Raw genomic sequence first — 56,388 nt, 5'->3', positions numbered from 1 at the left:
CAGCTTCGTCCCGTCGATGTCGGTCACCATCGCTTCCGTTCCCGGCTCGTAGGACGCGGATTCACGCCAGCTCTCGCCATTGTCGAGGTCGACATCGAACATGTGGATCTTGTCATAGCCGGCGATCAGGGCGCCGTCCGGCGAAAACAGGAACGCGCGGTTGGCCAGCTTGCCGTCGGCGCGCAGGATCGCGGTCGAGCCGACATGCAGATAAATGCCGAGCTCCTTCGCCAGTCTGCGCGCGGTCGCGGCGACCACGTCCCTGTCCTCGGTGGTAAAGGCGGCCGCCCCCGCCTGCTTGTCGCGGATCAGCGCGCCGGTCATTTCCGGCGTCTGGACATAGGTGGCGCCCTGGCCAGCGGCCTGCCGGACCAGTACCTCCATGTCGGCGGCGTTGCGCTCCGGGCTTGTGCCCGAACGCATCTGCACGGCGGCGGCCTTGAAACTACCCATGATCATCTCCCGTTGGCGAGCAGAGTGTCCAGCCGGCCCTGCGACTCCAGCTCGTGGAGGTCGTCGCAGCCGCCGACATGCGTGTCGCCGATGAAAATCTGCGGAAAGGTCGCTCGCCCATGCGCCTTGGAAATCATTTCCTGGCGCAGTTCCGGCGAGAACGAGGCGTCGTGCTCCTTATAGGCCACGCCCTTGCGGTCGAGCAGCCGCTTGGCAGCGCTGCAGTAGCCGCACATCATGCGGGTATAGATCGTCACATCAGCCATTGGCCGGCAATCCTCACGCATGCCGTCCAATGGGTACGAAAACGACATGCAGCAAAACAACAACTCAAACCTATATAGTCGCGGACTCATCGGGCCGAAAGTCCCCAGGCAGGACGCGGGCGAAAGTGAGGATGTCGACCGCTCCGGCGCCACCCCTCTTGAGCGCCTTGGCGACCGCTCTTACCGTGGCGCCGGTGGTGTAGACGTCGTCGACGACCAACACCCGGCGGCCCGAAATCTCGATTTCGGCGTCCGGCGGCACGCGAAAGGCGGCGCGCACATTCTCCTCGCGCTCATGCCGTTCGAGCCCGACCTGCTGGCGCGTCAGCTTCACGCGCCGGACCGCGGCTGGCGAGAATGGCAGCCCGCTGAGCTTTGAAACGGCCCGCCCGAGTTCCGCCGACTGGTTGAACTGGCGCCGGAAGAAGCGCCGCCAGTGCAACGGCACCGGCACGACCAGATCGGCCTCCGCGATCAATTCCGCCCCGGCGCGGATCATCCAGTTGGCCATCCAGGGCGCGAGGTCGGTGCGGTCCTGATATTTCAGCCCCTGCACCATCTGACGCGCGACGCCCGAATAGACGACAGCGGCGCGCGCCCGCTCGAAGGGCGGCGGATCGGCGATCGCCTCCGCCGAAAGAAATCCCTCGCCCATGTCATGGGAGAAGGGCGTGCCCATCACCGGGCACCAGGGCTTTTCCAACAGCCTCAGCTTCGGCCAGCAGGCGCCGCACAACACGCCAGGCTGCGACACATGGCGACGGCAGCCGGCGCAAACCGGCGGAAACAACAGGCGCGCCGGCCAGGCCAGTGCCTGCCGGGTCATATCCTGAACCGCGCTGGTCTTGATCTTGCGCACCGGATCGGCCACGTGATTGGAACCCCGCGCCACCTTAACATCACTCCGGCACGTGCGGACAACAGGAAGCTTTTCATTGCAGCCCTTGATCGACACTGAGCTCTGGCTCGCGCACAAGCGCCGGGCTCTCGCCCGCCCCGTCGAAGGCGCCGATTTCCTGATGCGGCGAGCGGCGGAAGATCTTGCCGACCGGCTGGATGCGGTGGAGCGCCGCTTCAGCAAGGCGGCCGCGCTGTTTTGCCAGACATCGGCGGCGGCCGATGTGCTCGCCGGCAGCGGCAAAGCCGGCGAAATAGCGCGCGTCGAGATCGACGAAGCGCTTCTGGCCGGCCCCGGCCTGGTGGCGCCGCCGGAGACCGTGCCATTCGAGGAAGGCAGCCTCGATCTCGTCGTCTCCCTTCTCTCGCTGCACGCGATGAACGACATTCCGGGCCTGCTCGCGCAAATCCGCCGGGTGCTGAAACCGGACGGGCTGTTCCTCGGCGCTCTCGCCGGCGCCGGCACATTAGCGGAATTGCGCGAAAGCATGCTTGCGGCAGAGACGGAGCTTTACGGAGGCGCAAGCCCGCGCATTCTTCCTTTCACCGACGTGCGCGACGCCGGTGCGCTGCTGCAGCGCGCCGGTCTGGCATTGCCCGTCGCCGATGTCGAAACGGTCACGGTGCGCTACGATACGCTGTTCGATCTCGCCGCCGATCTGCGCGCCATGGGTGAAACCAGCGCGCTCATCGATCGCAGCAGGCGGCCAGGAAGCAGACGCTTGTTTGCCCGCGCCGCCGAAATCTACGCAGAACGGTTCTCGGACCCGGACGGCCGTATCCGCGCAAGCTTTTCGATCGTGTGGATGTCCGGCTGGGCGCCCGACGCCTCGCAGCAGAAGCCGCTCAAGCCCGGATCGGCCAAGGTCTCGCTGAAGGCGATCCTGGAGAACCCGCCGAAGAGTTGACGGCTGCGCCCTTGAATACCTGACCGGCGTCGTCAGCGGGCGAAGGCGTTGACCAGCCTGCTGTTGTTGTCGCTGAACAGCCACTGGAGCGCATCCGCGGCCTTGCCGACGCCGCCAATGATTACAAGCGACAGCACGGTAAGGATCAGGCCATATTCAATAGCCGTAGCGCCCGTTTCATCTTCAATGAATTGCTGCAGCAGGTTTTTCATGGTCATCGATCCCTCATGCAGGAATTCTAATGTCCTACCCGTTAAGAAAGGTTAACGGGAAAGGCTTAACGGCGAGTGAAACGCCGCTATCCCAGAAAATCGTTAACCACGTCAGCACTCGCCGCTGCGGCTGCCGTTATTGCGGATGACGCAGATTGAACTGGGAAACGGCTGCAGCACGCTGCGGCGCACCGTATATGTATTGGTGCGATGGCCGATCGATCCGGTCGCTGTCATGTCGAGCCCGCCGGCGAAGCCGTCGCGGGCGCTCTGCGACCGGGTCTGGTTGTCCAGGAAAGGCGTTGCGATCAGCGCCAGCGCCACCGCGGCCGAACCGAAGAGAAGCGTGACCCGCAGGATGCCCATGCCCGCGTCCACCGCGCGAAAGCCTCGGTCGGGCCGGATCGAGTCCCAGTCTCTTTCAAGGCTCATGCCGTGTTTCCCAGTCGAATCGACGATATCGCCGCGCGAAACGGCTTCGCGCAATTTTTCATGTCGAGATAAATCTTCCATTAACGCTGGCTAAAGCAGCTCCAGGAAAAAGTGTGAAACATCGCCGTCCCCGGGAAACGGTGAACTGTCGCAAACGCAGGCCGCGAAATTACAAAAGGTCGATGAGGAACTGGATCAGCGGCGCGTCGGCCGGCGGCATCGGATAGTCGCGCATCTGCCGCGGCCTGACCCATTTGAGCCCTTGCCCTTCCCTCGGCTGCGCGATGCCACGGAACCGCCGGCAGACATAAAGCGGCATCAAGAGATGGAAATCGTCATAGGAGTGGCTGGCGAAGGTGAGCGGCGCCAGGCACGGAATCTCCGTCTCTATGCCGAGTTCCTCATGTAGCTCGCGGACCAGGCACTCCTCCGGCGTCTCGCCGGGCTCGACCTTGCCGCCTGGAAACTCCCAAAGGCCGGCCAGCTGCTTTCCCTGCGGGCGCTGCGCCAGAAGCACGCGCCGGTCGGTATCGACCAGCGCGCAGGCGGCGACCAGCAGCAGGCGCTTTCCGGCTGGCCTGACCTCGCTCATGCGCCCGGCGGCCGTCGATAATGGTAGCGATAGACTTCCTCGAAGCCGAGCGACCGGTAGAGCGAGAGCGCCGGCACGTTGCTGGCCTCGACCTGCAGCCAGGCCTCGCGCGCGCCGCGCAACCGGGCCCATTTCAGCGCCGACAGGATGAGATTGCGGCCATGGCCTTTCTTGCGCGCCGATTTTTCGGTGGCGACCTCGAACAGCCCGGCAAGATCGCCGTCATGAACGCAGATCAGCGTCGCCAATGGCTCGTTGCCGTCCTCGAGCGCGAACAGCCCCGCTTCCGGCTGGATGGCGCCGATGACCTCGGACAGGCCGGGCCGAAGCGCGGCATCCGAGCCGCCCGTCCTGAGCGAAGCGCCGATGAAGCGGCTGATGTCCTTGAGCGGAATCTGGTCCATGGCCGCGCCGAGCTCGACCTCTTTCAACGGCAGCCGCATGACCAGGGATTCGTCGAACCTGTTCCAGCCGTTCTTGTCGAGATGCGTCGACAGCACCTGCCCCGACAGCGGCGACATGCGAAAGGTCAGCGGCCGGCCATAGGCATCGAAGCGCCTTGCGGCGCGACCGATGCGTTCTTCGATGGCGTGCGTGTCGCCAGGATCGAGCGGATTGACCGAGTTCAGGCGCTTGGCGGGGTGCCCGGCCGTGAGCCGCACCACCCAGGTCCCGTCATAATGGACGGCCGCCGCCGGCCAGGCGCGGAAGCCGGCCGCCTCGTAGCGGCGCACGACCGCAAGCACACTCGTCGGATGCCTGGACACCGGCACCATCAGCTCCGGTAATCGCCATTGATGGCGACATATTCCTTGGTGAGGTCGCAGGTCCACACCGTCGCCTTGCCGCGGCCGATGCCAAGATCCGCGCGGATGCTGATATCGTCGCGCTTCATGTAGGCCGAGGTCGCTTCCTCCGAATATCCAGGATCGCGCTCGCCCTCATGCGCGAGCCGATTGTCGCCGAACCAGATCGACAACCGGTCGCGGTCGGCCGGCTCGCCGGCTTTGCCTACCGCCATGACAACGCGGCCCCAATTGGCGTCCTCGCCCGCCACTGCCGTCTTGACCAGCGGCGAATTGGCGATCGAGAGCGCAACGCGCTTGGCCGAGCGCGCCGATTTGGCGCCGGTCACGGTGACCTCGACCTGCTTGCGCGCGCCCTCGCCGTCGCGCACCACCTGCAGCGCCAGTGACTTCAGCACCTTGCCGAGCGCCCGGCGGAATGCGCCGAGCCGCACATCCTTGGCATCGCTGATCGCCGGCGCGCCGCGCGCAGCGGCCTTGCCGGTGGCGAAGAAAAGCAGCGTGTCGCTGGTCGAGGTATCGCTGTCGACGGTCACGGCATTGAAGGTCTTGGCCGTGCCGCGCGACAACAGGTCCTGCAGCACGGGTGCCGCGATCGGCGCGTCGGTCGCGATGAAGGAGAGCATCGTCGCCATGTCGGGCGCGATCATGCCTGCGCCCTTGGCGACGCCGTTGATTGTGACGTCGGTGTCGCCGAGCTTGACCGTCGCCGACGCGACCTTCGGATAGGTGTCGGTGGTCATGATGGCCTTGGCCGCCTCGGTCCACAGGTCCGGCTTGCCGTCCTTGACCAGCCCGGCGAGCAGATGGCTGAATTTGGTGGCGTCGAGCGGTTCGCCGATGACGCCGGTCGAGGCCAGGAACACCTCGCTCTCGGAGCACCCGGCGGCCTTGGCCGCCGCCTCGCCGGTCAGCGCGGTCGAAGCCTTGCCCTTCTTGCCGGTGAAGGCGTTGGCATTGCCGGAGTTGACCACCAGGACGCGCGCCTTGCCCGCAGGCAGGTTCTGGCGGCAAAAGTCGACCGGCGCCGAGGGGCATTTCGATCTGGTGAACACGCCGGCAACGGCCGTGCCCGGATCGAAGACCATGGCGAGCAGATCGGTACGATTCCGGTATTTGATACCGGCTTCGGCGGTCGCGATGCGGACACCCTCGATGACCGGCATCTTCGGGTATTTCTTCGGTGCGAGCGGCGAAATCGTAGCGGACATCGTGACCCCGGAGCGGCAATGAAGCGAAAGGAAGGCCGGTTTGCCCGATAGCGCGCCCCGGCGCAAGGGCGTTCTGGCCGCGCCTCACCGGCCGGACCGACCACCTGGCAACCCAAAACGGATCGTTTTGTTTCAGTCGCGAAGCCAATATGATCGACGACAGATTCACCGGCTAAGGAAGACCCTGATGGGCGAGGCCGCAGCGCGCGGGCGTAAATCGATCGGCGCCAGGCGCAATCCCGAGAGCGCCGACGCCATCATCGAGGCCGCCGAGACGGTGCTGCGCGAGGCCGGCTATGCCGGCTTCTCGATCGAGGCCGTCGCCCGGCGGGCGCGGGCGGGAAAGCCGACCATCTATCGCTGGTGGCCGAACAAGGCGGCGCTGCTGATCGAGGTCTACCAGCGGCAGAAGCGCGTCGAGACGCCCGACACCGGAAACATCGAGGATGATCTCGCCGGCTTCCTCGAGAACCTGTTCGCGCATTGGCGCGACACCCCGTCCGGCAACATCTTCCGCTCGCTGATCGCCGAGGCGCAGTCGGACGAGACAGCCGCGGCTGCACTTGCCGAGTATTCAAAAGGCCGCCGCACCCATACCGGCCGGATGATCGAGCGCGCCAAGGCGCGAGGCGAGGTAGCGGCCGATGTCGATGCCGGGATCGTCGCCGACCTGATCGCTTCCTTCGCCTGGCGGCATCTGCTGACCAAACGGCTCGACGAGGACGAGGCGGCGATCCACGCCGCCGTAAGGTACATCACGCGAGGAATAATGACCGCCTGACCCTTCAAAAGCGAAAGGGCGCCCGAAGACGCCCTTTGCCGGATTACCCTGCCGGTAGCGGATTACTTGCCGGCTTCCAGCGCGTCGATGTCCTTCTTGAGCTTCTCGTCCGGGATCTCGACCTTGGCGGCGGCGCGCAGATCCTTGACCATGGCGAAATACTTGTCGCGGATCACCGCCTGCTTGGCCTGGTCCTTGACGTCGTCGAATGCCGGCGGCTGCTTGGCGCGCTTGTCCTCGAGCTTGATGACGTGCCAGCCGAACTGCGACTGCACCGGCTCCTTCGAATATTTGCCGACGTCGAGCGCAAAGGCTGCCTTGTCGAATTCCGGCACCATCTGTCCCGGGCCGAACCAGCCGAGGTCGCCGCCATTGGTCTTGCCGCTCGGATCGCTGGTGTGCTCGTTGGCGAGCTTCTGGAAGTCGGCGCCGCCGTCGAGCTGCTTGATGATCGCCTCGGCCTCTTCCTTCGTCTTCACGAGGATGTGACGGGCGTGGATTTCATTGACCGGCGGCGTGTTGGCGATTTCCTGGTCGTAGCGGGCGCGCACGTCGGCGTCCGTCACCTTGTCGACGACTTCCTTCTCGACGACCTCGCCATGCAGCGCGCGCGACTGCAGGAAAGCCATGCGGCGCTGGAAATCCGGATCCTTGTCGAGGCCCGCATCGACCGCCTTCTTGGCCATGACGCGGATTTCGATCGCCGCCGAAAGAGCCGCGGCACGACGCTGTTCCGGCGGCATTTGCGCGAACTGCTGCGAAAGTTCGCCTTCGGCGAGTTGCAGGTCGGCCTCGGTCAGCTTCTCGCCATTGACGGTGGCAACCACGGCATTGGGATCAACCGGCGCGGCGGGAGCAGTTGCAGGCGCCGTGGCGTCCGGCTGGGCGGGCTTGGTCTCCTGCGCCATCAGCGGCGACAGGCAAAGAGCCGAGAACCCGAAGGCCAGACCGAGGCTGGCGAGCGAGGCGCGGCGGAACGACAGGGACATCAAGATAAACTCCAATGGGGATTGCCAATAAGGTTCGCGTGAGCGAAAGGGTTCCAGATCAGTCGGATTATGGCGGAATTTGGCGCTGCCCATAGGGCTAACGCGGCGTTGACATCGATTGAGCCCCCTCTTATCTGTCCAACGACTTGGCGTCCAGAACCGTTTTCCGGGCGCTTTTTGCGTTTGCCCGCATTCACGCGGATTTGATGGGCCCGCCCGGTGTCCGTCGCAAACGACTAAAATTGCTATCGAAAGGACCATTGGATGGTCAGTCTCGGCGGTCTCGCCCGTAAGGTTTTCGGTTCCTCCAACGACCGCCGCGTCAAGTCGACCCGGCCCAGGGTCGAAGCCATCAACGCCATGGAAAACGAGATGCAGGCGCTTTCCGACGCCGATCTCAGGGGCCGCACGGAAAAATTCCGCCAGGATCTCGCCAACGGCGCTTCGCTCGAAGACCTCCTGGTCCCTGCCTTCGCCACGGTGCGCGAAGCGGCCCGCCGCGTGCTTGGCATGCGGCCCTTTGACGTCCAGTTGATCGGCGGCATGGTGCTGCACAATGGCGGCATCGCCGAGATGCGCACCGGCGAGGGCAAGACGCTGGTCGCCACTCTCCCGGTTTATCTCAATGCGCTCGCCAGCCAGGGCGTCCACGTTGTCACCGTCAACGACTATCTCGCCACCCGCGACTCCGAATGGATGGGCCGCGTCTACAAATTCCTCGGCCTCTCGGTCGGCGTTATCGTCCACGGCCTCTCCGACGAGGAACGCCGCGAGGCCTACGCCTGCGACGTCACCTACGCCACCAACAACGAGCTCGGCTTCGACTATCTGCGCGACAACATGAAGTACGAGCGCGCCCAGATGGTGCAGCGCGGCCACAATTACGCGATCGTCGACGAGGTCGATTCCATCCTGGTCGACGAGGCCCGCACGCCGCTGATCATTTCCGGTCCGCTCGAGGACCGCTCGGAGATGTACAACACCATCGACGCCTTCATGCTGAAGCTCGGCCCGGCCGACTACGAGGTCGATGAGAAGCAGAAGACCACGATCTTCACCGAGGAAGGCACCGAGAAGCTCGAAAACTTGCTGACCGCGGCCGGCTTGCTCAAGGGCGAGTCGCTCTACGACGTCGAGAACGTCGCCATCGTCCACCACGTCAACAATGCGCTCAAGGCGCATCTCCTGTTCCAGAAGGACAGGGACTACATCGTGCGCAACGGCGAAATCGTCATCATCGACGAGTTCACCGGCCGCATGATGCCCGGCCGCCGCTATTCGGAAGGCCTGCACCAGGCGCTCGAAGCCAAGGAGCATGTGCAGATCCAGCCGGAGAACCAGACGCTGGCCTCCGTCACCTTCCAGAACTATTTCCGTCTCTACAAGAAGCTCGCCGGCATGACCGGCACGGCGCTGACCGAGGCCGAGGAATTCGGCAACATCTACGGCCTCGAGGTCACCGAGATCCCGACCAACCTGCCGGTCATCCGCAAGGATGAGGACGACGAGGTCTACCGGACGGTCGAAGAGAAGTACAAGGCCATCGTCAAGGAGATCCGCGAGGCCAGCGCCAAGGGCCAGCCGACGCTGGTCGGCACGACCTCGATCGAGAAATCCGAGCAGTTGGCCGAGCGCCTGCGCAAGGACGGCTTCAAGGACTTCGAAGTTCTGAACGCCCGCCACCACGAGCGCGAAGCGGCCATCGTCGCCCAGGCCGGCAAGCCTGGCGCCATCACCATCGCCACCAACATGGCTGGCCGCGGCACCGACATCAAGCTCGGCGGCAATGCCGAGATGCGCATCGCCGATGAACTGGGCGACATGCCCGCAGGGCCCGAGCGCGAGGCACGGGAAAAGGAAATCATTGCCGACGTCGAGCGCCTGAAGGAAAAGGCGCTGGCCGCCGGCGGCCTCTATGTCCTGGCCACCGAGCGCCATGAATCGCGCCGTATCGACAACCAGCTCAGAGGTCGCTCCGGCCGCCAGGGCGACCCGGGCCGCTCGAAATTCTTCCTGTCGCTGCAGGACGATCTGATGCGCATCTTCGGCTCGGAGCGCATGGACGGCATGCTGCAGAAGCTCGGCCTCAAGGAAGACGAGGCGATCATCCACCCCTGGATCAACAAGGCGCTGGAGAAGGCGCAGAAGAAGGTCGAGGCCCGCAACTTCGACATCCGCAAGAACCTGTTGAAATATGACGATGTCTCGAACGACCAGCGCAAGGTGGTGTTCGAGCAGCGCATCGAGCTCATGGACGGCGAAGGCCTGTCGGAGACGATCGCCGAGATGCGCGAAGGCGTCATCGAGGAGGTCGTCGCCAAGAACATCCCCGAAAACGCCTATGCCGAGCAGTGGAACGTCGCCGGCCTCAAGGAGGAAGTGGCGCAGTACCTCAACCTCGACCTGCCGATCGAGGACTGGGTCAAGGAAGAGGGCATCGCCGAGGACGACATCCGCGAGCGCATCACGGCCGCGGCCGATGCCGCCGCCAAGGAGCGCGCCGATCGCTTCGGCCCCGACGTGATGAACTACGTCGAACGTTCGGTCGTGCTGCAGACGCTCGACCATCTGTGGCGCGAGCACATCGTCAATCTCGACCATTTGCGTTCGGTCGTCGGCTTCCGTGGCTATGCCCAGCGCGACCCGCTGCAGGAGTATAAGAGCGAGGCCTTCGAGCTGTTCCAGGCAATGCTCGGCAATCTGCGCCAGGCCGTCACCGCGCAGCTGATGCGCGTCGAGCTGGTGCGCCAGGCAGCGGACGCGCCGCCGCCCGAAACCCCGGAGATGTTCGGCAGCCATATCGACGGATCCACCGGCGAGGACGATTTCCAGGGCGGCGAGACCGCGCTTCTCGTGCGTCAGGAATCAAATGCCATTGTCGCGCCCGAAAACCGCGACCCGAAGAACCCCTCGACCTGGGGCAAGGTCGGCCGCAACGAGCTCTGCCCCTGCGGCTCCGGCAAGAAGTACAAGCACTGCCACGGCACCTTCGCCTGACCCTTTTTCCTTCTCCCCGCTTGCGGGGAGAAGGTGCCCGAAGGGCGGATGAGGGGCGGCGCCGGCGCTGGCGATCAGAACGCCGGACTTGTTTCAGGCTTCCCCCACTTACCAAGACTCACACCAGCCCCGACGCACGCGCCGCGGCCGCGGCCTCGCCGCGCGAGACGGCCTCCAGCTTCCCCAGCACCGCCGAAACATGGTGATCGACCGTCTTCGGCGAGATGGCCATATGCGCGGCGATCTTCTTGTTTGAGAAGCCTCGCTCGATAAGCTGCAGGACCTCCATCTGGCGCTGTGTGAGGCCCGCCTGGTTGGCGCGCGTCGCCTGCCTCGGCCCCCTCGCAATGTGGATCACACCGCTTTCCCGCATCATGCCGCGCACATGCTGCGCCACCGGCGTTGCGCCGAGCGCCTCGAAAATGTCGAGCGCCTCGCGCTGCGCCGGTTCATCGCCTTGCAGCAAGGCAAGCGCCCGTTCGAACGGCGCGTCCATCTTTGCCCAGAACGCGGCGGCGGCGCGCCAGTCGCCTGCCAATTGCAGGCGATGCGGCTCGGTCATACCGTCGGTCTCGCCGGGATCGCTTTCAGGCGACAAAAGCTGCCGCCAGGTCGCCAGCTCACCAAACACCGCCCGCGTCGGCGACAGGCTTTCGGCAAGGGCGATCAGGCGCAGCGCTTCATCCGGGTCGCCCTCGCCCAGCCACGCCAGCTCGGCCATAACCTCGGCGAAGGGCACGAGGCGTTGCAGCTCCAGGCCCTTGTCCAGGAACAGCTTCATCTCATCGAGAACCGGCTCGGCCGAAGGATCTCCCCGGCGGATGCGCAACCGCGCCAGCGCGATGAGCGACGGATAGCGCACCAACGGCGTCGTTGCCTCGTCGTCGACAACCTCATGCGCCATTGCCGCGGCGTCGTCCCAAAGGCCGAGCCTGAGCAGAAGCTGCGCCTGCACGCCACGCATGTAGTCGCGCCAGGTAGCGAGATCGTTCTCGACGCAATAGCCGATGCCGCGATCCAGGAACGCCGCCGCCTCCTTGAGGTTGAACCTGTTCATCTCGACACAGGCGCAGTTCGTGAAGGCGCGCGCCGCATGCTCCTGGAAGTTGCCCGTAAGGGCAATTCCAAGGCTGCGGGCGAGATCGCGCCGCCCCTTGGCGAAGTCCAGCCATTGCCCGGCCGCCCCGACATTGTTGAGGGCGTGACAAAGGATGTCGGGCCGGTTGAGCCGCTCCGCCAGCTCGACGGCCTTTCCGCCGAACATCAGCGTGTCCTCAAGCCGCTCGGCCAGCATCGCGAGCTGCGACAGATTGGAATAGGCCATGGCGAGTTCGGCGCTGTCGGGCGCCGTTTCCAGAAGCTCCACGGCCTGTCCGGCGAACCGGTCCGCGGTCTTGCGATTGCCGAGCAGATAAGCAAAGCGCGACAGCGATCTGAGACTGTCACCCTCCTTGACCCGGTCGCCCAGCGTCTGGCGCAACTGGCGCGCCTGTTCCTGCGCCTCCATCGCCGCTTCGATGCGGCCGATCAGGTGGCACTCGAACGCATGTCCTTCATAAAGCTCCGCCCGCTCCGCAATCGGGAGGGCGCCTCCATATCGCAAGGCAACCTCGTAGTGGCCGGCCGCATCGCGATGCGCGCCGATGCGGGAGGCCTCGCGCGCCGCGAGCGGCGCCAGCTCGCGCACCGCTTCAAAATTCTGCGCTTCGACGGCGTGGTGCACCAGCCTCGCGGTGGCGACGTGGGGATTTTCCTGCAGCGCTGCAAGCGCGCGTTGATTGTATTCGCGCCGGCGGCTCGGCGTCAGCGCCATCTCGATGGTGGTGCGCGCGATCTCATGCCGGAAGGCGTAGCCGTCGCCGAAATCCTCGAGCAGGCCGTTGGAGACGCATTCGGCGAGTTGGCCGGCGGCGGCAATTCCGCAAAGCCCGCTGAGCGCCCATGCGTCCGCGCGGCGCGGAAACACCGAGACCGCGTCGAGCATCGAGCGGGCGCCCGGCGACAATTTTTCGGCGCGCGCCAGCACGGCGTCACGCACGCTCGCCGGCAATGCGCCATCGCATTCCGCGGCGAGCAGCTCGGTGACGAAGAACGCGTTGCCGGCGCTCGCCCGGTAGATTGCGTCGCCATCGCGCTCGGCAGCCTTGGCAAGCGAGAGCACCGCGCTTTCGCTGAGCAGCGGCACTTCGATGCGCTGGATATTGCCGGCGGGGATCTCGCCGAGCGCCCGGCGCACGCGCATCTGTCCTTCGCTGCGGTCGGTTCGCGCCGTGATCAGAAGCAGGATGTGGGTGTTCGCGATACGCCGGCCGAGGAAGCGCACGAAATCGAGCGTCGCGTCATCGGCCCAATGCAGGTCTTCGATGACGAGCAGGCAAGGGCCTTTCGCCTCGAAGACGTCGAGCGCCTCGGAAAACAGTGGCAGCCGCTGCACCTGGCGGCCGTCGAGCGCCCGCGGCATTTCCCACTGCGCGTCGCGGGCCAGATCGTAGAGCGGCCCCAGCGGATCAGGAATGGACAGGTCCTCGCAGGCGCTGCGAAGCACGGCCGGACCCTCATCCAGCCGGCTCGCGAACGCCTCGACCAGCGCCGTCTTGCCGGCGCCGGCCTCGCCCGACAGCGCCACGACGCGGCCGCGTCCCCCTGTTGCCTCCGCCAATAAGGCGTCCATCTGCTGCAGCTGCGGCTGCCGTTCCAGAAGCATCGTCACACTCTCGCGTATCGGAATTTCCATCTTGGCGGGTCGCCGCCGCGATAAACTGGGAAACGGCACAGCAATGTGACTTTCCACACATTGAAGTGTCATCTTCCACATAAAACGTCCCAAAGATAGGGAATCGCCCCGGCCAAAATGGGGAATGGCTCCGATGCACGGCGTTTCCGGACGTGGTGGGATTGCCTCGCTCGAAACGAGCCTGGTGCATGTCGCTCAAAACTGCGCAGTGGTTTTGGGCGAATGACATGCATCAAACAGGGACTTAAGGCGCGGCGCTTGAATCCATTTCGGCGCGACGCGCTTTCATCCAATCACGAAAGGAAAGACGACCGTGCCACGTTATCTCGTTGAACGCACCTTCCCGGAAGGCCTGAACGTACCCATGAACGATGCCGGCGCCACCGCGGTGGGCGGCGTCATCGCTCGCAATGCCGAGAAAGGCGTCACCTGGGTGCAGTCCTTCGTCTCGCCCGACAAGGGCAAGAGCTTCTGCATCTACGACGCGCCCTCGCCGGAGGCGATCCGCAGCACGGCGCAGAAGAACTCGCTTCCCGTCGACAAGATCACGGAGGTGCGGGTCCTTGACCCTTACTTTTATCGCTGATCCGGCGGGCGGACGGCAGAGCGATGAGGACCATGTCGTTCCGGTCGATGGCGGACCTGATGTCCTGCCGGACAGCGCGGGAATATCCGCCACGGCGGATTTTCCCGCGCCACGGCGCGGCTTCCTGCGACGGACCCTGTCGGCGCTGTTTTCGCCACTGCGGAACCGGCGTCGGCTGCTACCCCCGCGGGACGACCATCTGATGCGTGACATCGGGCTGAGCGAACGCGAATTGCCCCGCGAATACTGGGAATATTGGTGGCATCACTACTGATCCGCGACAGACGGATCAACGTCCACCCCTTTACCGACAGGCGTCGCCGGCGTGCGGAGTTGGCCTTGACAGGCCGGCCCGCCGCTTGCGCGCCTCCACCCAATTGGAGAGACAAATGAGTATTCAAACCTTGACCAGATGCTTCATCGGCGCTTCTGCCTCGATCGTCATGCTGATAGCGGGCGCTGCCACGGCCGAAACCGTCAATCCGCTCGCTGAAAAAGTGCGGGCGGTAAACAGCCGCTTCGAGGACATCGCGGTTGCCAAGGCCGAAGGCTATGCGCCGATCCCTTGCGCCAGCGGCCTCACCGGCGGCGCCATGGGCATCCACTACGTCAACGCCGCCTATCTGAAGGACGACGCCGTCGACGTCGCCAAGCCGGAAGCGGTGATGTACGAACCGATGGCCAACGGCAAGCTGAAGCTGATCGCCGTCGAATATATCACCGCGAAAGGCCCGGCCTCGCTCGAAGGCCATCTGTTCAACTTCAACACCGCGCCCAACCGCTACGGCCTCGGCCCGTTCTACGAGCTGCATGTCTGGGCCTGGAAACGGAACCCGACCGGCGCCTTCGCCGACATGAACCCAAACGTGTCCTGCGACGCCGTGCAGGGGATGTAGGAGCACCTTTCCCTTCTCCCCGTCGCTATACGGGAGAAGGTGGCCCGAAGGGCCGGATGAGGGGCGGCGCCGGCTTCCTAGGCTGCCTTGAGCCGCTCCCATTCCTGCTCAAACTGAAAGCAGTATTGTGCCGCCTCCTCGTCAGACAGCAATCCGGCCATCTGCGGAAATATCGTCTTGTAAAGACTTTGCTGTGACCAGTCCCACGGCATCGTTCGCGCTGCGCGTGCCTCGGCGAGGATGCGTTCTAGCCGGCGCCGAACCTTGTCCGGATCGGGATGCCATGTTCGCTCTACGCTTTGGGCCCCGAACAGGTCACCCTGGAGGTCGGCATCGCCAAAAAGGTTTTCGTTCTGTTTTGCCATTATCGCCTCGAATCAAGGTATGATGGCAGAGCGTTGCGGTCGATGCGAGCGGCGTCACGAGGTTATCCCCTGTCGGGGAAAGGCCTGTGCATAAGCCGTGTCAATTTTCTCCATCTGTCCGACCGTGAATGCAAGCGCGTCTGCGATCCGTCCGACTTGGTTGATTTCATCAAGAGACAGCGCACGGCCCTTGCGAGATTTCAAATATTTCTCGATCACCTGATATCCACCGACGTGGAAATTCCAGACCGTTTTCGGTACGGGCGCGAAGCTCTGCGTCGCATTGATCGAGATGCTTTGGTCTTCCGCCGACCAGTATATATGGTCAACCTCATTGCTCCCCTTGCCGTGATAGTCGGCGAGCTTGGTCCGCGGCAGATCACGCAGCAGATGCGCCTGTAACAGCGCCCATCCGAGCCGCGACAGCGCCTCGAAATCTCCGGTCTGTTCGGCAAAAGGAATACGCGGGAAGTCGATACGCAGGAACTCGGCATAGGAGTCTCGGTATGTCGGGGCGTGCAGTACCGCATAAATGTAGCCGAGGATTTCCTCGGGCGAGTAGTGGCGGTCGTAAAGCGCGTCGAGGTAGGCACGGAAATCGCGAGACAAGTTTTCGCTCGCTTTGGCCGATGCATCGAACAGCCAAATAGGGAAGCAATAATTCTGCTCTGTTGAACCGTCGGATATCAGACAGCTTTCTGCGGGATGGGCCGCAACAAAACCATGTCTCCAAGTTCCTGTCCCTATTTGGCGAGATACAAGCAGCTGCAAGTTTTGCCGACCAGCCACGTGGTCGAGCAGTTCTCGACGCGGATAGTCCATGAACTCTGTGCCAAAAAAACATGGTCGGTTGTCGAATGGTCGGAATGCACAATCGATAATGCCACGCTCCGGGCTTTCAATATTCCTGATTGATTTTCGCCCGTCTGCCAGGTGCCAATCTCGATTGTCTTTGATCGAATATCGATCCTGCAGGGACTGATCTGGAAGGCTCTCGTCTCTCATATCACGAACGCGCCGCATCATTTCGTCACGCTCGAACGCGACGGCAAAATGGTCTCTATGCGTCTGAAATCCTAAGACATTTACCGTGAAAATCTGCTTCTTTTCAGAAGCCGGATTGAGGCTGTCGGCGATCTGCCACCATTGCCCGTATTGGTCCCATCCTGTCCAATCGAGTGGCGACAACATGAAGTAAGGTGCAACAGGTTTTGGCTCTGCCCAGCTTACCGTTTCGATCTCCAAGGCCGCGCATTGCTGATACTTTGCGAGCCTACTTCCCCACACATCTGAGTGCCAGATACCGCGCTTCGCATCCTTCTTCTTTACGAAGAGAGCGATAGCGACGCCTTTCTGAATGTCGAACACGTTTTCGTTCTCTTCGCCTTGTGGCGTCATCTCCTTTGGTTTTGTGCTGCCGTGCAGGTCAACAAGATAGATTTGATCGAAGCTGCGCGTGAGGCTTTGGCGCATGCCCCGAAATGTCGGATTGTCCAGCCATGAGTGGTTTGTGATGATGCCGACGACCCCCTCTTCCACCTCGTCCATCTTCAACTGCGCAAAACGAATAAATTTGACATAGTCGTCATTCAGCCATTTCGGATTCTTCTCACCCAGAGGCCTTTTCACGTCGCTGAAAACCGGATTTCCCTCCGCATCCGTTTCGGTCTGCACGCGACCAAATGTATATTTATAGCCGTCGATAGCCGCCGTTATCCACTTCCCCTTATTCTTGGAATGGCCTGCATAGGGCGGGTTGCCGAGAATTACCAAGATCGGCTTTTCCTTGACCGTCTGAGCCTGCTGCACTTCGTTTGACAGTTCGGGCAGAAACGCACTTTTCTGGGGCTCCACCGGTTCCAGCGTGTTGGTGAGGAAGACCTGAAGCCGCTCGTTCTCTGCGAGCGGATGGCCCTTATCCTTGAGATATTGCGAAAGCTTCAGATGGGCGATCGTGTAGGGCGCGATCAGGTATTCAAAGCCGTAGAGATTTTTGAGCATATGCTCGCGCCACAGCGTCCGCCTTGCCAGCATTCGGCCCACCTATATTGTCGAAGATGCGTTGCATCACTTCGAGTAGGAAGGTCCCTGTTCCAGCGGCAAAATCCAGCACGATCACTTTTCTGTGGTCGGCCAGCCCGGCGTCGATCTTAAACGTGCCTTTCAGAATGTCGTCCACTGCCCGCACGATGAAGTTCACCACTGGCGGCGGTGTGTAGTAGACGCCGCGGCTCTTGCGGGTCTCTTTGTCATACGCCTTCAGAAAGTCCTCATAGAAATAGATGAAAGGGTCGCGCTCGAAGAGCCGATGCTCTTCTTCGTCGCCAGCGCGGACCTTGCGACTGATTGCCTTGCGCTGGCGGAACGATAGGTCCTCGCGAATACTGGCTATGGCGAGACCGTTGACGATCGACAAAATCTCGTCGACGACCCATTTTGCCTCGTCATATTCAGCCTCCTGCATCTCTTCCAGGAATCGAACCAGTTCGCGTATTAGCCGGAAAGAGCCGGGAATGAACCGGCGTACGTTGTCGAGGTCGATAATCTCGTCGTCGCTAGCGTTCAGCTTTGCTAGAAAGAGGCCATAGGCCAGCATCTGGGCGAACGCGTCGGCGAACTCTGTAACCGTCAGCTCATGAAAGACTTGCTCGCGAAAAACAGCGTAGAGCGCATGCAACCTGCCTTCTCTGTGCACCTTCGTCTGTCGAACCAGTTCTTCCGTCAGATAGTCGCGGAGAAGCTTTGATCGCGTCGCCAGCGCGACCGCTAGTTGCTGTGCCCTTTGCAGACCTTGCGGCGGAGAAGAGAAGAACGCGGCCAGCAGCTTTGAAACCGCTTCGGCCTTATCTGGGTTGACGCTGATCGTGCGGCCTTCGATGTCGTTTGGAAAGGCCAGCGACCGGCGATCAAGTATCTTTCCGTCGGCGTCGATGCGGATGAATTGGAGGTAGTCGGTAACGACGATGTTATCGGAAAGCTTGCGATACTTCGCAATTTGGTCGGACTTCAAAACCCTGTCGAGGTTCGCACCAATCTCCTTGACCTCGACATATCCGAGGATCATCCCTTGCCGTTTCACTTTGAAATCAGGTGCGCCCTTGTCTGCATCCCGTTTCGGCTCGTGCTGAACTTGGATGCCGGGCGCCATCGCGTCGACGGCAAAGGCATTGAGGAGGTTTTCAAGCGCTGTTCGCCCGGTGTGTTCCGTTCCGCCGTCGCGATAGTTGACTGCCAGGGCCTTCAGATAAGTATCGAAACGAATGTCCATGCGCTCCCCCGATTCCAGCAATGAACCCACAACTGGCACCCTAAGCAAGCGCTGTGAACACATTTCTTGGCCACTATGCCCGTCAAGTCATTGCATTCGTTCAACAACAGAAAATACACGACCCGCCTATCCACACCACTCGCCCCCGACATAGGGACCTAGTTGGCTTTGTAACGGCCAAGGGGTGAGGCGTGGGTGCCCGCGCACCCGAAGCTCTCCACCCAACCGTTTCTTAATGTGTTTCGCATACATCGAAACCTTGGAAACAGGCGGAAAACGGAGACTATTCGGGGTGCGCTTTTCCGCGGCAACGACTGCCGGGCGGTTCCTGCCGCAGCGCTGGGCGCTGCGCATGCGGCCGTTGCTTGGCCGTATCGATGCCGTCCTCTCCACCGCCGACGAGCGCGGCGAAGCCGGGCGCATGTCGCTGATCGCCTTCTCGATCCGCATCGTCAGCGCCTTCATCGCCTTTGTCAGCCAGGTGCTGATGGCGCGCTGGATGGGCTCGTTCGAATACGGCATCTCGGTGCTGGTCTGGGTGACGATGGTCATCGTCGGCAATATCGCCTGCCTCGGCTTCCACACCTCGGTCATCCGTTTCATTCCCGAATACCGCGAGCGCGGCATGCTGGCCGAGCTGCGCGGCATCGTGCTCGCCAGCCGCCTGTTCGTGCTCATAGCCTCGACCCTGATCGCCGGCCTCGGCGCGCTTGGCGTCTGGCTATGCTCGGGCTGGATCGAGAGCTACTACGTCGTCCCCTTCATCCTCGGCGTCATCTGCCTGCCGATGATCGCGCTCGGCGATCTCATGCAAGGGCTGGCGCGCGCCAATTCCTGGGCGCTGCTGGCGCTGTCGCCCACCTATCTGGTGCGGCCGGTGCTGATCCTGGCGTTCATGGCGCTGATGCTGGCCATGCACTACGTGCCCGACGCCAAGACCGCGATCTTCGCCTCGATCGCCGCCACCTATGTCACGACGCTCGGCCAGTTGATGGCCGTCACCTCGCGCATGGAGAAAAAGATCACGGCCGGGCCGATGGCCGTGCATTTCGGCCAGTGGATCCTCGTCTCGCTGCCGATCTTCCTTGTCGAGGGCTTCTTCTTCCTGCTCACCAATGCCGACGTGCTGATGGTCGGCGCCTATCTCAAACCCAATGATGTCGCCGTCTATTTCGCCACGGTGAAGACGCTGGCGCTGGTGCATTTCGTCTATTTCGCGGTCAAGGCCGGCGTTGCCCAGCGCTACGCGCAGTTCACCCATGGCGAGCCGCACAGGCTTGCCGCCTTCGCCCGCGAGACCGTCTCCTGGACCTTCTGGCCTTCGCTGCTGATGGCGCTGCTGGTGCTGGCGTTGGGCGAGCCGATGCTGGTGCTGTTCGGCCCCGAATTCACCGCCGGCTATCCGCTGCTGTTCCTGCTGGTGCTGGGCGTGGTGGCGCGCGCCGCCGTCGGCCCCTGCGAAAGCCTGCTCACCATGAGCGGCAACCAGAACATCTGCGCCGCCGTCTATGCCATGACGCTTGCCCTGAATATCAGCCTCAACGTGCTGTTGATCCCGCTCTTCGGCCTCTGGGGCGCGGCAATCGCCACCAGCCTCGCCATGGTCTTCGAGGCCAGCGCGCTCTCCTTCACCGTCTGGCGCAAACTCGGCATCGTGATGGCGATCTTCGTGCCCGCAAACAAGGAAGTCGCCTGATGGCCGCCGTCCCGTTGCTCGAAGAGACCAGCGGCGGCCCGGCCGGCGCCATGGTCTCCAACCTTGCCGGCCTGGCGCGCGAAGTCGACCCCGCCCATATCGAGCTCTTCGCCAGCAACAGGCCGGAACGCAAGCTCGCCATCTATCCGGCTTCGGCCGGCTTCGACCTTGTCGAGGAACTCGACTATCTCAGCGCCCGCACGATCGAGCCCAACGTCTTCTTCAACCCGCGCTTCCTGGCGCCGGCGATGCCACGGCTGGAAGATCGGGAAGTGCGGCTGGCCGTCATCCGCGACGGCGACGAGTACCGCAACCGGTTGCGGCTTCTGGTGCCGTTCTCGGTCGAGCGGCCGGCGATCCCGCTCGGCGTCCCGGTGATGCGCACATGGTCGAGCCCGTTCGGCCCGCTCGGCACCCCGCTGGTCGACCGCGACGATCCGATCACCGTCATCGAGGATTTCTTCTCGATGCTGTCGAGGCCGCATCTCAAGCTGCCCAGGGTCTTCGTGCTGCCCGACATCAAGCTCGACGGCCCGGTGGCGAGCCTGCTCACCTCCTTTGCCGACAGCCGCAGTCTGACCATGGTGACCACCGGCAACGTCGAGCGTCCGGTGCTTGAGAGCGATGCCGACGGCGAGGACTATCTCAAGGCCTCGCTGCGCGCCCACCATTACCGCGAATTCCGCCGGCTGAAGCGGCGTCTCGCCGATCTCGGCAAGCTCGAGCACATTGTGGCGCGCGGGCCGGACGAGATCCGCCACGCCATCGAGAACTTCCTGACGCTGGAGGCGGCCGGCTGGAAAGGCCGCGAACGCACCGCGATGGCGATCGACCGCTACCGCGCCGCCTTCGCCCGCGAGGCCGTGCACAGGCTGGCCGAGCACGACATGTGCCGCATCCATTTGCTGACGCTCGACGGCCGCGCCATCGCCTGCCTGGTCGTCTTCGTCGAGGCCGGCGTCGCCTACACTTGGAAGACGGCCTATGACGAAGCGCTGGCCGCCTATTCGCCGGGCACGCTTTTGATGATCGAGGTGACCAGGCAGCATCTCGACGATCCCAACATCGTCATGACCGATTCCTGCTCGGTTCCCGACCATCCGGTGATGAGCCGCCTGTGGAGCGAGCGCAAGCCGATGGGCACGCTGGTGATCGGGCTGACGCCGGACGCCGACCGGCTGGCCCGGCAGGCGGCCTCGCAGCTGCACCTCTACCGCGAGACCCGCAACATGGCGCGCATCCTGCGCAACCGCATGCGAAGCCTCTTGAAAAGGCGCTAGATCAACCGCGGGACACAAGCTATGGCTTGCGGCGGCCGGACCCGGCCTGGCCTTCACCACAAAGCACTTCCGAATGATCGAAATCGTCCTGCGCTTCGCCCGCCTCTGTGCGCCGCTTGTCCTATTCGCCATGCTTCCAGCCCGAGCCCTGGCCGGCTCCTGCCCGGAGGATTGCAGCGATCCGGCGCCTGCGCAGGTCAACATCTACAGTCAGACCACGGCCGGCCATCTGAGTCCCGCCACGGCCAGCGCGCTGTCGCGCGTTTACGTGCCCAACCGCTCCTCCAACAGCGTCTCGGTGATCGACACGCTCACCTTGAAGGAGGTCGGCAGGTTTTCGGTCGGCAGCAAGCCGCAGCACGTCGTGCCGTCCTGGGACCTGAAGACGCTCTGGGTAGCCAACAACGGCACCGGCAAGAACGGCAGCCTGACGCCGATCGATCCGATGACCGGCAAGCCCGGCCTGCAGATTGCCGTGGACGACCCCTACAACATGTATTTCATGCCGGACGGCAGCGCCGCCATCGTCGTCGACGAAGCCATGGAGCAGCTCGATTTCCGCGACCCGCACACCATGGCGTTGAAATCGAGCCTGCCGACTCCGACCTGCCCTGGCATTAACCATGCCGATTTCTCAGGTGACGGCTCCTATGCGATCTTCACCTGCGAATACGGTGATGGCGGCCTGGCCAAGATCGACCTGAAGAACCAGAAGGTGCTCGGCCACCTCGACCTCTCCAGGATGGGCATGCCGCAGGACATCCGTCTCTCGCCCGACGGCAAGGTTTTCTACGTTGCCGACATGATGAATGACGGCGTGTTCCTGGTCGACGGCGACAATTTCAAGGAAATCGGCTTCATTGCGACCGGCATCGGCACGCATGGTTTTGTCGTCAGCCGCGACGGCAAGCGCCTCTATGTCTCGAACCGAGGCTCGCACAAGATGGAGCAGGGCAAGGCCAAGGGTCCGGGCAGCGTGACGGTGATCGACTTCGCCACCCGCGCGGTGGTGACGCAATGGCCCATCCCCGGCGGCGGCAGCCCCGATATGGGCAATGTCAGCGCCGACGGCAGGCAGCTGTGGTCGTTCCAAATTGCTTTAATATTTATTGGGTTACTTATTCTATATTGGATTTTGTATCCTGAGTATATTGTTTATAACGATCACGGTATGAACCAACTATATGTGTTGATTTTAGGCGTAATATTGATGTGCATTGTTTTGTTTTGGAGACTCAAGGCAGTCTTTTCTTACGGCCAGGGGGCCTTGGTTTTAGGTCTCGATTTGCCTTTTGTGGCAGGGCTTATATTCTTAATCGGAAATATCTTTGGCTCCTATGTTGCAGAAACTGGAAGTTTTAGAAATACCGTTGTTCTAGAGCATCGTACGGTCGATCGAGTTAAGATCGTACTATTTACTTCACATCACGCGATTCTTTACAGCGAAGATGGCACGACAATTGTCGTGCCATCTGGCGACGTTCGGGAGGTTCGGCATGCTGGTTGGAAATTAGGAAACAAAGGTCCATCGAACCTAGATGGCCGCGCGTTTCCCCGGCACATCCACCTGATGCTGTGAATCATCGTCAGGGTCACCCCGTTCCTGATCGTCGGCGGCGCGATCTACGGCCTGCTTCAACGGCTGGTTTGGATTCAGCGGCTGGCCTTGCCGTAGCCGGTTGGACTGGTATCGGAAATGCAGATCGCGCCGCCCCCATTCCCGGCCTTGCCTTGGCATCTGGTGCATTTCAGCTTGGCTTGATGTCCCATTCCATACCATAGCCGGCGCATCAGGGCCGGACCGGTCCCGAAGCTTGGGAAGGTCGAGCTTCTGACTACGGTTGCACGGCGCGTAGTGACAGAATGCCGTCACTATTGTCTTCGCGTCGATGAGAGATTGGAACGTCCCTTCACCATCGAACGCTTACCTCCGGAACCGCTCAGTATGCCATACGACCTTGCCGTCGATCTTCATCGGCTTACCCGCATGCTCAGGCTGACTTGCCTTTTAGTACCTCTCCCTGGGGTACGATATTGGCATTCCGAATTGGGAAAAGCACCGCATCCGAACATTGCATGTCGGCAGCTTTTGCCAATCTCTTGAGTGCTTCCTTGTGATCATTGGGTAGTATCTCGGCCAGTTCTCTTCCTGCTTGGGTCAAGGGAATGACCGACACGTCCACGCGAATCGAAGCCGGATCTTTTAAAGTGAGAACGAGCAACCAGTCACCGTACCTGAACCTGGCCGTCCCTGCTTCTTTGATTGTGAATGATTTGGACAGAAACGATCCGACGCCATGGATTAGACCCGCCGCCTCCAACGCCATGGCATCGCTTAATTCTGCGCTTTGGTCGTCGGCAAGGAGATCACCGACAAATCGCAACTTTGCTACCTGTTGAAACAGCGTCGCGGTGGAAGCGGTTAGTTCAGAGACGACTCGGAGTGTGCTATAGGAAAAACTGCCTCCCTGCCTCGCTTCGCCGGCCAGGATCCGACCCCACAGCCTCCGCATACGATCACTTGAAGCTTTTTCAGCATGGCCCTCCCAGACATTGAGCCAGTCGTCGTCGATTTCGTCGGCTGCATTCTGCGCGGCCTGCTCAGCCGGGGGAGGCAACAGCACTATCTGCTCAACCGCATGCTCCAATGCGCCCGCAACGTTGTCTCGCCTCCGCGCGATACCTGGAAAGTAGCTTTCGATCACTTGCTGAGCCAAAGCCGGGTCATTTTTTACTTTCTCCACCAACATGTTCCCCGCGGCGTCGATCAGTTTTGCCTCTTGCTGATGCTGTGAGCGTGCTACGAGCAGCTTCCTCTCGTCTTCAAGCCCTTGCTTGGCGACTTTGTTACCGAGGAGCTTGTCGTAGGCGGACAGCACCCGAGATTTTACCTTGGCGGTGATGCCGTCGGGGCCTGCTTTGATTTCAAGCCCGGTTTCATGATCGTCTTCGCTCATGTGCCATCCCATTTGAGCGAACGATCAAATCACGTAGCACGAAATTCAACAAGCGGCGGTTCAATCCTGTAAGCGACGGTTCAATACTCAACTCTGCGTGGCCAATCTGAGTGGGCCAGGCACTCAATCTAGCCGTCACGTCGGATCAGCTTTCGTCTCGGAAATCCTGCAGCGAGGCATGTCGCAAATCCTCCTCGCCCTCGGAGATGCTTTGCACGCCCGATCAGCCCCGGCTTGACCCACTGCGTGGCCGGTCGCTTCATGCCTTTCGGCGCCGTGCCGGCGTGCTCCTGGACGCGCTCCCAGAGCCGTTCCAGCATTTCCCGGTTCAAGGTGATGAACGCAGAGCCGACATAGCGGCCTGTGCCTCTCTCCGCCATCAACGCGAAAGCCGGCTTCCCGGCCTCGCGCTCAACGCCGAGTAATTCGTATTCGTCGATCGTGAAAGCCATGCCTACATGATCGACACGACAAACGGCGCCGTGACCAAGATCCGCGTGGGCGTCGAGCCGCACGGCCTGACAGTGTGGCCGCAGCCCGGGCGCTACTCGCAAGGGCATACGGGGAATATCCGATAAGGCGTTTAGTATTGCCTGCCACCCGAAGCTCGTAAGGGTGGCCTGTCACTGAGGCTCAGGAAGGATGGCCTGCCATCCGAAGCTCGCAGAGCGAAGGGTGGTGCCCCTAGCCGGGATCGAACCAGCACTGCTTGCGGAACTCGATTTTGAGCGGCCCAATGCGACATTGGTCACGGCTGTGGGGGAGGCATTGCGCCTGCATCGCGAAAGGTGACGAGGCGTTGGCAGCGCTCGTCCCAAAGCACCAACTTTACGCACCGGATGCTTTCCACGATTGTGATGCGGCCGATGCCGCGTAGCTCCGGGTAATCCCGCAGCACTTCCGGAAGCCGGTAGTATGGCACTTTGCTGGAAAGGTGGTGGACATGATGAATGCCGATGTTGGCAGTGAGCCATCGCAGGACCAGCGGCAGTTCATAATAAGAGGAGCCGTGCAGGGCGGCGTCCTGAAACCGCCATTGCGGAACGTGCGACCAGTGTGTTTCCTCGAACTGATGCTGGACATAGAATAGCCAGATGCCGGCCGACCCTGCCAATACCACGATTGGCAACTGCACCAGAAGGATCGACCCGAAGCCGACGAACCAGATGAGGCCTAGGGTCAGAACCAGGATTGCCAGATTGGTGGCCATGGTCGAGACCCATGGCTCCGCGCCTGAGCGCATCATGCCGAAGGGCAGTCTTTGCTTGAGCAGGAAAAGCCAGATGGGCCCGATGCCGAACATCACAACAGGATTGCGATAGAGCCTGTATGCGAGGCGGCGCCAGCGCGACAGGGAGTGGTATTCGGTCACGGTCAGCGTCGTGATGTCACCCACGCCGCGCTCGTCGAGATTGCCGGCAGAGGCATGATGGGCCGCATGCGCGCGGCGCCAGTAATCATATGGTGTGAACGTAAGGACACCGATCAGGCGACCGGTCCAATCATCCGCCCTGCGGTGAGCGAAGAACGAGCCGTGACCGCAATCGTGCTGGATCATGAACAGGCGAAGCAGGAATCCCGCCGCCGGAACTGTCAGCACCGTCCCCCACCAAAAGCCATGATGCACCGCTGTCGCGGCAAGCGTCCAAAGGCCGAGAAACGGGACAAGCGTGACCATCAGTTCATTCAGGCTGCGTCCCCGGTGTGGCTGCCGGTAGCCGGCGAGAACCTTGGGCCAGGGCGGTTCGCCGCCCTGGAGCGGGGAGATGGATTTGGCGGCTTGCGTCAATGACAATGGGCGGGCCTTTATGGGTTTGGAGGCTGCTGCACGAACGATTCGGCAGGCCGAAGCCTAGAGACGAGACATGGTCGAGCTTCAGTTTTCACGTGGGGCGGTTGTCCTCGGCCGTCAGGCGAGCGCGCCGCCATGTGCCGTCGGTGTCTGCATTCCTGCACCGTTCCGCTGCCGCATCGTGGATGCTTTCAAAGCGGTTTTCTGTTCAGTTGCAGGTTTCGGATGGGCTTTCTTGACACACGCGATCATCAAATGGACTCCTTTTGCCGGCCTGTCAACGACCGTCGGAGTTCTGTCCGGCGATCAGCGACCTCGCCTCAACGCCTATGCGGCGAGAGTCTTGGAGCAGCCTTGGGCGCCTGTCAGGGCTGGTTTGTCCGGGCGTCGTCACAGCCGCCCGTTTCGATAACCGTTGTTTCGTGTAGCTGTCGGCCAAGGCCTTCAAGTCAGCAAGTTTCGCCGGCTTGTCTGGCGCCGCGTTGCAATGCGTCGAGATCGAGAACTGAAATCTTGCCCGACGGTTTGGCACGCTTGGCAACCAATACGGGTACGACGTGCGGCTCTTCCATGCACCGGATTTTATGGGAACCCACCAAGTCGCGGTAATTGGAATGTTGGTGCTTTTGCTACATAAGGCCGCATTAGCGGATGGTTCGCCAACCCATTTCCTTCGTATTCTCCCGTATGGTCGGGCGAATCTGAGAACCGTTTCGCGCGGTCTCGAATACGCCCGATGCGTGGCGCATGTGCCGGGCAATTATCGCGTATCGCAGGTGCTGCGTACCGATCGTTTCCACATTCCGGCAAAGCAGGCGTCACGCTACCAGACCGCCCGCGTCTTCCTCGGCGATGCGGCGCATGTCCGCTCGCCTCTTGGCGCCCGCGGCATGAATCTCGGTATCGAGGATGCCGCTTCCTTTGCCCGGCGTTTCGGCGACGGCATGCTGGCTGGATATACGGATGAACGCCGGCCGGTAGGGCATCGCTGGATCGAGCTCAGCGAACGCATTCTGTCGACGGTGCAGTCGTCTCATGTTCAAGTGATCAACTGCTCGATCCTAATCGGCAGGTCGCGGATACGCTTGCCGGTCGCGTGATAGACCGCGCTTGCAACGGCGGCGGCCGTGCCGACATTGCCCAGTTCGCCAAGCCCCTTCACGCCGGCAGGATTGACCGCGTGGTCGACTTCTGGAACCAGGATCACCTGCAGGTCCTTGATGTCGGCATTGACCGGCACGAGATAGTCCTGCAGATCGCGGTTCACATAGCGGGCGTAGCGCCGGTCGACTTCGGTCGCCTCATGCAGCGCCTGGCCGATGCCCCAGATCATGCCGCCCATCAGCTGGCTGCGCGCGGTGCGCGTGTTCATGATGCGGCCGGCCGCGAAGGCCCCGACAATGCGCGGCACGCGAATTTCCTTTGTGTAGCTGTTGACGCGGACTTCGACGAATTCGGCACCGAAAGCGTATTTGACCGACTCCTCGTCGGACTCACCGCCATGGAATTCCGGCTGGCCGGCATAGAGTTTTTTCAACGCCTGGGGCGTCGCGCTCTTGGGCGCGAACTCGGCATATTCTTCGATCGCGCCAACCTGCATGGTCTTGAAGACGTCCTCGACCTTGGCCGATGCGCCGCTCTTCGCCACGATCTTGCCGCCACGAACGTCCAATTCCTCGTTGTGGGAGCCGGCAAGGGAGCCGCCGTCGCCAGTGGCTGCCGCGAAAAGCTTCGTGCGGATTGCATCGCACGCCTTCAGTACGGCCGAGCACACGCTCGCGGTCGAAATCGAGCCGCCCGAAACCGGAGCTGGAGGCAGGCTGCTGTCGCCCATCTCGACTTCCACCTTGTCGATCCCGACGCCAAGCCGCTCGGCGGCCATCTGGGCGGCCACGGTGCGAACGCCGGTGCCGATCTCGTGCGAACCGCATTGTACGCGAACGCCGCCGTCGACGGTCAGGCGCACACGCGCCGCGCACGGCGCTGCGGCGGTCGGATATATGGCCGTTGCGCAACCCATACCGATCAGCCAGTCGCCATCGCGCATCGCACCGACCTTCGGATCTCTTTTGGCCCAGCCGAAAGCGTCTGCCGCCTGCTCGTAGCACTGGATGAGCGAACGACTGGAGAACGGCTTCTTCCCGATCGGCTCAGTCTTCGGCTCATTGATCCGGCGGAACTCGACCGGATCCATGCCTAGCGCTACCGCCATTTCGTCCAGCGCGTTTTCCAACGCGTAGACGTAAGGCGTCTCGGGAGGAGAACGCATATAGCCCGGTGTGTTGCGGTCTGCCTGCACGAGCGAGACATGCGTCAGCACCGAGCCATAGTCGTACATGCGCCCTGTCGCCGAGGTGCCGCCGACGACATAGGCATCCGGACGTGACGTCACCTCCCAGCCTTCATGCGCGAAGGCCGTGATACGCCCGTCCTTGCCGGCGCCGATCCGGATGCGGTGCCGGGTTTCGGCGCGATAGGTCTGGGTCCCGAACGCCTGCATGCGGCTCGTCACGCAACGCACCGGACGGCCGAGACGCTTGGCGGCAACGGCGACGATCGCGGTGCGCGTGGTCATGGGTCCTTTCGAACCGAAGGCGCCGCCGATATAGGGGCTCACGATCCGCACCCTGGCCGGATCGATCTTCAGTTGCCTGGCAAGCTCGACCTTCCAGCCGGTGACGTTCTGCGACGGCTCGTGAACGATGAGCCGATCGCCTTCCCACATGGCGGTCGTCGAGAACAGCTCGATCGGATTGTGGTGCTGCGTGGGCGTCGAGTAGCGCTGGTCGATCTTGACCGGAGCGGCGGCATAGGCGGCCTCGAAATCGCCCGCCTTGACGTCCTCCTTGAACAGCGGGCTCTTGCCGGCGGCGGGGATGGTCTTCGTGCCCGGACTGTCGAAGCTCGCGGTAGGCTTCTCCTCCTCGTAATCCGCGCGGATCAATTGCGCCGCCTCTTCAGCCGCCTCGAATGTCTCGGCGACCGCGAGCGCGATGATCTGGCCGTCATGGAAGATCGTCCTGTCATGCAGCGGTCCGATCGAGGTGGCGCCGGTGTTGCCGAATTTCGGCCTTTCGAACTTATCCATGTCGCCATAGGTGACGATGTCGAGCAGGCCGGGCACCGCGCGGGCGTCATCGAGATGAAGCTTGGTCACCCTGCCCTTGGCGATGCTGCTGGTTGCCAGCGCACCGTAGGCAATGTTGGCCGTCGGCAGATCCGCGGGATAGTGGGCCTGGCCGGTGACCTTCAGCCGCGCATCGATGCGCGGCAGCGGTTCGCCCATGTTCTCCTTGGGCTTCGGAGCGGCTGCATCCATGTCTCACACCTTCATGTCACGGGTTTCGAGCAGCGCCCGCACCAGCGTGCGCTTGCCGAGCTCAATCTTGAACGCATTGTCCCGGCGCGGTTCGGCATCGGCAAAGGCAGCCTCCGCCGCTGCCTTGGCCGACGCCTCGTCGAGGGCTTTGCCCTGCAAGGCCTGTTCAGCGGTCCGCGCCCGCCACGGCACGGTGGCGACGCCGCCAAGCGCGATCCGTGCCTCGCGGACCTCGTCGCCGTCGAGGTCGAGCGCAACGGCGGCCGAGGCCAGCGCAAAGGCATAGGATTCACGGTCGCGGATCTTCAGGTAAAGCGAACGCCTGGCCCATGGGATGGCGGGCACTTCGATGGCGGTGATGATTTCGTCGGCGGCGAGATCGGTCTCGATATGCGGCGTATCGCCGGGCCGCCGATGCAGCTTGGCGAACGGGATCTTGCGCGCGCCACGCGAGCCCTCGGCGTGAACCACGGCATCGAGCGCGATCAGCGCCTGGGCGAAGTCGCCGTGGTAGGTGGCGATACACGTGTCACTGGTCCCCAGAACCGCGTGCTGCCGGTTGAAACCTTCCATGGCGGCGCAGCCCGACCCCGGCACGCGTTTGTTGCAGGGCCAGGACGTCTCGCGGAAATATTCGCAGCGCGTGCGTTGCAGGACATTGCCGGCAAGGCTCGCCATGTTGCGGATCTGGCCACTTGCCGCCAGCCTGAGACTGTCGGCGACGACCGGATAGCGCCGCTTGACTTCGCTGTTGTCGGCGGCCTCGCCCATCCGCACGAGAGCGCCGAAGCGGATACCATCGTCGGTGATCCTGATTTGCCTGAGCGCCGGCTCGGCGAGACGGTTGAGATCCACCAACCGGTCAGGCTGCGCCACGCCGAGTTTCATATAGTCGGCCAGATTGGTGGCGCCGGCGATGAACTGCGCGTTCGCCCGCGTTGGGGCTTCGTCCGACCTGGTAAATCGGGAAGCAAGCGCGACGGCGGCGGATATGTTTGTAGGCTGCTCGTAGACGAAAGGGCGCATCTCAGGCTCCCTTGGTTTCGTCACGCGCCTGGATGATGGCGGCGACAATATTGGGATAGGCGGCGCAGCGGCAGATGTTGCCGCTCATAAACTCGCGGATATCGTTCTCGGAACCCGCATGGCCTTCATTGACGCAGCCGATCGCCGACATGATCTGGCCCGGCGTGCAGTAGCCGCACTGGAAGGCATCGTGATCGACGAAGGCCTGCTGCATCGGATGCAGGACACCATCGGTCGATGACAGCCCTTCGATGGTCGTCACCTCCTTGCCGCCGTTCATCACCGCGAAGCTCAGGCAGGACAGAACACGTTTGCCGTCGACCAGCACCGTGCAGGCGCCGCACTGGCCGTGGTCACAGCCCTTTTTGGTGCCGGTCAGTCCAGCGTGATCGCGAAGGGCGTCGAGCAGACTCGTCCGCGGGTCGAGCGAAAGCTCGTATGGTTGCCTGTTGATCCGCAGCGACGTGACGGCCGGCTCCCTTGGCCCTGCGTCGGATCGGCCCGCTGTTTCGGCTTTCGCTGGTGAGCCCAGCAAAGGGACAGCCGCAACGGCCGAGACAGTACCTGTCATAAAGCTTCGCCGGTTGAGATCAGTTGCGGATAAGGCCGAAGGCTGGGACATGGCTCGCTCCGTGGCTGGCTGGGTCATTGGCGCTAACCATCGAGCCGAAGCATTGTTCCGAATTACCGACCAAACAGCGACGCCTCACAAAAACGTGCTCCGAGCAGCTCGGTTTCAACCAGGGAACATGCACGCCGATTTCGAGTTCTGCATCCGATACCAACGGGCATCGAGGCAGGCTGATCATGAAATCGAAGCTGGTCGCAGAAACGTCGGGACAAAGGACCTTTGTGGTCGTGCTGGACCCAAACGAAGAAGCAGTCGAAGCATTGACGATTTTTGCCGGCCGTAACGGAATTGCCGGCGCTTCATTGGCGGCGATCGGAGCGTTCGAAAAAGCAACGGTCGGCTGGTTCGACTTCCAGTCGAAATCCTACCGCAAGATTCCTGTCCTGGAGCAGTGCGAAGTTGTGAGCGCGATTGGGGACATTGCCGTCGACGAGGAGGACAGACCGAGCCTTCACATTCACGCCGTGCTTGGTCTCGGTGACGGATCGACGCGGGGCGGTCATTTGTTGCAAGGTTTTGTGCGGCCGACGCTGGAAGTTACCGTCCTGGAATCGCCCGGCCACTTGCGCCGCAGGAAGCGTTCTGAGCTCGGCATTGCACTGATCGACCTCGAGGCCTCATAACAGCCTTCGTCAATCCCAAGCCGAGAGCACGACCTCCATTTCGACCGTCTCGACCTGCTGGGCAAAGCGCTGATGGTATACGGTCATCAACGCGTCATGGGTGGCGTCAGAAGAACTGCAAAGCGCATCCGTAACCAAGATGACGCGGTAGCCGATTTCGATCCCCCTCTCGGAAGCACCCTGATCATCCAGGGCGTCGCCCATTCAGAGGGCTCGGCGAATAGTTTTTGCATGTCTACGCAAAGATGCGCGCAATGCTTGCCAAGCGACCCGTAGTTCAAGCCTTGAGCCGCCATGACAATGCTCGGCGGAATCGATCCGGCTGCGGCGAGGCCAAGTGGGGAAGCGCGTATTTCGACGAGCACGAGCGACGCCTGAGATTCAAGATTTGATCCTCTGAACGTTTGGACAAACGCATTGCCAAGACGATGCAGGCCACCCCTACGAAGTTAGTGGTAGTAGATGCCGCCGTCGACGTTGAGCGACTGGCCGGTGACGAAGGCCGACAGGTTGGACGCGAAGAACAGCACCGGCCCGACGACATCTTCCGGCGCGCCGAGGCGCTTCAGCGCGGCGACCTCCTCCCAATGGCGGATCGCGGCTTCGCTGCCCAGATTGTTCTTGCCCATCTCGGTCAGGATGATGCCGGGACAGATCGCATTGACGGTGACGCCGTCCATGCCGACTTCCTGCGCCAGCACGCGGGTCAGCGTGATCACCACCGCCTTGGTCGCCGCGTAATGGCCCTGCGTCGGCACGCCCTGGCGGCCGGCGATCGAAGCGATGTTGATCACCCGGCCCGATTTCCTGGCGCGCATATGCGGCAGCACAGCCTGGCACATCATCAGCACGCCCTTGGCGTTGACGTCGAAATGGGCATCCCAGTTGGCCTCGTCGAGGTCCTGGAGCAGGCTGGGCTTCAGGATGCCGGCATTGTTGACCAGCACATCGATGCTGCCAGCGGCCTCGAGCAGGGCCTGCGCGGTCGCCTCGATGTCCTTTTTCCTGCTGACATCCATCGTGTAGACATAGCCTTTGCGGCCGGCCGCCTCGATCTCACCCCTGGTCACGTCGAGTTCCGCCGCCTGCGACGGCAAATCGGTGATGGCGACATCGAAACCAGCTTCGGCCAGCCCTTTCGCGAGCGCCCTGCCGATACCGCGGCTGGCGCCTGTGACGAGGGCCGTCTTGCCCTTGGCTTCAGGAAGGATGGTCATGCTGCTTCTACCTTTGATGTCTTGACCGGGAGCGAGTTCATCGCAGCGATCGTGTCGTCGAATGAAACGAGTTTGCCGTCGGAACCGAGTCCCATCGCCACCTTGGCAGCGACGGCGCTGGCAAAGCGCGCGGACTGCCTGAGGTCCCAGCCCTTGACGATGCCGACGATGATGCCGGCGGTGAAGGAGTCGCCGCAGCCCGTGGTGTCGAAGACCTCGACCTCGAAGGCCGGCAGATGAAAATCCTCGCCATGCTCGGGCGAGACATGGACGCCGTCGGCGCCGAGCGTCAGGATGCAGTTCTTCACCCCCCTGGCCTTGAAGAAGGCGGCGACGCGGGCCGGATCGCGGTCATGCGCCATCTCGCCGGCCTCGTCGATGCTCGGCACGAAATAGTCGATGTAAGGCAGGCACGGTTCGACCAGCTTCCACGTTTCGGGCGTCGCCTGGATGAGATCGAAGGTGGTGACGCGGCCAAGCTCCTTGGCGCGCTTCAGCAGCCTGACCGTCGGCTCGCCGTCGAAGCGCTTCAGCAGGCCGGTGCCGCCGACATGGACGACGCTCGCGTCCAAGGCAGCGTCGAGATCGGCATCGGCGACCTCGAACAAAGTCGCGGTGCCGGGCACATGCAGCGCCGGACGCTCGCCGTTCGGCCGCACCGGCAAGATGGTGGACGAGGTCTGGACGCTGCCGTCGCGGCGGACAAACTCCGTCTCCAGCCCGTATTTCTTGAGCTTGGCGAGGAACCAGTCGCCCATGTCGTCGGTGCCGAGCGTGGTCACGGCCCGGGTCTTCAGTCCTAGGATGGCGCAGTCCATGCCGGTCGCGCCGGCCGTGCCGGCGACGGTCATGCGGATCTCCTCGATAAAGTCGGCGCGGCCGCCTTCGGGGATGCGCGAGACCGGCCGTCCGAGGATATCGAGGACGTAGAAGCCGATCGAACTGACGTCGAACTGTGGCATGACTGACTTGACCTTTCGAACTCAATGGGCGGCGCGGCGCAGGCCGAAGCTCGCGGCCAGCACCAGGAAGACGAGCACGCCGATGCCGACCTGCTGCCAGTAGAAATTCCAGCCGACGAGCAGCAGCCCGTTCTTGACGATGGCGAGCAGCAATACGCCGAGCAGCGTGCCGATGACCGAAGGCTTGCGCTCGCGGCTGAGCGTCGTGCCGATGAAGGTGGCGCCGATGGCGTCCAGCAGGAAGGCATTGCCGGAGAGCGGCACGTAGGACTTCACCGTCGCCGACAGCAGGATGCCGGTGACGCCGGCTAGCAGCGCGCAAAGCACATGCACCATCGACAATTCGCGCGGCACGCGGATGCCCGAATACCAGGCGACGCCGGGCTGCGCTCCCATTGCCTGGACGTAGCGGCCGAAGACCGAACGATGCAGCAGCAGATGAACCGCGACGGCGAGGACGATCAGCACGATCACCGGGGTCGGCACGCCGAACAAAGCGGTGCGGGCAATGGCGTTGAACTGGTCGGCGGCATAGCCGCTGGTGAGATAGATCGGCTGGCCGCCGCTGGTGGCGAGCTGCTGTGTGCTCTGACCAATGAAGAGGACGCCGAGCGTCGCCAGGAACGGGCTGATGTTGAGCCTGGTGATGAGGATGGCGTTCAGCACACCGACAATCAGCGCGGCACCCAGCCCGCCGGCGACACCGGCCACGCCGCTGTAGCCGCCGGCGAGAAGCATGACGAAGATCATGCTTGCCATGTCGACGGAGACGCCGACCGAAAGGTCGATGCCGCCGGACGAGATGACGATAGTTAGCCCCAGGGCCACGATCGCCAGCATGACGACATTGTTGACCAGCACGTTGAACAGGTTTGCCGGCGTCAGGAAGGTCGGGCTGGCCATCGCGAAGAAGATGACGATGACGGCAAAGGCGATCAGCACGCTGTATTTGGCGAGGAAGCCGCGCAGGCTCACCCTGGCGGTGTTGTCGTTGGCCGAGACGCTCATCGCGAACCCTCCGAACCGCGGGCAAAGGATGTGATGGCCACCACCAGCAGGATCAGCGCGCCCTGCACGCCGTTGACCCAGTAGCTGGAGACGTTGAGCAACTGGAAGCCGTTGGCTAAAAGACCGATGAACAGCACGCTGAGCAGCGTTCCGCCCATGGTCGGCACGAAGCGGCGGGAAAAGACGGTACCGAGCAGCGCCGCCGCCAGCACCGACAGAAGCAACTCGCCGGAACCGGGCGTGCTGGCCGACAGGCGCGAGACGGTGAGGATGCTGGCCACCGCCGCGCAGAAGCCGCTCAGCACATAGGTGAACGACACATAGAAGGGCACGCTGAGGCCAGCCGCGCGCGCAGCCTCCGGATGGCCGCCGACCGCGTAGAGCCGCAGCCCGAACGCGGTGCCGTGGATGACAGCGATCACGATCGCGGAGAAGACGATCAGCGCCCAGGCAAGCGCGGAGATGCCGAGGAAGCTGCCTGAGACCAGCAGGCCGAGCAGCGGGGAGGATGCGCCGACGACCGTGTTCTGGGTGAGCGTGAGTTCCATGCCGGCCGCGACATTGAGCACGGCAAGCGTGGCGAGCAGCGGCAGGATGCCGAGCCCGACCACGGCAAGGGCGTTCAGCGCGCCGACCGCCATGCCGACGGCGATGGCTGCGAGCACCGAGAGGAGGTCGCCATAACCCATCGACAGCAGCGTGGCGTAGACGGCTGCGCAGAGCCCCATATTGGCGGCGATCGAAAGGTCGATGCCGCCTTCGGTGACATCGGAGCCGCCGCCAATGATGACAGCCGTCATGCCATAGGCGAGCACGCCCAGGATCGCCGACTGCTCGACGACGTTGATCAGGTTGAAGGTCGAGGTGAAGCCCGGCGCGAAGATGACGAAATAGGCCATGATCACGGCGAAAGCGGCGATCGCGCCAAGCCGCACGACCAGGGCGCCAAAGCGCCGGCCGGCACTCTTTGCGGCGGCCTGTTTTTCGTCGGAAACGCCGACTTCGGTGTGGAGAACAGTCGCGCTCATGCGGCTACTCCATCAGTGTTCGAACGTGCACCGGACGAAGCCGCCAGCAGCGCGTCGCTGTTCATCGAAGGACCGGAGAAGCTGCCGGCAAGCCTGCCGCGATAGACGACCAGCACACGGTCGCAAACGCCGACCAGTTCGAGCAGGTCGGAGGACAGAAGCAGGATCGCCGCGCCCTCGCCCGCCAGCCGGTTCAACAGATTGTAGATCTCGACCTTGGCGCCGACATCGACGGCAACCGTCGGCTCGTCGAGCACATAGATGCGCGACTGGCAGCTCAGCCATTTGGCTAAAGCCACCTTCTGCTGGTTGCCGCCGGACAGCTCGCGCACCAGTGCGTCGCGATGCGGCGTCTTGATCGACAATTCCTTGATCAGGCCGTCGACGGCCTGGTTCTCCAAGCCACGGCTGACCATGCCGCTCCGCGAATAGCGGCGCAGGCTGGCCAAGGAGATGTTCTCTCGCACCGACAGGCCGAGCGCCACGCCATGCGCGCGGCGATCTTCCGGCAGCATGGCGATGCCGTCGCGCACCGCCTTGACCGGCGTCGACAACGACAGCTCCCTGCCCTCGACCTTGATCGAGCCGCCATCGGCAGTCTTGAGGCCGAACAGGCACTGGACGATTTCCTTGGCGCCCGACCCGAGCAGGCCGGTGAGGCCGACGATCTCGCCGGCGCGCACATTGAAGCCTACGTTCTCGAAGCTGCCGCCGAGGCGAAGATTGGCGACTTCCAGCACCGGCGCGCCGAGTGTGAGCGAGCGCCTCGGAAACATCTCGCCGACATCGCGGGCGATCATCATCGAGATGATCTCGTCGATCGGTGTCTGGCGCGGATCGACCGTGCCGACATCGTTGCCGTTGCGCATCACGGTGACGCGATCGCAAAGCTTCTCGATCTCCTGCATGTAATGGGAAATGAAGACGACCGCGATACCGTCGTCGCGCAGCCGGCGCAGCACGTCGAACAGGCTGTCCACCTCGCGCTTGACCAGTGCCGCCGTCGGCTCGTCGAGCACCAGCACCGAGGCCTTCTGCGCCAGCGCACGGGTGATCTGGACGACCTTCTGCTGCGCGGTGGTCAGGTCCTTCACGAGAGTTCCCGCCGGCAGCTCCATGCAGAAGAACCGCTTCAAAAGATCGGCTGCCTTGCGCTCCATGCCGCGGCGGCTGACGAACGGACCGAGGCCGATCTCGTGGCCGAGGAAGACAGCTTCGCCAACGGTCGCGGTCGGCACCAGGAGCCTGTCCTGATGGATGAAGTGCACGCCGAGCTTTTCGACCGACGCCGGCGTCAGCGTGCCAACGGTCTCGCCATTGATGACGATGGTGCCGCTGTCCGGTTTGACGATACCGGCCAGCACCTTGATGATGGTCGACTTGCCGGCGCCGTTCTGGCCGACAAGGCCGAGGATCGAGCCGCGCGCGATCTCGAGGTTCGCGTTTTCCAAGGCGCGCACCGGGCCGAACCGCTTCGATATGCCTGTCATCGATACAGCAATTTCACGCTTTGCTGTCTGCATGGCCGTCAATCCTGGTTGGATGTGACGGGCAGCCATATTGGCATGGCAGCCCGTCGTTTCGTTCAGCCTTATTTAACGCCAGCCTTCTCGGCGGCGTCGAGGAAAGGTTTACCCTTTTCGCCGGCGTTTTCCTTGTTGATCAGCACCGCCGGAACGAAGGTGAAGGGCGCCACCTTCTGGCCGGCAAGGTACTTGGCGGCATTGTCGACCGAGGTCTTGCCGATCTCATAGGGCTGCTGCGCGGCGACCGCGCCGGCCGACGATTTCGGGTCCATCACCATCTTGACGACTTCCGGGCTGCCGTCGATGCCGTAGGTCTTGACCTCGTTGCGGCCGGCCGCCTCGACCGCCTGAGTGGCGCCGATCTGCGGCACGTCCCAGCAGGCCCAGACCGCGCCGATCGAACCCTTTTCCGGCGACTTGGTCAGCATGTCGGTCACGTTGGAATAGGCGCTCTGCACCGTGTTTGGGATGACGTCGCGCAGTTCCGGCTCGACGATCTTCACATCCGGGAACGAGGTCAGCACATATTTCAGCTGGTCGTAGCGGATCTTGCAGACCGGCACGCTGTAGAAGCCGTTGAAGACCAGCACATTGCCCTTGCCGCCCATGTCGGCGACCATCTGCAGCGCGATCTCGGCGCCGATATTGTAGTTGTTGGAGGTGGTGTTGTTGATGGCGTGCGGGGTCGCCGTATCGACCGTGAACAGCGGGATGCCGGCGTCGCGGATCTTCTGCAGCCACGGGTTCAGCACTTCGAGGTTGCCGAGCTGCTCGATGATGGCGTCCGGCTTCTGCGCGATCAGCGTCTGCAGCTGCGCGATCTGCTGCTGGTCCTTGCGGCCGGCGTCGAGCGCGATGACCTCGCCGCCGAGTTCCTTGACGCGATCCTGGATGCCGCGGAAGGCCATCAGGTCCCAATAGTGGTCGGTACCGATGGCGGACACGCCGATGCGCTTGCCCTTGAGCGACAGCTCCTCGGCGGTTGCGCCGGAGACGGCTGCAAGGCTGCAAGCCGCCGCCAAGCCCAAAGCGAGCGCCTTGACGAGGCCTTTCATTGATTTGGTCATTTTCATTTCCTCCCTTGTTGATCGCTCCGGGCCTTCCCGGAGGATATGCGAAACTGTGGATTGCTGCTCCTCAGGCAGCGGCGTCAGTGTCACGCAGGCCGTAGCTCGCCATGCGCTTGATGACGTTTTCGATCTCCTCGTCGGACAGGACCGGCGGCTCGCCGATCTGCAGGGCGCCGTGATACTGGCGCGCCAGCGTCTCGACCTCGACGGCAAGCCACATCGCTTGGGCAAGGCTCGATCCGACGGCGATCATGCCATGCTGGGCGAGCAGGCAGGCCTTGCGGTCGCGCAGCGCCTCCACGGCATGCGCCGAAAGCTCCGCCGTGCCGAAAGTGGCGTATGGCGCGCAGCGTATGTCGCTGCCGCCGGCGACCGCGACCATGTAATGGATCGCCGGTATTTTCCTGCCCATGATGGCGATCGTCGTGCAGTAGATCGGATGCGCGTGGACGACGGCGTTGACCTCGGGCCGCGCCTTCATGATGTCGAGATGGAAGCGCCATTCGCTGGATGGCGGCAGGCGCCCGTCGACCTCGCCGCTCCAGCCCATGAAGACGATGTCCTGCGGCTCCAGTGTCTCGTAGGGCGTGCTGGTCGGCGAGATCAGCATGCCGTCGCCATGGCGCAGGCTGACGTTGCCGGACGTGCCCTGGTTGATGCCCAGCGCGTTCATCTCGATGCAGGCGTCGATGATTGCCTGGCGCGCCTCCAGGTCCGAAAGGGTCATGCGATATTCCAATCCTTGTCCGGCCCGTTTCCTGGCCAAAATCGTTACCAGGCCGTATAGCCGCCATCGATCGACAGGATCGCGCCGGTGACGTAGCTCGACGCCGGCGACGCCAGGAACAGGATCGCCGAGGCGATCTCCTGCGGCTCGCCCAGCCGGCCCATCGGCGTCATGTCGATCCAGGTGTTGAAGAGTTCGGGCCGCTCACGCATCTTCAGCGTCATCTCGGTGCCGACATAACCCGGCGCCAGCGCGTTGACGCGCACGCCGGATTTCGCCCATTCGACCGCAAGCGCCTTGGTCATCATATGCACGGCGCCCTTGCTCACCATGTAGGACGGCGCCGTCTGCGGGCGGTTGACGATCAGCCCCGACATCGAGCCGAGATTGACAATGGAACCCTTCTTGCGGGCGACCATTGCGCGGCCGAAGGCGCGCGAGGCCCAGTAGACGCCGTTGACGTTGACATCCATCACCAGGCGCCATTCCTCATCCGGCGTGTCGAGCGCGGTGTTGAGGCGCGCGATGCCGGCGCTGTTGACCAGAATATCGACCTTGCCGAAATCGGCGACGATCCGGGCGGCCATCGCCTCGACGGCTTGCGGATCCGTGACGTCGAGCACGCGGCCATCGACGCTTGCGACACCAGCGGCCTTGAGCGCCCCGGCAGCGGCTTTCAGCCCATCCGCATTCATGTCGAGCAGGACGATGCGCGCCCCGCACGTGCCGAACGCCTTGGCGGCCTCGAGACCGATCCCGCTGGCGCCGCCAGTGACGACGGCAACCTCGCCCGCCAGGTCGAATTGCGACCGGTAATCCATGCACGTTCTCCATCAGGACGGACTTGAGCGCGGGCAAAACTCCGCCCACGCCGCCGAAGCAGCGCCGCAAGCCAACCAGTCCTGATAATGCCTCCGGGGTCAGGCTCCTCCCGACCCCATGACGAGGACGTTACAGAAGCTTCCGGGGTCCGTCAATCTGGTTATAACCAGAAAACAGAATCTTTTTGATGAGCACCGTTCAGGTGCGATCGACGCCGTTCACGGTCGCCGACGGCTGCTCGACCGCCATGTGGATGCGGGCGACGGAGGAGTTGTAGAAGGCCTCGTAATATTCGAGCGCGGCGCCGTCGGCGTCGTAGGCGATCGACTCGATCTCGATCAGCGGGGTGTTGGCGGCGACGCCCATCACATCGGCCTCTTCCTTGGTCGGAAGCGCGGCGCGCAGCCAGCGGTCGGCGCGCTTGACGGTCAGGCCGAAGACGGCGCGGATGGTGCCGAAGATCGACTGATTTTCCGACAGGATGTTCTCAAGCCCCGGCACCCGGTGCCCAGGCAGGCTGATGCGAGTCATGGTGATCGGCGCGCCGTCGGTCATGTAGACGCGGCTGATCCGGACCACGCTGCCATTGGCGGGAATGCCGAAGACCTTGGACTCCTTGTCGCTCGGCGGACAGCGATAGATCTCCAGCGTGCGCGTCGAGACCTTGTGGCCCTTGGCAGTCAGATCGTCGAACACGCCGAGATTGGCGGTCATGAAGTCGACATGCTCGCGCGGTGCCGCGACGAACATGCCCTTGCGCGGCATCTTGATGATGCGGCCTTCATTGGAGAGCGAGCCAATCGCCGCGCGCACCACGGGGCGCGAGACGCCGAAGAAATCGCAAAGCGCCTGCTCCGAGGGGATGCGCGAATTGGCGGCCAGCAGGCCGGTGTTGATCGCTTCCTCGACCTGGTTACGCAACTGAACCCAGAGCGGTGCCGCCTCGTCGCGGTTGAGCTGGACCTTGGAGCCGATCGAGCGGAACGCTTCGGCCGCCCCGGCATCTTCCTGGTCGTAACGAGGACGCCCGCGCATTCTGGTTGCTTGTTCCATCATCGGTCCCGCCGCAAATTCGTTTGCCGCGACTCAAAAGCGGCAGCGCCTCCCTAGCGGAGGCCATCCGCCATTTTCACGCTCTCCGGCAAGTTTCGCAACCACAGCATGGCGATGGTCCCAAGAAGCGGTCCGGGAACCAGCAGCAGGAAGGCCCAGCGCCAGCCGCCGACGAAGTCGGCGAAGTGCGGCGTCAGCCAGATGGCTAGCACCGTCAGCGCGAATCCGGCGCCGAGTTGCACCGACAGCGCGGTGCCGACGAAGCGGCGGTCGGCAAGCTCGGTGACGGCGGTGGAGAACTGCGCCGAATCGCCGACCACCGAAATGCCCCAGACGATGGCGACGAGCATGAACAGCCAGAGCGGTCCGGAGAAGAGAAAGCCCATCAGCAGCGCGCAGCTTCCCGAGACGATCATCATGCCGGCTGTGGTGGCGGTGCGACCGACACGGTCCGACAGATAGCCCCCAAGCAGACACCCCAAAATGCCGGACGCGACGACGAAGAAGGTCGAGAGCGAGGCAGCCGCCGCCGCTGTTCCGATCAACTGCGCTTCAAAAGCAGCGCGAGTATACGCAAGCAGCCAGGCCCACATGGCGTAGAGCTCCCACATGTGGCCGAGATAGCCGAGATTGGCGAGCAGCAGCGGACGCTCGCGAAACACCTGGCCAATCCGCGAGGGCTCGAACACCGCCTTGCCAAAGGGATAAGGGCCCTCCTTGGCGAATAGGAGAAAAAACAGCGCGCCGATGGCAGTGGCCACGCTGGCGGCGGCAACCACCGGACGCCAGTCGAGCGCGGTTGAGACGGCGCGGAAGAGATGCGGCAGCGCCGAGCCGATGGTAAGCGCGCCGATGACCGCGCCGAGCGCCAGCCCCCTGTCGCGCGTGAACCAGGTTGCCACCAGCTTCAGCGCCGGCGGATAGACGCCTGCCAGCGCTATGCCAGTGACGATGCGCGCGGCGATCACGCCGCCCGGCCCGAGATGGAGCAACAGCATCGCATTGGCGAGCGCGGCGACAAGTGCCGCGGCGGCCATCAGGCGGCTGAGCCGCACCAGGTCGGGAAGATTGACCAGGCTCGCTGCCAGCGCACCGATCACGAAGCCGACCTGAACGCCATTGGTCAGCCAGGCCTCGGCGCCCGCGCCCAGCGCGAGTTCCTGCTTCAGTTCGGGAAGAATCGCCGTCGCCGAAAACCAGGTGGTCAGCGACAGAACGACCGCCAGGCAAAGCAACGACAGCACGCGCCAGCGTTCGCCGTCGGCCGCCATGCCAAGCCGGCCGTCGTCTATCGTGCTCATGTGCCTTGCAGCGGAACGGTGAACACCGTGGCCGTGCCGGTGAGGCAAAGCTCGCCCTGGCCGTTGCGCACGCTGGTCTCGATCTTGCAGATCGGCTTGTCGGGCCGCACTTCCTTGACCTCCACGCGCCCGGTGATCTCTTCATCAACGCCGACCGCCTTGACGAACTTCCACGCCACTTCAAGAAATACGGTTCCTGGCCCGGGTAGGTCCTCCGCGACCAAGGCATTCAGAATGCCAGAGGTGACGCCGCCCTGGACGATCAGTTTGCCGAACACCGACTTCTCGGCCAGCGCACGGTCGTAGTGCAGCGGATTGCGGTCGCCGGTGATGTCGGTGAAGGCCTCGATGTCGCTGATGCGCGTGCGCCGCGTGCGCTCGGCAAAGGCGCCGACCTGCGGCCGGCCCTTCACGACGCCAACCCAACCGTCTTTCGTCTCGGTACTCATTGCGGCTTCTCCTCCGTTGCGGGTTCGACTGGTTTGAATGCTGGCAGGACACGGCCGCCAATGGCTGTGGGCGCGAGAAGCAGCGTGTCGCCTACCCTGGGCGGCCGGGCGACAGGCAAGATGAAGCTCAGCATCGTCGGGCCTTCGGCCAGTTCGACAAGGCCGACGACATAAGGTGCCGCCGGCAGCCAGCCGGGATGGCCTGGCTTGTGCACTTCTGAAAAGGATTTGAGCCGGCTCTTGCCCGATGCGTCTTTCCAGACCAGGCGCCTGCTCCAGCAGTGCGGGCAGATCGGGCGCGGGTAGAAGACGGCGCTGCCGCAATCCTCGCAATGCTGGATCTTCAGCCGGCCTTTAGCGGCGGCGTCCCAGAACGGCGCGGTGAGCGCGGTGATCGTCGGTCCGGCGGTCTTCAGCGCGTTGAGATCGACGGGCATCAGGCGGCTCCCAGCACGATCGCGGTTGCCTCGCTCATCGTCGCACCATTGCCGGTGACCAGCGCGAGTTTGGCCTTGCCGATCTGGCGTTCGCCCGCCTCGCCGCGCAGTTGGCGCACCGCCTCGACGACATGGGTCATGCCGCCGGCAAGGTCCGGCTGGCCGAATCCGAGCTGGCCGCCATGCGTGTTGAGCGGCTTGTCGCCCTTGTGCGAAAGATCGTGGTCGCGCAGCCACGCGCCGAACTCGCCCGGCGCGCAGAGACCGGCGTCCTCGATCGTCGTCGCGACCATGATCGTGTAGCAATCGTAGAGCGACAGAAGGTCCATCTCGCCGGCTTGCGTGCCGGATTGCGCGAAGGCCCGCGCCATAGCGCTCTTCAGCGGTCCGGAGGTGAGGCTCGGCGCCTGGCTGACCGCGCGGTGCGTGACCTTCTCGCCGGCGCCGAACAGGTGCACCGGGCGTTTGGCCATTGAGCGCGCGCGTTCGGCCGAAGTGACAACGACCGCGTCGCCGCCGGCCACCGGCATGACGATTTCGTAGAGGTGCAGCGGCGAGGCGATCATCGGCGAAGCCAGCACCGCCTCCACATCGGCCGGCTTGCCGAAGAATATCGCGTCGGGATTGAGCTGCGCATTGGCGCGCGCCGCGGCGGCGATCATGGCGAAGTCCCGCGCGGTCGAACCGTATTCAGCCATATGCGCCTGCATCAGCAGCGCGTAGGAGATGTTGGCGCCCGAGGCGCCGAACGGCACGTCGAACTCGCGGATCGGATTGCGGTTGGGCGAGCGGGGCCCCGCCTCCTCGCGGTTGTTGGCAAGCACGCACAGAACCGCCTCGCACATGCCGGCCTCGATCGCCGCGGAAGCGCGCCAGACCATGCCGGCGCCGGACGCGCCGCCGAGATCGACGACATTGGCCATGGTCGGCACCAGGCCGAGATATTCGGCGACAGTCGCCGGGACGTGCTGCGGCGTCTCACCGACCTGCGGCCCGACCAGCAGTCCGTCGATCGCCGCCGGCTCCAGCCCGGCATCGAGCACGGCCAGACGCGAAACCTCGGCGATCATTTCCAGCGTCGTCACGCCGCTGGTCAGGCGCTGCGGCTTCAGCTCACCGATGCCGACGATCGATCCCTTGACCCGGCTCATGCCGCCTTGCTCCGGTCGAGCGCGCGGTATTCGTCCAGGCATGCCGGATTGGCGAGCGAGGCCATGTTCTTGACCGGCTTGCCTTCGAGCGTGGTGCGGGCGGCGCCCTCCACGCGCTTGCCATTCAGCGTATAGGGCACGGCCTGCACGGCATGAATGCGATGCGGCACGTGACGCGGCGAGGCGCCTTCACGGATCGCACGGCGGATTTGCGTGGCAAGCCCGGGGGTCAGCGCATAACCGTCGTTGAGCTTCACGCAGAGCACGATTTCCTCGTCGCCTTCGATCGGCGCGCCGAAGACGAGGCAATCGTCGATCTCGGCAAAGTTCTCGCAGGCGGCATAAATCTCGGCCGTGCCGATGCGCACGCCGCCGGGTTTCAACGTGGTGTCCGAACGGCCATGGATGACGGCGGAACCATAAGGGGTCATCTCGGCGATATCGCCATGCGTCCAGATCTCGCGTCGCGCGGCGAAGTAAGTGGCGTGGTAGCGGGCATCGCCGTCCTTGCCCCAGAAAGTCAGCGGCATCGACGGGAACGGCTCGGTGCAGACGAGATCGCCCTGGCGGCCGATGACCGGCGCGTTGCGCTCGTCCATGACAGCCACGGCAAGGCCCAGACCCTTCACGGTCAGTTCGCCACGGCGAACGGCGTGGATCGGGGACCCCAGCAGGAAGCAGCCGATGATCTCGGTGCCACCCGAGATCGAGGCGAAGATCATGTCGTGCTTCACATGCTCGTAGACCCAGTCGAACTGGCCAGGAGAAACCGGCGCGCCGGCCGAGAGCACGGAGCGAAGCGATAACAGATCGTGCAGGGGTCCCGGCGCGTAGTCTTCAGCGGCAAGCGTCGCCAGATATTTCGGGCTGGTGCCGAAATGCGTGACGCGGGCACGCTCGGCCATTTTCCATAGCGGACTGGGGTCGAGGCCATCAGCCGATTTCAGGATCGGCGCGCCGTCATAGAGCACCACCGTTGCGCTGCAGGCGAGGCCGGAGATCAGCCAGTGATACATCATCCAGGCCGTGTTGGTGTACCAGCTCATGACGTCGCCCGGACGAACGTCGCCATGCAGCAGGTGCTCCTTCAGGTGCTGGAGCAGTACCCCGCCGGCGCGGTGGACAATCGCCTTCGGCGCGCCTGTCGTGCCTGAGGTGTAGAGCACATAGGCCGGATGATCGAAGGGCAGGCGTCGGAAGCTGAGCGGGCCGTCGCTGCCGAACTCCTCGAAGCGCACAGTCGGCGACGAGAAATCCGATCCGGTGCTTCCGTCACCGGTCAGCACCAGCACGCTGATCGTCGGCATCGCCGCGATGATCTCGGCCAGTCGGTCCGAGATGTCGTGCTCCCTGCCCGCATAGCGGTAGCGCGATGCCGCGAAGAGCACCTTGACGCCGATCTGGCCGAGACGGTCGACGATTGCAGCGGCGCCGAAATCCGGCGAGCAGGACGACCAGACGGCGCCGATCGACAGTGCCGCCAGGAGCGCAACGAGACCTTCGACACGATTGGGCAGGATGCCGCCGACGCAATCGCCCTTGCCGACACCGGCCGCGCGCAGGCCATGCGCCGTCCGGGCAACGAGCCGGCGCAATTCGCCAAGCGTGATCGAACGGTAATGGCCACTCTCGTCGGCCTCGATGACTGCGACTTTTGCCTCATCGCCGCCGCGCAGCAGGTTTTCCGCGAGATTGAGCGTTGCTTCCGGCAGGAAGCGGCTCCCGGTCATCGGCGCATTGTCGTCGCGCAGGAAGGAGATGGCGCCGGGTTCGCCGATGACCTCGGCGAAATCCCACACCGTGCGCCAGAATGCGCCGGGATCACCGATGGACCAGCGATGCAGCGTCTCGTAGTCGCGCGGGTCGAAGCCGTTGGCTATCGAAAAGCGCGCAAGGTTGGACGATTGGAACGCGGCCGGCGCCGGCGTCCAAAGCACGGATGACATGGATTTCCTCCCGCAACGCAGGCCCGGCTCGATGCCGCGACCTTGCCTGCCGATGCGTTTTATGATTATTGGTTATAACCAGAATGTCAAGCGGCGATCGCGTCCAAGCGAACCGCACTTCCGGAGCAACAGACCATGGATGCCGTGCATATCATTGCCGCCAAGCGGACGCCCATCGGCAAGCTGAACGGCGCGTTTTCCGACCTTTCGGCGGCGGAGCTGGGCGGACAGCTCATAGCGGCGATGCTTGCCGACACGCAGTTGGCGCCCGATGCCCTCAGCGAGGTGATCATGGGCCAGGTGCTGACCGGCGGCGCCGGGCAGAACCCGGCTAGGCAGGCCGCGCTCAAGGCCGGTCTGCCGGTCAGCGTCCCCGCCATGACCGTCAACAAAGTGTGCGGCGCCGGCCAGAAGTCGATCCATCTCGCCGCGCAGGCCATTCGCTGCGGCGACGCCGATTGCGTGATCGCCGGCGGACAGGATTCGATGACCTCGGCGCCGCACTTCATCCACGGTGTCCGCGGCGGCATTCGCATGGGCGACCGTATCGTCAAAGATTCCATGATCACCGACGGGCTATGGGACGCCTTCCATCAGGTCCATATGGGCGTAACCGCCGAAGCGCTGGCGCAGCGCTACCAGATCACCCGCGAGGAACAGGACCGTTTCGCGCTGCGCTCGCAAGAGAAAGCCGACGCCGCCATCCGCTCGGGAAGGTTCGACGATGAGATCGTCCCCGTCTCGATAAAGACCAGGCAAGGCGCTGTCATCATCGACCGTGACGAGCATCCAAACCCCGCGACCAGCCTCGAAGGACTTGCCCGGCTGAAGCCGGTCTTCGATCCGGCGGGAACGATCACGGCCGGCAACTCCTCCGGTCTCAACGACGGCGCGGCGGCCGTACTGGTGATGTCGGAGGCGCGGGTGAAGGAACTCGGCCTGACGCCTCTCGCCCGCATCGCTTCCTATGCCTCCGCCGGCGTCGAGCCGATGGACATGGGACTGGGACCCGTCGCGGCCTCGCGCCTGGCTCTGGAGAAGGCCGGCTGGCAGGCGTCCGAGCTTGACGTCATGGAGATCAACGAAGCCTTCGCCGCACAGGCCATTGCGGTCAACCGCGAGATGGGCTGGAACGAGGAGATCATCAACATCGGCGGCGGCGCCATCGCACTCGGCCATCCGCTGGCCGGATCCGGCTGCCGTATCGTGGTGACGCTGCTCCACGAGATGACGAGGCGCAAGGCCCGCAAGGGCCTGGCCTCACTGTGCATCGGCGGCGGCCAGGGCGTGGCGATCTGCCTGGAGCGATGAGGCTGAATCTCAGCGCAGTTTTAGGCTGGGAGAACTGGGCATGCTCTTGGCCACGCCGCCTACTGACGTCATACTCCGACGAACGGCAGCTTTGGGTCAGCGGCAAGGCTCAACTCTCGACCGATTTCAGGCGCATTGCTCGCGTCGATCGGCTTTAGCCTGCTGAACTGGCCGCCGAGCGTGGCCTCTGGCCTGTTAGCGCCTTACTTCGTTGAGCCTGCCAGAAGCCCCGCAATCAGATACCTATTGAGGAAGACCACCAGGAGGCAAGGCACGACGATGGCGATCGAGCCGCCGGCCATTATGAGCCCATAGTCGACGAAGTTCTTGCCGGCGAATTCGGGAATGAGAACGGTCAGCGGCTTTGCATTCTTGGGCGAGAAGACCAGCGGCACGACGTATTGCCCCCACGCGCCGAGGAAGGTGAGGATCGCCGCCGCGGTCAGACCGGGCGCGGCGATAGGCGCGATGATCGAGAAGATGATGCGCAGATGGCTCGCGCCATCCATTCGCGCCGCTTCTTCCAGCGAGCGCGGCAGTGTGTCCATCACACCCTTCAGCAGCCACAGGCTAAGCGGCAGGAACGCCGACACATAGATCAGCGTTACGCCGAGATAGGCGTCGATCTGGCGAAGCGACACCATCAGTCGGAATAGCGGGATGAGCACGGCATAACCCGGCACCGCCATCGTCGCCACGACCGCGAAGAACAACAGGTCGCGGCCGGGGAATTCGAGCCGAGCAAAGGCGTATGCGCCAAGCAGCGACATTAATACGCAGATCACAGTGGCTACGCTGGAGGTCACCACGCTGTTGAACAGGGCAAGGCGGAAATCGCCGGCCACATCGACGCCGCCAATGCGCTCGTTCACCACGCCGAGAAGGCGGAAATAATGCTCAAGCGTCGGGGCCTGTGGAAACAGGTGGATCGGCCGGGCGTTGAATTCGATAGTTGGTGTCAGGCTTGAGGCAAGTGTCCAGTAGATCGGCAGCAGCGACCATAGAAGCAGCAGCGTGATCCCTACCCAGACCAACAGGCGGCTATACCAAGGCTCGGTCATCAGTCGAGCCTCGTATTGCGGTGGATGCGTAGCACGTAGCCCAGCGAGATGGCGAGCGACACGAGAGTGACCATCAGTGACAGCGCCATGCCGTAGGAGAAATTGAACTTCTTGAACGCTTCAAGGTAGATCTGCAGCAGGATCGGCCGCGTCTCGACACTGTTGCGCGCCAGCACGATCGCTTCGTCGAAAAGGTTGAATGCCTGCACGGTGGCGTTGGTCATCGCCACGGCAATTGCGCCACGCGTCAACGGCAAGGTGATCGAACGGAACATGCCGAGACGCGTTGCGCCGTCCATCCGCGCTGCCTCGTACAGTTCCGACGGGATGCTCTGCATCGCGGCCAGCACGATGACGATGGTCAGCGGCATCATGCGCCAGACATGCACGGTCGAGACAGCCAGCATGGCGCTGGTCGCGTCGTTGAACCAAAGGTGACCATCGTAGTCGAAACCCAGCATCACCAGCAGGCCGTTGAGCAGCCCGGGGCCGGGCGAGAATATCCATTGCCAGATGACGCCGCTCACCACGCCAGGCATTGCCCATGGAAGCACAATGGCAGCCAGCACCCAACGGCGGCCTCGCTTCAATTGGTTGATCAGCGCGGCTGCCAGAACGCCAAGCACCGTCTCGGCAGCGACTGCGATGCCGACATATTTGAATGTATTCAGCCAGGACTGCGTAACTTCCCTGTCGTCCAGCATGCGGGTGTAGTTCGAAAGGCCGATGAAGGGCGTTCCCGGCTGCATCGGGTTAACGCGGTGCAGACTGTCCCAACCGGTACTGACGAGAGGATAGAAGACCAGCCCGCCCATCGTCAGCAGAATGGGCAACACCAAGAGGAAGGCGGTCATGACGCCGGTGTTGCGGCCGGCGTCATGACCGTGCCGCGGGAGGATGAGATCTGCTTGCGACGTCACTGCTTCATTGCTTCGGTCACAGCCTGTGCGATGCGCTGCACGGCCTGGTCCACCGTGATTTCGCCCTTGGCGGCGCTGTTGATCGAGGTGTTAACGGCAAGCGAGAATTGAGGATACCAGGTCGGCGCGCCCGACGGGAACAGCGCTTCGACTGTTGGCGCTTGTTCGACAAGCGCTTCGCCGCTGACCAGCTTGCCTGCATTCTGCAACTCGGCCAGTGCGGATGTCCGCGTCGGCAGAACGCCGTTTCCATAATTGTGGATTTGATATTCCTTGGAGGTCATCCACTTGATGAACTCCTTGGCCGCTTCCGGGTTCTGGGCATTCTTTGGAATTCCCAGCCCTTCCAGCAGGCCGAAGCTACGCGTCTTGCCTGAGATGGTGGCCACCGGGATCGCCTGGACCTGGCCGCCGACCGTCGACTGTGCGGGATCGTTGAACTGCCCCAGGCGGCCAGGCTCGCCGCTGATCATGATGCTGGTCAGGCCCTTGGCAAAGAGCGTTTCATTGATTTCGCTGTCCTTCAGGACAGTCGCGGACGGATCGACCAGCCCTTCCTTCAAAAGCATCAGTTCGAACGCCATCGCCTTGTAGCCGGCAGAGTCCGGCGAGACGAATTGCGGCTTCATTTCCTTGTCGAAGAGATCGCCGCCGAAAGCCTTCGTAAGCAGATACCAACTGGTGGAAGCGCCCTCGGTTGGGGAGAGCGGCAGGCCGATCGGATATTTGACGTTGCCCTTGGCTTTGATCGCCTTGGCCGCTGCCACTAACTCGTCCAGCGTCTTCGGAATGGCTTTCACGCCGGCATCGTCGAAATGCTTCTTGTTGATCAGCATGACGCGGAAATCGTTGGTGTAGGGAATGGCCAGAACTTGGCTGTTGACCGTGAAGATGGTGGAGCCCTTGATATCCTCCAATGTCGCGGCGTCGATCGTGTCGTTGAGCGGTGTGTACCAGCCGGTGGCTGAAAACTGGCCGGTCCAGGACCAGTCGAACTCGGTCACGTCCGCAGGCGCGGTGCCGGCCAACAAGGCGGTCGAAACCTTCACCGACACATCGTCCCAGGAGGCCGTCTGGAGGTCGAGCTTGATGCCGGTGGCCTTCTCGAAGTCTGCCGCCATATTCGCATCCTGCGGCGATGGAAGCAGCACTGAGATCGACTGGCCGGCGAAGGGCTTGGCGTCCTCAGCCAATGCGATCCCGCTGGCCGAGGTCATCAAAATGGCAGTGAAGGCAAGGATCAGTTCCGATTTTGGCAGGCGCATGATTTTCTCTCCGTGTCTTTGTTGAACGGGCGAAATTGTCCTTCTACTTGGTTCTCCTCACGCCCCCGCCGAGGCGGTAGATATGGACGCTATCGCTGGAAAACCTGATATTCTTGCCGGTTTCATCGCAAGTTTTCAGCTTTTTAAGCGCAATGAGCCGCTAGTCGGCTCATTGCCGTTGCTAGGCGCGGAAGCGTCGCCGATAGTCCTTGGGCGTACAGTGCACTTGGCGCTGGAAAGCATCGTAGAAGCGGCTGAGCGAGCCGTGCCCGCTCTCGAACGCAACCTCGATGATCGCCATGTCGGTGCCCGCCAATAGCTTCAGCGCATGATTGAGCCGTCGCTGGCGCAGATATTGAGCGATGGATTGCCCGAGAACCTTCTGGAACATCGCGGTAGCGTTGGTTGGATGAAGTCCGCCAATGCGAGCCACATCCGTGACGCTGATCGGCTTGGCGAAATCACTGTTGATGAAAGTGGTCATCTGCTGCACGCGGCCGATCACCCGACGGTCGGCGACCTGCGTCGCGCTGCGCCTGTGCTCACCCTCGAAAGCGCCCTCGGCGACATCCGCCCGCCGCTGGTCGACTGCCAGCCGGCGAACGCGCAGGCGAACTTCGTCGCGCAACAGGTCAGCCATCTGTTCGGTGGTCACGTCCCAATCGCGCGCCCAGCGCCTGACCATCAGTGTATCTGCCGGGTCGACCGACGATGCTGTCAGAACGTGACCCGCCATCAGGTCGTTCTTGAAATCGCTGGAAACGGCGAGCGACAACAGATCGGCAAAGGGCACGTAGACGCAAACGAGTTCCGTGCCGTCGAGGGCAGCAACGACCTGATGTGGAGATGCGGCCCAGAAGCAATAGATGGCGCTCTCCTGCAACCTGATCTGCTTGCCGTTGATCAGATAGGTCATGCCGCCGCGCGTGATGACGTTGAGTTCCACATGGTCATGCCAGTGAGCCGCGGGCATGGGCTCCACGACGTGGGTTTCAGCCAGGAATTCATCCGGCTTCAGGAAACGGTTTCCGGTCTCATGCGGATCGAGCTGACGCGTGGCTGCCTCCTCGGTCTAGGCTGGTTCACTTGCCGGGTTCCCGGTGAGATCACTTAGAAACCGGAAAAAACACCGTCAATCAAGCAAGCATTTTCTGGTTTCACATGGCAATGGATTTTCCACACCTGTCGACGTTGACCCATTGAATGGATGGCCGCAGTGACGAAGATCTGCCTTATCGGCGCTGGTAGCACCGTATTCGCCCGCAATATCCTGAGCGATGTCCTGTCCAACAAGGACCTCGCGCATTGCGAGATCGCGCTTCAGGATATCGACCCCGATCGCCTAACCACCTCCGAAGTGATGACGCGCCGCATCTGTCAGGCGCTCGGCATCGCGGACCGTGTGAAGTTGGTGTGCACCGTCGATCGCGCCGCCGCCCTGAAGGACGCGGATTTCGTGATCCTGATGATGCAGGTGGGCGGCTACAAGCCGGCAACCGTTACCGACTTTGAGGTTCCCAAGACCCTTGGCTTGAGACAGACTATTGCCGATACGCTTGGCATCGGCGGTATCTTCCGCGCCCTTCGCACCATCCCCGTGATCTTCCAGATCGCCGATGACATGCGCCGCTACTGCCCGCAGGCGCTGATGATGAACTACGTGAACCCGATGGCGATGATCAGTTGGGCGATGGCCGAGTCCTATCCGGACATTCGCTATGTCGGCCTTTGCCATTCGGTGCAGGACACATCGCAGTTTCTGGCGCGCGTGCTGGGCGAAGACCCTGCCGATATCGACTATCAATGCGCCGGGCTCAACCACGTCGCCTTCTTCCTCAAGTTCGAAAAGCGGCTCGCCAATGGCGGGCGCGAGGATCTCTATCCCAGGCTGCAAAAGATCGCGCGCGACGCGACATTCCCGCCTGACGATGCGGTGCGCTTCGAGGTCATGAAACGGTTCGGCCATTTCGTCACTGAAAGCTCGATCCATTTTTCGGAGTACACGCCGTGGTTCATCAAGCGCGGGCGCGAAGACCTGTTGAAGCAGTTCCGGCTACCGCTCGACGAATACATCACGCGTTGCGAGCGCCAAATCGCCGAATGGCACGAATTGCGCCACGAGTTGGAAGACGACAGCCGGCCTATCGAGGTCACGCCCAGCCGGGAATATGCGGCGGCGATCATCCATTCCTGTGTGACCGGGCAGCCGAGCCTCATCTATGGCAACGTGCGCAACAACGGCTTGATCGAAAACCTGCCGCCAAACGCGGCCGTGGAAGTTGCCTGTCACGTCGACCGCAACGGGATCCAGCCCATTCGGGTCGGGCGCATCCCGGTGCAGCTCGCGGCCATCATGCGCAGCAACATCAATGTGCAGGAACTGGCGGTCACGGCGGCGATCAGCGGCAAGCGCGAGCACATCTACCACGCCGCCGCGATGGACCCACACACCGCCGCCGAGCTATCGCTAGCCGAGATAGAGGCGCTGGTGGACGCGCTGGTCACGGCGCATGGTGACCTGTTGCCCGCCTATGCCAGGGCAGCCGCATGAGCGCCTTCGACCTGACAGGCAAGGTCGCGCTTGTCACCGGCGCCCAGCGCGGCATCGGCCTCGGCATCGCGGCCGAGCTGGCACACGCAGGCGCGCATGCGCTGCTGACCGGTATCATGGACGAGGACGGAGAATGCGCCGCCGACAAGCTGCGCCAGGCCGGCTATCTTGCGTCCTACCGGCACATGGATACGCGGGAGGAGGCGCAAGTCTCGCAGACGGTGGCCGCTATTCACGCGGAAATGGGGCGCATCGACATCGCCGTCGCCAATGCCGCGATCTATCCCAATACGCCAATCGCCGCGATCTCGCCCTTCGAATGGGACGACGTGATGGCTGTCAATTTGAGGGGCGCCTTCCTGCTTGCCAAGACCTGCCTGCCTTATTTCCAAAGGCAGCGCAGTGGCCGGGTCATATTCCTCTCGTCGATCACGGGCACGCGCGTGTCGTCGCCGGGTTATGCCCACTACGCGGCGAGCAAGGCGGGCGTTCTGGGCTTCATGCGCACGGCCGCGCTCGAATTTGCGCCTTGGAATGTTACGTTGAACGCCGTGGAGCCAGGCAATATCCTGACCGAGGGCGTGGTGGAGCATCAACCGCAAAGTTTCGTCGACGCGCAGCGCGCCGCAGTGCCTCTGCGACGGCTCGGCACACCGCATGATGTAGCGCACGCCGTGCGGTTCCTTGCGTCCGACGAGGCTTCCTACATCACCGGGCAAAGCATCGTCGTCGATGGCGGCCAGACCTTGCCTGAAATGGCGACCGCAATTCTGCCCGAGGCAGCACAGTGACGGGCGTTATCGTCCAGAACCTTTCGAAATCGTTCGGTTCTGTCGGCGTCCTGCACAATGTCAGCGTGGAAGCGCGTGAAGGCGAATTCATGGCCCTGGTCGGCCCTTCCGGCTGCGGCAAGTCAACGCTGTTGCGCTGCATAGCGGGGCTCGAAGCGATCAGTGGTGGGACGATCTCCATTGGCGGACGCGTCGTCAACAATCTGGATCCCAAAGAACGCGGCGCGGCGATGGTGTTCCAGAACTACGCACTCTATCCGCACATGACTGTGCGCCAGAACATGGCGTTCTCGCTGAAGCTGCGCGGCGGCAGTGCCGACGAGATCGCCACAGGCGTGTCGGACGCGGCAAGAATACTTGGGCTGACGGACTATCTCGACCGCTATCCACGCCAGCTTTCCGGTGGCCAGCGCCAGCGCGTGGCGATGGGGCGCGCGATCGTGCGCAAGCCTTCCGTCTTCTTGTTCGACGAGCCGCTGTCCAATCTCGATGCCGCGTTGCGCGTGCAGATGCGAGCCGAGATTCGGGCCTTGCACAAGCGCCTCGGCATCACCTCGATCTACGTCACACACGATCAGGTGGAAGCCATGACAATGGCCGACCGGATAGTCGTTATGCGCAACGGCGTTGTGGAACAGGCTGGCCCGCCGCTGGAACTCTATGACCGCCCCCGCAACGAGTTTGTCGCGACCATTATCGGGTCGCCGGCGATGAACCTGCTCGAGGGCCAACTTGCGCAAGGCGTCTTCGCATTGGCCGATGGACAGCGCATCGACGTGCCAAATGCTAAATCGGTGGTCGCCCGCGCCAAGCTCGGTCTGCGCCCCGAACACATCGCGATTGCGGACAACGCTGCCTCCAATTCAATCCGCGCCACGGTCGAGACCTGCGAGTCCACGGGCGCGACGTCCTACCTCGCCTGCAAACTCGCGGGCGCGCCAGTGATCGTGACTGTGCCGCATCGGATAATGCTGGAGACAGGCCAGCAGACGCATCTGACCATCGCGCCGGAAAACATGCATGTATTCGACGCAACGACGGGAAGTAGCGTCGAGGTAGTGCTTTAGCGCACAGGAATGGGCCGGTGGGCTTGCCGCCGACCAAGCTGCCGAACAATCGCCTGACGGTGGATGGGCAGCTGCCGTCGCCGACAAGTTCCCATCGGTGCCAAGCGAGTTATCGAAGTTGTGCTGTGACGTGTACAGGCCTCTAGTAGCCAGTATGAGGCGCGTGCCAGACATTAAACCGCTGGTCGTATCATCCCGTCCAGATCGACGATCGGAGAACAGCCCGCATATGCTCCGCGAGGTCCAGTTCGCCTCGCGCCTCGATCTCTAGAAGATATCGGGCCTTGGCAAGGCGATCCCCGTCACAAACCGCAGCAAAGCTGCAGATGGCGAGCAGCGCCCTCTCCTCCTCCCGGCTGGCTATGGCGGCGCCGCATTTGCTGCCGCCTACTTTGTGCAAGACTTCGTCGAAGGACGAGTATGCTGTCTTGTGCACGTCGATCAGCGCTCGCAATTCATTAGACGGTTCTGGATCCTGGCCCGGAGAATCTCTGCCGAGTGCAGTTGCCGTAACCGTTGAGGCGACGACTGCGCTGCCAGAGTGGAGGAGCAAGGCGCGGCGATTTATCCTGGACATGGCGAACTCTCCATCTGCTTCGAGAGCTATCGAAACGGCGGCGTAGCGCCATCAGACCGTAACATGCCGGTTCGCGCATTCTTGTCAGGATTGTTCGGTCCCCTTCGTGCATCTCGCTAGCGGCATAATGTCCGCTTCAAGGCAGCGGCAAAGTTTACCTCAAGGGCCGATATGAGGCGCTGAACCGCACGGCCTGACAGTGTGGCCGCAGCCCGGGCGGTACTCACAAGGGCACCCGGGGAATATGCGGTAGAATGCCTTTAGGTGCCCTGCCACGAAGCTCGTAAGGGTGGCCTGTCACCGAAGCTCAGGAAGGATGGCCTGCCATCCGAAGCTCGAAGAGCGAAGGATGGTGCCCCTAGCCGGGATCGAACCAGCACTCCTTGCGGAACTCGATTTTGAGAGGCCGGATATGCCCATGAAGAAGATGT

54 protein-coding genes and 1 pseudogene (2 of these 55 only partly in view) are annotated in these 56,388 nt (G+C 62.9%); 16 read left to right on the top strand and 39 right to left on the bottom strand.

Features of this window, described 5'->3' with window-relative positions:
• The 3 genes from AC0L2L_RS27465 to AC0L2L_RS27455 form a co-directional block, all read right to left on the bottom strand.
• Positions 1–453 carry the 5' portion of a carbon-nitrogen hydrolase family protein gene (locus AC0L2L_RS27465; RefSeq protein ID WP_473582903.1) on the bottom strand. 414 nt of this gene lie to the left of the window's left edge, so the window shows 453 of its 867 coding nt (coding positions 1–453); its start codon is at positions 451–453; the stop codon falls past the left edge of the window.
• A 2-nt stretch (positions 454–455) separates the two neighbouring features.
• The gene (gene grxC, locus AC0L2L_RS27460) at positions 456–719 is read right to left on the bottom strand and encodes a glutaredoxin 3 (RefSeq protein ID WP_473582901.1); all 264 of its coding nucleotides are present in this window, start codon (positions 717–719) and stop codon (positions 456–458) included.
• Between the two features lie 70 nt (positions 720–789).
• Positions 790–1,590: a ComF family protein gene (locus AC0L2L_RS27455; RefSeq protein WP_473582968.1), complete on the bottom strand. Its 801-nt coding sequence runs from the start codon at positions 1,588–1,590 to the stop codon at positions 790–792.
• A gap of 64 nt (positions 1,591–1,654) precedes the next feature.
• Here AC0L2L_RS27455 and AC0L2L_RS27450 point away from each other — a divergent pair, with 64 nt between their 5' ends.
• A complete protein-coding gene (locus AC0L2L_RS27450) occupies positions 1,655–2,524 on the top strand; it encodes a methyltransferase domain-containing protein (RefSeq protein WP_473582899.1) in 870 nt (289 codons plus the stop codon).
• A 32-nt stretch (positions 2,525–2,556) separates the two neighbouring features.
• Here AC0L2L_RS27450 and AC0L2L_RS27445 read toward each other — a convergent pair whose 3' ends face one another.
• From AC0L2L_RS27445 to argJ, 5 genes are all read right to left on the bottom strand, one after another.
• On the bottom strand, positions 2,557–2,742 hold the full coding sequence (locus AC0L2L_RS27445) for a Flp family type IVb pilin (protein ID WP_473582897.1): 186 nt from the start codon (positions 2,740–2,742) through the stop codon (positions 2,557–2,559).
• Positions 2,743–2,847: 105 nt separating this feature from the next.
• Positions 2,848–3,168 (bottom strand): hypothetical protein, encoded by a 321-nt coding sequence (locus AC0L2L_RS27440; RefSeq protein ID WP_473582895.1) that lies wholly within the window; start codon positions 3,166–3,168, stop codon positions 2,848–2,850.
• Between the two features lie 169 nt (positions 3,169–3,337).
• Entirely contained in the window at positions 3,338–3,760 is a 423-nt protein-coding gene (locus AC0L2L_RS27435; RefSeq protein WP_473582893.1) for a (deoxy)nucleoside triphosphate pyrophosphohydrolase, read from the bottom strand.
• On the bottom strand, positions 3,757–4,536 hold the full coding sequence (locus AC0L2L_RS27430) for a GNAT family N-acetyltransferase (RefSeq protein ID WP_473582891.1): 780 nt from the start codon (positions 4,534–4,536) through the stop codon (positions 3,757–3,759). Before AC0L2L_RS27430 ends, AC0L2L_RS27435 begins: the two co-directional genes overlap by 4 nt.
• Positions 4,536–5,777: a bifunctional glutamate N-acetyltransferase/amino-acid acetyltransferase ArgJ gene (gene argJ / locus AC0L2L_RS27425; protein ID WP_473582889.1), complete on the bottom strand. Its 1,242-nt coding sequence runs from the start codon at positions 5,775–5,777 to the stop codon at positions 4,536–4,538. Before argJ ends, AC0L2L_RS27430 begins: the two co-directional genes overlap by 1 nt.
• Positions 5,778–5,964: 187 nt before the next feature.
• On the opposite strand from argJ, the gene AC0L2L_RS27420 reads away from it, so the two are divergent.
• Complete coding sequence (locus AC0L2L_RS27420; protein ID WP_473582887.1) at positions 5,965–6,558, top strand: TetR/AcrR family transcriptional regulator; 594 nt, start codon at positions 5,965–5,967, stop codon at positions 6,556–6,558.
• A 62-nt stretch (positions 6,559–6,620) separates the two neighbouring features.
• Here the strand turns inward: AC0L2L_RS27420 and AC0L2L_RS27415 are convergent, their stop codons facing one another.
• A complete protein-coding gene (locus AC0L2L_RS27415) occupies positions 6,621–7,547 on the bottom strand; it encodes a peptidylprolyl isomerase (protein WP_473582885.1) in 927 nt (308 codons plus the stop codon).
• 264 nt (positions 7,548–7,811) lie between these two features.
• On the opposite strand from AC0L2L_RS27415, the gene secA reads away from it, so the two are divergent.
• Entirely contained in the window at positions 7,812–10,544 is a 2,733-nt protein-coding gene (gene secA / locus AC0L2L_RS27410; protein ID WP_473582883.1) for a preprotein translocase subunit SecA, read from the top strand.
• Positions 10,545–10,662: 118 nt separating this feature from the next.
• Here secA and AC0L2L_RS27405 read toward each other — a convergent pair whose 3' ends face one another.
• On the bottom strand, positions 10,663–13,278 hold the full coding sequence (locus tag AC0L2L_RS27405; protein ID WP_473582881.1) for a helix-turn-helix transcriptional regulator: 2,616 nt from the start codon (positions 13,276–13,278) through the stop codon (positions 10,663–10,665).
• A gap of 313 nt (positions 13,279–13,591) precedes the next feature.
• Here AC0L2L_RS27405 and AC0L2L_RS27400 point away from each other — a divergent pair, with 313 nt between their 5' ends.
• The 3 genes from AC0L2L_RS27400 to AC0L2L_RS27390 all read left to right on the top strand — a co-directional run bounded on the left by AC0L2L_RS27400 (position 13,592) and on the right by AC0L2L_RS27390 (position 14,760).
• Complete coding sequence (locus AC0L2L_RS27400; RefSeq protein WP_027167398.1) at positions 13,592–13,864, top strand: DUF4242 domain-containing protein; 273 nt, start codon at positions 13,592–13,594, stop codon at positions 13,862–13,864.
• A complete protein-coding gene (locus tag AC0L2L_RS27395) occupies positions 13,842–14,138 on the top strand; it encodes a hypothetical protein (RefSeq protein ID WP_473582879.1) in 297 nt (98 codons plus the stop codon). The genes AC0L2L_RS27400 and AC0L2L_RS27395 overlap by 23 nt, the downstream gene beginning before the upstream one ends.
• Positions 14,139–14,307: 169 nt before the next feature.
• Positions 14,308–14,760, top strand: a complete 453-nt coding sequence (locus AC0L2L_RS27390; protein WP_473582966.1) for a hypothetical protein — start codon at positions 14,308–14,310, stop codon at positions 14,758–14,760.
• A 77-nt stretch (positions 14,761–14,837) separates the two neighbouring features.
• On the opposite strand, the gene AC0L2L_RS27385 is transcribed toward AC0L2L_RS27390, so the two are convergent.
• Genes AC0L2L_RS27385 through AC0L2L_RS27375 form a run of 3 tightly spaced genes read right to left on the bottom strand, consistent with a single transcriptional unit; the run spans position 14,838 to position 18,393 of the window.
• Positions 14,838–15,125 carry a hypothetical protein gene (locus AC0L2L_RS27385; RefSeq protein WP_473582877.1) on the bottom strand — a complete coding sequence of 96 codons (288 nt, stop codon included), beginning with the start codon at positions 15,123–15,125 and terminating at the stop codon, positions 14,838–14,840.
• A 54-nt stretch (positions 15,126–15,179) separates the two neighbouring features.
• Positions 15,180–17,159, bottom strand: coding sequence for a type ISP restriction/modification enzyme (locus AC0L2L_RS27380; protein WP_473582875.1), 1,980 nt, complete (start codon positions 17,157–17,159; stop codon positions 15,180–15,182).
• Positions 17,101–18,393 carry an N-6 DNA methylase gene (locus tag AC0L2L_RS27375; RefSeq protein ID WP_473582873.1) on the bottom strand — a complete coding sequence of 431 codons (1,293 nt, stop codon included), beginning with the start codon at positions 18,391–18,393 and terminating at the stop codon, positions 17,101–17,103. The genes AC0L2L_RS27380 and AC0L2L_RS27375 overlap by 59 nt, the downstream gene beginning before the upstream one ends.
• Positions 18,394–18,685: 292 nt before the next feature.
• Here AC0L2L_RS27375 and AC0L2L_RS27370 point away from each other — a divergent pair, with 292 nt between their 5' ends.
• The 3 genes from AC0L2L_RS27370 to AC0L2L_RS27360 all read left to right on the top strand — a co-directional run bounded on the left by AC0L2L_RS27370 (position 18,686) and on the right by AC0L2L_RS27360 (position 22,948).
• Entirely contained in the window at positions 18,686–20,089 is a 1,404-nt protein-coding gene (locus AC0L2L_RS27370; RefSeq protein WP_473582871.1) for a lipopolysaccharide biosynthesis protein, read from the top strand.
• The gene (locus tag AC0L2L_RS27365) at positions 20,089–21,369 is read left to right on the top strand and encodes a GNAT family N-acetyltransferase (RefSeq protein WP_473582869.1); all 1,281 of its coding nucleotides are present in this window, start codon (positions 20,089–20,091) and stop codon (positions 21,367–21,369) included. Before AC0L2L_RS27370 ends, AC0L2L_RS27365 begins: the two co-directional genes overlap by 1 nt.
• Positions 21,370–21,442: 73 nt before the next feature.
• Positions 21,443–22,948, top strand: coding sequence for a YncE family protein (locus tag AC0L2L_RS27360; RefSeq protein ID WP_473582867.1), 1,506 nt, complete (start codon positions 21,443–21,445; stop codon positions 22,946–22,948).
• Positions 22,949–23,360: 412 nt separating this feature from the next.
• On the opposite strand, the gene AC0L2L_RS27355 is transcribed toward AC0L2L_RS27360, so the two are convergent.
• The 3 genes from AC0L2L_RS27355 to AC0L2L_RS27345 form a co-directional block, all read right to left on the bottom strand.
• A complete protein-coding gene (locus AC0L2L_RS27355) occupies positions 23,361–24,326 on the bottom strand; it encodes a DUF2806 domain-containing protein (protein WP_473582865.1) in 966 nt (321 codons plus the stop codon).
• 128 nt (positions 24,327–24,454) lie between these two features.
• On the bottom strand, positions 24,455–24,778 hold the full coding sequence (locus AC0L2L_RS27350; protein WP_473582863.1) for a hypothetical protein: 324 nt from the start codon (positions 24,776–24,778) through the stop codon (positions 24,455–24,457).
• 296 nt (positions 24,779–25,074) lie between these two features.
• Positions 25,075–26,115 carry a fatty acid desaturase gene (locus AC0L2L_RS27345; protein ID WP_473582964.1) on the bottom strand — a complete coding sequence of 347 codons (1,041 nt, stop codon included), beginning with the start codon at positions 26,113–26,115 and terminating at the stop codon, positions 25,075–25,077.
• A gap of 617 nt (positions 26,116–26,732) precedes the next feature.
• Between AC0L2L_RS27345 and AC0L2L_RS27340 the strand changes: the two genes are divergently transcribed.
• On the top strand, positions 26,733–27,218 hold the full coding sequence (locus AC0L2L_RS27340) for an FAD-dependent monooxygenase (protein ID WP_473582861.1): 486 nt from the start codon (positions 26,733–26,735) through the stop codon (positions 27,216–27,218).
• On the opposite strand, the gene AC0L2L_RS27335 is transcribed toward AC0L2L_RS27340, so the two are convergent.
• The 3 genes from AC0L2L_RS27335 to AC0L2L_RS27325 are packed head-to-tail and all read right to left on the bottom strand — an operon-like array spanning position 27,158 to position 31,034.
• Complete coding sequence (locus AC0L2L_RS27335) at positions 27,158–29,437, bottom strand: xanthine dehydrogenase family protein molybdopterin-binding subunit (RefSeq protein WP_473582859.1); 2,280 nt, start codon at positions 29,435–29,437, stop codon at positions 27,158–27,160. The two genes, AC0L2L_RS27340 and AC0L2L_RS27335, sit on opposite strands and share 61 nt — an antisense overlap.
• Before the next feature lie 3 nt (positions 29,438–29,440).
• Positions 29,441–30,463, bottom strand: coding sequence for an FAD binding domain-containing protein (locus AC0L2L_RS27330; protein WP_473582857.1), 1,023 nt, complete (start codon positions 30,461–30,463; stop codon positions 29,441–29,443).
• A gap of 1 nt (position 30,464) precedes the next feature.
• Entirely contained in the window at positions 30,465–31,034 is a 570-nt protein-coding gene (locus AC0L2L_RS27325; protein WP_473582855.1) for a (2Fe-2S)-binding protein, read from the bottom strand.
• A 236-nt stretch (positions 31,035–31,270) separates the two neighbouring features.
• Here AC0L2L_RS27325 and AC0L2L_RS27320 point away from each other — a divergent pair, with 236 nt between their 5' ends.
• Entirely contained in the window at positions 31,271–31,717 is a 447-nt protein-coding gene (locus AC0L2L_RS27320; RefSeq protein WP_473582853.1) for a PPC domain-containing DNA-binding protein, read from the top strand.
• A gap of 9 nt (positions 31,718–31,726) precedes the next feature.
• On the opposite strand, the pseudogene AC0L2L_RS27315 reads toward AC0L2L_RS27320, so the two are convergent.
• The 15 genes and pseudogenes from AC0L2L_RS27315 to AC0L2L_RS27245 form a co-directional block, all read right to left on the bottom strand.
• Positions 31,727–31,879: pseudogene (locus AC0L2L_RS27315) on the bottom strand (cysteine hydrolase); the annotation flags it as partial.
• Between the two features lie 287 nt (positions 31,880–32,166).
• Positions 32,167–32,934: an SDR family NAD(P)-dependent oxidoreductase gene (locus AC0L2L_RS27310; RefSeq protein WP_473582851.1), complete on the bottom strand. Its 768-nt coding sequence runs from the start codon at positions 32,932–32,934 to the stop codon at positions 32,167–32,169.
• Positions 32,931–33,896, bottom strand: coding sequence for a carbohydrate kinase family protein (locus AC0L2L_RS27305; protein ID WP_473582849.1), 966 nt, complete (start codon positions 33,894–33,896; stop codon positions 32,931–32,933). Before AC0L2L_RS27305 ends, AC0L2L_RS27310 begins: the two co-directional genes overlap by 4 nt.
• 21 nt (positions 33,897–33,917) lie before the next feature.
• Positions 33,918–34,904, bottom strand: coding sequence for an ABC transporter permease (locus AC0L2L_RS27300; RefSeq protein ID WP_473582847.1), 987 nt, complete (start codon positions 34,902–34,904; stop codon positions 33,918–33,920).
• Positions 34,901–35,932 carry an ABC transporter permease gene (locus tag AC0L2L_RS27295; RefSeq protein WP_473582845.1) on the bottom strand — a complete coding sequence of 344 codons (1,032 nt, stop codon included), beginning with the start codon at positions 35,930–35,932 and terminating at the stop codon, positions 34,901–34,903. The genes AC0L2L_RS27300 and AC0L2L_RS27295 overlap by 4 nt, the downstream gene beginning before the upstream one ends.
• On the bottom strand, positions 35,929–37,455 hold the full coding sequence (locus tag AC0L2L_RS27290) for a sugar ABC transporter ATP-binding protein (RefSeq protein ID WP_473582843.1): 1,527 nt from the start codon (positions 37,453–37,455) through the stop codon (positions 35,929–35,931). Before AC0L2L_RS27290 ends, AC0L2L_RS27295 begins: the two co-directional genes overlap by 4 nt.
• 68 nt (positions 37,456–37,523) lie before the next feature.
• Positions 37,524–38,531 (bottom strand): sugar ABC transporter substrate-binding protein, encoded by a 1,008-nt coding sequence (locus AC0L2L_RS27285; protein ID WP_473582841.1) that lies wholly within the window; start codon positions 38,529–38,531, stop codon positions 37,524–37,526.
• A gap of 64 nt (positions 38,532–38,595) precedes the next feature.
• Entirely contained in the window at positions 38,596–39,255 is a 660-nt protein-coding gene (locus AC0L2L_RS27280; protein ID WP_473582839.1) for an L-fuculose-phosphate aldolase, read from the bottom strand.
• Positions 39,256–39,299: 44 nt separating this feature from the next.
• Positions 39,300–40,076 (bottom strand): SDR family NAD(P)-dependent oxidoreductase, encoded by a 777-nt coding sequence (locus AC0L2L_RS27275; RefSeq protein ID WP_473582837.1) that lies wholly within the window; start codon positions 40,074–40,076, stop codon positions 39,300–39,302.
• Positions 40,077–40,275: 199 nt separating this feature from the next.
• Entirely contained in the window at positions 40,276–41,112 is an 837-nt protein-coding gene (locus AC0L2L_RS27270) for a GntR family transcriptional regulator (protein ID WP_027167419.1), read from the bottom strand.
• 71 nt (positions 41,113–41,183) lie between these two features.
• Positions 41,184–42,431, bottom strand: a complete 1,248-nt coding sequence (locus tag AC0L2L_RS27265) for an MFS transporter (RefSeq protein ID WP_473582835.1) — start codon at positions 42,429–42,431, stop codon at positions 41,184–41,186.
• Positions 42,428–42,880: a MaoC family dehydratase gene (locus AC0L2L_RS27260; RefSeq protein ID WP_473582833.1), complete on the bottom strand. Its 453-nt coding sequence runs from the start codon at positions 42,878–42,880 to the stop codon at positions 42,428–42,430. Before AC0L2L_RS27260 ends, AC0L2L_RS27265 begins: the two co-directional genes overlap by 4 nt.
• Entirely contained in the window at positions 42,877–43,317 is a 441-nt protein-coding gene (locus tag AC0L2L_RS27255) for a Zn-ribbon domain-containing OB-fold protein (protein WP_473582831.1), read from the bottom strand. Before AC0L2L_RS27255 ends, AC0L2L_RS27260 begins: the two co-directional genes overlap by 4 nt.
• The gene (locus AC0L2L_RS27250; RefSeq protein WP_473582829.1) at positions 43,317–44,468 is read right to left on the bottom strand and encodes a thiolase family protein; all 1,152 of its coding nucleotides are present in this window, start codon (positions 44,466–44,468) and stop codon (positions 43,317–43,319) included. Before AC0L2L_RS27250 ends, AC0L2L_RS27255 begins: the two co-directional genes overlap by 1 nt.
• Positions 44,465–46,414: an acetoacetate--CoA ligase gene (locus AC0L2L_RS27245; protein ID WP_473582827.1), complete on the bottom strand. Its 1,950-nt coding sequence runs from the start codon at positions 46,412–46,414 to the stop codon at positions 44,465–44,467. The genes AC0L2L_RS27250 and AC0L2L_RS27245 overlap by 4 nt, the downstream gene beginning before the upstream one ends.
• A 135-nt stretch (positions 46,415–46,549) precedes the next feature.
• Here AC0L2L_RS27245 and AC0L2L_RS27240 point away from each other — a divergent pair, with 135 nt between their 5' ends.
• Entirely contained in the window at positions 46,550–47,725 is a 1,176-nt protein-coding gene (locus AC0L2L_RS27240; RefSeq protein ID WP_473582825.1) for an acetyl-CoA C-acetyltransferase, read from the top strand.
• Positions 47,726–47,928: 203 nt separating this feature from the next.
• On the opposite strand, the gene AC0L2L_RS27235 is transcribed toward AC0L2L_RS27240, so the two are convergent.
• From AC0L2L_RS27235 to AC0L2L_RS27220, 4 genes are all read right to left on the bottom strand, one after another.
• Positions 47,929–48,786, bottom strand: a complete 858-nt coding sequence (locus AC0L2L_RS27235; protein WP_473582823.1) for a carbohydrate ABC transporter permease — start codon at positions 48,784–48,786, stop codon at positions 47,929–47,931.
• Entirely contained in the window at positions 48,786–49,685 is a 900-nt protein-coding gene (locus AC0L2L_RS27230) for a carbohydrate ABC transporter permease (protein WP_473582961.1), read from the bottom strand. The genes AC0L2L_RS27235 and AC0L2L_RS27230 overlap by 1 nt, the downstream gene beginning before the upstream one ends.
• Positions 49,686–49,702: 17 nt before the next feature.
• Positions 49,703–50,971 carry an ABC transporter substrate-binding protein gene (locus AC0L2L_RS27225; RefSeq protein WP_473582821.1) on the bottom strand — a complete coding sequence of 423 codons (1,269 nt, stop codon included), beginning with the start codon at positions 50,969–50,971 and terminating at the stop codon, positions 49,703–49,705.
• A gap of 181 nt (positions 50,972–51,152) precedes the next feature.
• Positions 51,153–51,917, bottom strand: coding sequence for a helix-turn-helix domain-containing protein (locus AC0L2L_RS27220; protein ID WP_473582820.1), 765 nt, complete (start codon positions 51,915–51,917; stop codon positions 51,153–51,155).
• Positions 51,918–52,187: 270 nt separating this feature from the next.
• Here AC0L2L_RS27220 and melA point away from each other — a divergent pair, with 270 nt between their 5' ends.
• The 3 genes from melA to AC0L2L_RS27205 are packed head-to-tail and all read left to right on the top strand — an operon-like array spanning position 52,188 to position 55,380.
• Positions 52,188–53,522: an alpha-galactosidase gene (gene melA / locus AC0L2L_RS27215; protein WP_473582818.1), complete on the top strand. Its 1,335-nt coding sequence runs from the start codon at positions 52,188–52,190 to the stop codon at positions 53,520–53,522.
• Positions 53,519–54,313, top strand: coding sequence for an SDR family NAD(P)-dependent oxidoreductase (locus AC0L2L_RS27210; protein WP_473582816.1), 795 nt, complete (start codon positions 53,519–53,521; stop codon positions 54,311–54,313). Before melA ends, AC0L2L_RS27210 begins: the two co-directional genes overlap by 4 nt.
• Positions 54,310–55,380 (top strand): ABC transporter ATP-binding protein, encoded by a 1,071-nt coding sequence (locus AC0L2L_RS27205; RefSeq protein WP_473582814.1) that lies wholly within the window; start codon positions 54,310–54,312, stop codon positions 55,378–55,380. Before AC0L2L_RS27210 ends, AC0L2L_RS27205 begins: the two co-directional genes overlap by 4 nt.
• Before the next feature lie 190 nt (positions 55,381–55,570).
• Here AC0L2L_RS27205 and AC0L2L_RS27200 read toward each other — a convergent pair whose 3' ends face one another.
• Positions 55,571–55,957, bottom strand: a complete 387-nt coding sequence (locus tag AC0L2L_RS27200; protein WP_473582812.1) for a hypothetical protein — start codon at positions 55,955–55,957, stop codon at positions 55,571–55,573.
• Between the two features lie 316 nt (positions 55,958–56,273).
• Here AC0L2L_RS27200 and AC0L2L_RS27195 point away from each other — a divergent pair, with 316 nt between their 5' ends.
• A protein-coding gene (locus AC0L2L_RS27195; RefSeq protein ID WP_473582810.1) for a tyrosine-type recombinase/integrase crosses the window boundary here: on the top strand, positions 56,274–56,388 show its 5' end (the start). 956 nt of this gene lie beyond the right edge of the window; only the first 115 of its 1,071 coding nucleotides appear in the window; it begins with the start codon at positions 56,274–56,276; its stop codon lies off the right edge, out of view.

The sequence above is a fragment of the Mesorhizobium sp. WSM4832 genome (genome assembly GCF_055811115.1).
The sequence above is the reverse complement of the archived record's forward strand: the minus strand, read 5'-3'. Positions and strand labels throughout refer to the sequence as shown.

Bases quoted from the DNA above. Each gene is read 5' to 3' on its own strand.
- grxC (WP_473582901.1), bottom strand. From the start codon at position 719: ATGGCTGATGTGACGATCTATACCCGCATGATGTGCGGCTACTGCAGC.
- AC0L2L_RS27445 (WP_473582897.1), bottom strand. From the start codon at position 2,742: ATGACCATGAAAAACCTGCTGCAGCAATTCATTGAAGATGAAACGGGC.
- AC0L2L_RS27440 (WP_473582895.1), bottom strand. From the start codon at position 3,168: ATGAGCCTTGAAAGAGACTGGGACTCGATCCGGCCCGACCGAGGCTTT.
- AC0L2L_RS27435 (WP_473582893.1), bottom strand. From the start codon at position 3,760: ATGAGCGAGGTCAGGCCAGCCGGAAAGCGCCTGCTGCTGGTCGCCGCC.
- AC0L2L_RS27430 (WP_473582891.1), bottom strand. From the start codon at position 4,536: ATGGTGCCGGTGTCCAGGCATCCGACGAGTGTGCTTGCGGTCGTGCGC.
- argJ (WP_473582889.1), bottom strand. From the start codon at position 5,777: ATGTCCGCTACGATTTCGCCGCTCGCACCGAAGAAATACCCGAAGATG.
- AC0L2L_RS27420 (WP_473582887.1), top strand. From the start codon at position 5,965: ATGGGCGAGGCCGCAGCGCGCGGGCGTAAATCGATCGGCGCCAGGCGC.
- AC0L2L_RS27415 (WP_473582885.1), bottom strand. From the start codon at position 7,547: ATGTCCCTGTCGTTCCGCCGCGCCTCGCTCGCCAGCCTCGGTCTGGCC.
- secA (WP_473582883.1), top strand. From the start codon at position 7,812: ATGGTCAGTCTCGGCGGTCTCGCCCGTAAGGTTTTCGGTTCCTCCAAC.
- AC0L2L_RS27405 (WP_473582881.1), bottom strand. From the start codon at position 13,278: ATGGAAATTCCGATACGCGAGAGTGTGACGATGCTTCTGGAACGGCAG.
- AC0L2L_RS27390 (WP_473582966.1), top strand. From the start codon at position 14,308: ATGCTGATAGCGGGCGCTGCCACGGCCGAAACCGTCAATCCGCTCGCT.
- AC0L2L_RS27385 (WP_473582877.1), bottom strand. From the start codon at position 15,125: ATGGCAAAACAGAACGAAAACCTTTTTGGCGATGCCGACCTCCAGGGT.
- AC0L2L_RS27380 (WP_473582875.1), bottom strand. From the start codon at position 17,159: ATGCTGGCAAGGCGGACGCTGTGGCGCGAGCATATGCTCAAAAATCTC.
- AC0L2L_RS27375 (WP_473582873.1), bottom strand. From the start codon at position 18,393: ATGGACATTCGTTTCGATACTTATCTGAAGGCCCTGGCAGTCAACTAT.
- AC0L2L_RS27365 (WP_473582869.1), top strand. From the start codon at position 20,089: ATGGCCGCCGTCCCGTTGCTCGAAGAGACCAGCGGCGGCCCGGCCGGC.
- AC0L2L_RS27360 (WP_473582867.1), top strand. From the start codon at position 21,443: ATGATCGAAATCGTCCTGCGCTTCGCCCGCCTCTGTGCGCCGCTTGTC.
- AC0L2L_RS27355 (WP_473582865.1), bottom strand. From the start codon at position 24,326: ATGAGCGAAGACGATCATGAAACCGGGCTTGAAATCAAAGCAGGCCCC.
- AC0L2L_RS27350 (WP_473582863.1), bottom strand. From the start codon at position 24,778: ATGGCTTTCACGATCGACGAATACGAATTACTCGGCGTTGAGCGCGAG.
- AC0L2L_RS27340 (WP_473582861.1), top strand. From the start codon at position 26,733: ATGTTGGTGCTTTTGCTACATAAGGCCGCATTAGCGGATGGTTCGCCA.
- AC0L2L_RS27335 (WP_473582859.1), bottom strand. From the start codon at position 29,437: ATGGATGCAGCCGCTCCGAAGCCCAAGGAGAACATGGGCGAACCGCTG.
- AC0L2L_RS27330 (WP_473582857.1), bottom strand. From the start codon at position 30,463: ATGCGCCCTTTCGTCTACGAGCAGCCTACAAACATATCCGCCGCCGTC.
- AC0L2L_RS27325 (WP_473582855.1), bottom strand. From the start codon at position 31,034: ATGACAGGTACTGTCTCGGCCGTTGCGGCTGTCCCTTTGCTGGGCTCA.
- AC0L2L_RS27320 (WP_473582853.1), top strand. From the start codon at position 31,271: ATGAAATCGAAGCTGGTCGCAGAAACGTCGGGACAAAGGACCTTTGTG.
- AC0L2L_RS27310 (WP_473582851.1), bottom strand. From the start codon at position 32,934: ATGACCATCCTTCCTGAAGCCAAGGGCAAGACGGCCCTCGTCACAGGC.
- AC0L2L_RS27305 (WP_473582849.1), bottom strand. From the start codon at position 33,896: ATGCCACAGTTCGACGTCAGTTCGATCGGCTTCTACGTCCTCGATATC.
- AC0L2L_RS27300 (WP_473582847.1), bottom strand. From the start codon at position 34,904: ATGAGCGTCTCGGCCAACGACAACACCGCCAGGGTGAGCCTGCGCGGC.
- AC0L2L_RS27295 (WP_473582845.1), bottom strand. From the start codon at position 35,932: ATGAGCGCGACTGTTCTCCACACCGAAGTCGGCGTTTCCGACGAAAAA.
- AC0L2L_RS27290 (WP_473582843.1), bottom strand. From the start codon at position 37,455: ATGCAGACAGCAAAGCGTGAAATTGCTGTATCGATGACAGGCATATCG.
- AC0L2L_RS27285 (WP_473582841.1), bottom strand. From the start codon at position 38,531: ATGAAAATGACCAAATCAATGAAAGGCCTCGTCAAGGCGCTCGCTTTG.
- AC0L2L_RS27280 (WP_473582839.1), bottom strand. From the start codon at position 39,255: ATGACCCTTTCGGACCTGGAGGCGCGCCAGGCAATCATCGACGCCTGC.
- AC0L2L_RS27275 (WP_473582837.1), bottom strand. From the start codon at position 40,076: ATGGATTACCGGTCGCAATTCGACCTGGCGGGCGAGGTTGCCGTCGTC.
- AC0L2L_RS27270 (WP_027167419.1), bottom strand. From the start codon at position 41,112: ATGCGCGGGCGTCCTCGTTACGACCAGGAAGATGCCGGGGCGGCCGAA.
- AC0L2L_RS27265 (WP_473582835.1), bottom strand. From the start codon at position 42,431: ATGAGCACGATAGACGACGGCCGGCTTGGCATGGCGGCCGACGGCGAA.
- AC0L2L_RS27260 (WP_473582833.1), bottom strand. From the start codon at position 42,880: ATGAGTACCGAGACGAAAGACGGTTGGGTTGGCGTCGTGAAGGGCCGG.
- AC0L2L_RS27255 (WP_473582831.1), bottom strand. From the start codon at position 43,317: ATGCCCGTCGATCTCAACGCGCTGAAGACCGCCGGACCGACGATCACC.
- AC0L2L_RS27250 (WP_473582829.1), bottom strand. From the start codon at position 44,468: ATGAGCCGGGTCAAGGGATCGATCGTCGGCATCGGTGAGCTGAAGCCG.
- AC0L2L_RS27245 (WP_473582827.1), bottom strand. From the start codon at position 46,414: ATGTCATCCGTGCTTTGGACGCCGGCGCCGGCCGCGTTCCAATCGTCC.
- AC0L2L_RS27240 (WP_473582825.1), top strand. From the start codon at position 46,550: ATGGATGCCGTGCATATCATTGCCGCCAAGCGGACGCCCATCGGCAAG.
- AC0L2L_RS27235 (WP_473582823.1), bottom strand. From the start codon at position 48,786: ATGACCGAGCCTTGGTATAGCCGCCTGTTGGTCTGGGTAGGGATCACG.
- AC0L2L_RS27225 (WP_473582821.1), bottom strand. From the start codon at position 50,971: ATGCGCCTGCCAAAATCGGAACTGATCCTTGCCTTCACTGCCATTTTG.
- AC0L2L_RS27210 (WP_473582816.1), top strand. From the start codon at position 53,519: ATGAGCGCCTTCGACCTGACAGGCAAGGTCGCGCTTGTCACCGGCGCC.
- AC0L2L_RS27200 (WP_473582812.1), bottom strand. From the start codon at position 55,957: ATGTCCAGGATAAATCGCCGCGCCTTGCTCCTCCACTCTGGCAGCGCA.